55 protein-coding genes and 1 pseudogene (1 of these 56 cut by a window edge) are annotated in these 56,797 nt (G+C 69.5%); 24 read left to right on the forward strand and 32 right to left on the reverse strand.

What is annotated here, in order from left to right; all coding sequences use genetic code 11:
• The 3 genes from QSK25_RS40110 to glgB all read left to right on the forward strand — a co-directional run.
• Positions 1–572 (forward strand): alpha-glucosidase C-terminal domain-containing protein (locus QSK25_RS40110; protein ID WP_285646394.1); only part of this gene is annotated, 572 nt, incomplete at its 5' end.
• 4 nt (positions 573–576) lie between these two features.
• The gene (locus tag QSK25_RS40115; protein WP_285646395.1) at positions 577–1,887 is read left to right on the forward strand and encodes a maltokinase N-terminal cap-like domain-containing protein; all 1,311 of its coding nucleotides are present in this window, start codon (positions 577–579) and stop codon (positions 1,885–1,887) included.
• Between the two features lie 3 nt (positions 1,888–1,890).
• Entirely contained in the window at positions 1,891–4,068 is a 2,178-nt protein-coding gene (gene glgB / locus QSK25_RS40120; RefSeq protein ID WP_285646397.1) for a 1,4-alpha-glucan branching protein GlgB, read from the forward strand.
• On the opposite strand, the gene QSK25_RS40125 is transcribed toward glgB, so the two are convergent.
• Positions 3,988–4,665, reverse strand: a complete 678-nt coding sequence (locus QSK25_RS40125; RefSeq protein WP_285646398.1) for a DUF7850 domain-containing protein — start codon at positions 4,663–4,665, stop codon at positions 3,988–3,990. The genes glgB and QSK25_RS40125 overlap by 81 nt on opposite strands.
• A gap of 132 nt (positions 4,666–4,797) precedes the next feature.
• Between QSK25_RS40125 and QSK25_RS40130 the strand changes: the two genes are divergently transcribed.
• Complete coding sequence (locus QSK25_RS40130; protein WP_285646400.1) at positions 4,798–6,168, forward strand: neutral zinc metallopeptidase; 1,371 nt, start codon at positions 4,798–4,800, stop codon at positions 6,166–6,168.
• 83 nt (positions 6,169–6,251) lie between these two features.
• On the opposite strand, the gene QSK25_RS40135 is transcribed toward QSK25_RS40130, so the two are convergent.
• Genes QSK25_RS40135 through QSK25_RS40145 form a run of 3 tightly spaced genes read right to left on the reverse strand, consistent with a single transcriptional unit; the run spans position 6,252 to position 7,989 of the window.
• On the reverse strand, positions 6,252–6,956 hold the full coding sequence (locus QSK25_RS40135) for a hypothetical protein (protein WP_285646401.1): 705 nt from the start codon (positions 6,954–6,956) through the stop codon (positions 6,252–6,254).
• Complete coding sequence (locus QSK25_RS40140) at positions 6,953–7,408, reverse strand: DUF6114 domain-containing protein (protein WP_285646402.1); 456 nt, start codon at positions 7,406–7,408, stop codon at positions 6,953–6,955. The genes QSK25_RS40135 and QSK25_RS40140 overlap by 4 nt, the downstream gene beginning before the upstream one ends.
• The gene (locus tag QSK25_RS40145; protein WP_285646404.1) at positions 7,399–7,989 is read right to left on the reverse strand and encodes a DUF6230 family protein; all 591 of its coding nucleotides are present in this window, start codon (positions 7,987–7,989) and stop codon (positions 7,399–7,401) included. Before QSK25_RS40145 ends, QSK25_RS40140 begins: the two co-directional genes overlap by 10 nt.
• A gap of 181 nt (positions 7,990–8,170) precedes the next feature.
• Here QSK25_RS40145 and QSK25_RS40150 point away from each other — a divergent pair, with 181 nt between their 5' ends.
• A complete protein-coding gene (locus QSK25_RS40150) occupies positions 8,171–9,613 on the forward strand; it encodes a neutral zinc metallopeptidase (RefSeq protein WP_285646405.1) in 1,443 nt (480 codons plus the stop codon).
• A gap of 32 nt (positions 9,614–9,645) precedes the next feature.
• Positions 9,646–10,440 (forward strand): helix-turn-helix domain-containing GNAT family N-acetyltransferase, encoded by a 795-nt coding sequence (locus QSK25_RS40155; RefSeq protein ID WP_285646406.1) that lies wholly within the window; start codon positions 9,646–9,648, stop codon positions 10,438–10,440.
• A gap of 168 nt (positions 10,441–10,608) precedes the next feature.
• Here the strand turns inward: QSK25_RS40155 and QSK25_RS40160 are convergent, their stop codons facing one another.
• From QSK25_RS40160 to QSK25_RS40170, 3 genes are all read right to left on the reverse strand, one after another.
• Positions 10,609–11,577, reverse strand: coding sequence for a tetratricopeptide repeat protein (locus QSK25_RS40160; protein WP_502881946.1), 969 nt, complete (start codon positions 11,575–11,577; stop codon positions 10,609–10,611).
• Complete coding sequence (locus tag QSK25_RS40165) at positions 11,574–12,398, reverse strand: SCO6745 family protein (RefSeq protein WP_285646409.1); 825 nt, start codon at positions 12,396–12,398, stop codon at positions 11,574–11,576. Before QSK25_RS40165 ends, QSK25_RS40160 begins: the two co-directional genes overlap by 4 nt.
• Before the next feature lie 159 nt (positions 12,399–12,557).
• Positions 12,558–12,863, reverse strand: coding sequence for an MTH1187 family thiamine-binding protein (locus tag QSK25_RS40170; protein WP_285646411.1), 306 nt, complete (start codon positions 12,861–12,863; stop codon positions 12,558–12,560).
• Positions 12,864–12,913: 50 nt separating this feature from the next.
• Here QSK25_RS40170 and QSK25_RS40175 point away from each other — a divergent pair, with 50 nt between their 5' ends.
• From QSK25_RS40175 to QSK25_RS40185, 3 genes are all read left to right on the forward strand, one after another.
• Complete coding sequence (locus QSK25_RS40175; RefSeq protein WP_093592887.1) at positions 12,914–13,411, forward strand: MarR family winged helix-turn-helix transcriptional regulator; 498 nt, start codon at positions 12,914–12,916, stop codon at positions 13,409–13,411.
• Positions 13,412–13,473: 62 nt separating this feature from the next.
• The gene (locus QSK25_RS40180) at positions 13,474–14,508 is read left to right on the forward strand and encodes a phosphotransferase (protein ID WP_285646416.1); all 1,035 of its coding nucleotides are present in this window, start codon (positions 13,474–13,476) and stop codon (positions 14,506–14,508) included.
• Positions 14,505–15,548, forward strand: coding sequence for a phosphotransferase (locus QSK25_RS40185; RefSeq protein ID WP_285646418.1), 1,044 nt, complete (start codon positions 14,505–14,507; stop codon positions 15,546–15,548). Before QSK25_RS40180 ends, QSK25_RS40185 begins: the two co-directional genes overlap by 4 nt.
• Here QSK25_RS40185 and QSK25_RS40190 read toward each other — a convergent pair.
• The 5 genes and pseudogenes from QSK25_RS40190 to QSK25_RS40210 all read right to left on the reverse strand — a co-directional run bounded on the left by QSK25_RS40190 (position 15,520) and on the right by QSK25_RS40210 (position 21,836).
• Positions 15,520–15,843 (reverse strand): DUF3817 domain-containing protein, encoded by a 324-nt coding sequence (locus tag QSK25_RS40190; RefSeq protein WP_285646420.1) that lies wholly within the window; start codon positions 15,841–15,843, stop codon positions 15,520–15,522. The two genes, QSK25_RS40185 and QSK25_RS40190, sit on opposite strands and share 29 nt — an antisense overlap.
• Positions 15,844–16,017: 174 nt before the next feature.
• Positions 16,018–16,381, reverse strand: a pseudogene (locus tag QSK25_RS40195) (ATP-binding cassette domain-containing protein); the annotation flags it as partial.
• Between the two features lie 70 nt (positions 16,382–16,451).
• Positions 16,452–17,246: a 3-methyl-L-tyrosine peroxygenase-related protein gene (locus tag QSK25_RS40200; RefSeq protein ID WP_285646422.1), complete on the reverse strand. Its 795-nt coding sequence runs from the start codon at positions 17,244–17,246 to the stop codon at positions 16,452–16,454.
• A gap of 107 nt (positions 17,247–17,353) precedes the next feature.
• The gene (locus QSK25_RS40205; protein WP_285646424.1) at positions 17,354–19,600 is read right to left on the reverse strand and encodes a helix-turn-helix transcriptional regulator; all 2,247 of its coding nucleotides are present in this window, start codon (positions 19,598–19,600) and stop codon (positions 17,354–17,356) included.
• Between the two features lie 28 nt (positions 19,601–19,628).
• Entirely contained in the window at positions 19,629–21,836 is a 2,208-nt protein-coding gene (locus QSK25_RS40210) for a GH92 family glycosyl hydrolase (protein ID WP_285646426.1), read from the reverse strand.
• Positions 21,837–22,309: 473 nt separating this feature from the next.
• Here QSK25_RS40210 and QSK25_RS40215 point away from each other — a divergent pair, with 473 nt between their 5' ends.
• From QSK25_RS40215 to QSK25_RS40245, 7 genes are all read left to right on the forward strand, one after another.
• Positions 22,310–23,293, forward strand: a complete 984-nt coding sequence (locus QSK25_RS40215; RefSeq protein ID WP_285646428.1) for a LacI family DNA-binding transcriptional regulator — start codon at positions 22,310–22,312, stop codon at positions 23,291–23,293.
• 29 nt (positions 23,294–23,322) lie between these two features.
• Positions 23,323–24,306, forward strand: coding sequence for a class I mannose-6-phosphate isomerase (locus tag QSK25_RS40220; protein WP_285646430.1), 984 nt, complete (start codon positions 23,323–23,325; stop codon positions 24,304–24,306).
• A 20-nt stretch (positions 24,307–24,326) separates the two neighbouring features.
• Positions 24,327–25,091 carry an ATP-binding cassette domain-containing protein gene (locus tag QSK25_RS40225; protein WP_285646432.1) on the forward strand — a complete coding sequence of 255 codons (765 nt, stop codon included), beginning with the start codon at positions 24,327–24,329 and terminating at the stop codon, positions 25,089–25,091.
• Positions 25,092–25,114: 23 nt separating this feature from the next.
• Positions 25,115–26,128 carry an ABC transporter permease gene (locus QSK25_RS40230; RefSeq protein WP_502881947.1) on the forward strand — a complete coding sequence of 338 codons (1,014 nt, stop codon included), beginning with the start codon at positions 25,115–25,117 and terminating at the stop codon, positions 26,126–26,128.
• Positions 26,129–26,143: 15 nt separating this feature from the next.
• Entirely contained in the window at positions 26,144–27,118 is a 975-nt protein-coding gene (locus QSK25_RS40235) for an ABC transporter substrate-binding protein (RefSeq protein ID WP_285646436.1), read from the forward strand.
• Between the two features lie 208 nt (positions 27,119–27,326).
• Positions 27,327–28,850, forward strand: coding sequence for an alpha/beta hydrolase (locus QSK25_RS40240; RefSeq protein ID WP_285646438.1), 1,524 nt, complete (start codon positions 27,327–27,329; stop codon positions 28,848–28,850).
• Positions 28,851–28,862: 12 nt separating this feature from the next.
• On the forward strand, positions 28,863–30,383 hold the full coding sequence (locus tag QSK25_RS40245) for an alpha/beta hydrolase (RefSeq protein WP_285646440.1): 1,521 nt from the start codon (positions 28,863–28,865) through the stop codon (positions 30,381–30,383).
• Between the two features lie 36 nt (positions 30,384–30,419).
• On the opposite strand, the gene QSK25_RS40250 is transcribed toward QSK25_RS40245, so the two are convergent.
• From QSK25_RS40250 to wecB, 4 genes are all read right to left on the reverse strand, one after another.
• On the reverse strand, positions 30,420–30,668 hold the full coding sequence (locus QSK25_RS40250) for a hypothetical protein (RefSeq protein WP_285646442.1): 249 nt from the start codon (positions 30,666–30,668) through the stop codon (positions 30,420–30,422).
• Between the two features lie 97 nt (positions 30,669–30,765).
• A complete protein-coding gene (locus QSK25_RS40255) occupies positions 30,766–31,383 on the reverse strand; it encodes a hypothetical protein (protein WP_285646444.1) in 618 nt (205 codons plus the stop codon).
• 56 nt (positions 31,384–31,439) lie between these two features.
• Entirely contained in the window at positions 31,440–33,212 is a 1,773-nt protein-coding gene (locus QSK25_RS40260) for a DUF2334 domain-containing protein (protein WP_285646445.1), read from the reverse strand.
• Positions 33,209–34,465: a non-hydrolyzing UDP-N-acetylglucosamine 2-epimerase gene (wecB, locus tag QSK25_RS40265; RefSeq protein ID WP_285646447.1), complete on the reverse strand. Its 1,257-nt coding sequence runs from the start codon at positions 34,463–34,465 to the stop codon at positions 33,209–33,211. The genes QSK25_RS40260 and wecB overlap by 4 nt, the downstream gene beginning before the upstream one ends.
• 342 nt (positions 34,466–34,807) lie before the next feature.
• On the opposite strand from wecB, the gene QSK25_RS40270 reads away from it, so the two are divergent.
• On the forward strand, positions 34,808–36,127 hold the full coding sequence (locus QSK25_RS40270) for a glycosyltransferase family 2 protein (RefSeq protein ID WP_285646449.1): 1,320 nt from the start codon (positions 34,808–34,810) through the stop codon (positions 36,125–36,127).
• Between the two features lie 547 nt (positions 36,128–36,674).
• Here QSK25_RS40270 and QSK25_RS40275 read toward each other — a convergent pair.
• The 5 genes from QSK25_RS40275 to QSK25_RS40295 all read right to left on the reverse strand — a co-directional run bounded on the left by QSK25_RS40275 (position 36,675) and on the right by QSK25_RS40295 (position 41,741).
• Positions 36,675–37,328: a response regulator gene (locus QSK25_RS40275; RefSeq protein WP_285646450.1), complete on the reverse strand. Its 654-nt coding sequence runs from the start codon at positions 37,326–37,328 to the stop codon at positions 36,675–36,677.
• Positions 37,319–38,833 carry a sensor histidine kinase gene (locus QSK25_RS40280; protein ID WP_285646452.1) on the reverse strand — a complete coding sequence of 505 codons (1,515 nt, stop codon included), beginning with the start codon at positions 38,831–38,833 and terminating at the stop codon, positions 37,319–37,321. Before QSK25_RS40280 ends, QSK25_RS40275 begins: the two co-directional genes overlap by 10 nt.
• Positions 38,834–38,983: 150 nt before the next feature.
• Positions 38,984–39,592, reverse strand: a complete 609-nt coding sequence (locus tag QSK25_RS40285) for a hypothetical protein (protein ID WP_285646454.1) — start codon at positions 39,590–39,592, stop codon at positions 38,984–38,986.
• Positions 39,589–40,539 carry a methylmalonyl Co-A mutase-associated GTPase MeaB gene (gene meaB, locus QSK25_RS40290; protein ID WP_285646455.1) on the reverse strand — a complete coding sequence of 317 codons (951 nt, stop codon included), beginning with the start codon at positions 40,537–40,539 and terminating at the stop codon, positions 39,589–39,591. The genes QSK25_RS40285 and meaB overlap by 4 nt, the downstream gene beginning before the upstream one ends.
• A gap of 11 nt (positions 40,540–40,550) precedes the next feature.
• Positions 40,551–41,741 (reverse strand): acetyl-CoA C-acetyltransferase, encoded by a 1,191-nt coding sequence (locus tag QSK25_RS40295; protein ID WP_285646457.1) that lies wholly within the window; start codon positions 41,739–41,741, stop codon positions 40,551–40,553.
• 125 nt (positions 41,742–41,866) lie between these two features.
• Between QSK25_RS40295 and mce the strand changes: the two genes are divergently transcribed.
• Positions 41,867–42,313: a methylmalonyl-CoA epimerase gene (mce, locus tag QSK25_RS40300; RefSeq protein ID WP_285646459.1), complete on the forward strand. Its 447-nt coding sequence runs from the start codon at positions 41,867–41,869 to the stop codon at positions 42,311–42,313.
• On the opposite strand, the gene QSK25_RS40305 is transcribed toward mce, so the two are convergent.
• Both QSK25_RS40305 and QSK25_RS40310 read right to left on the reverse strand, forming a co-directional pair.
• Positions 42,302–42,850 (reverse strand): TetR/AcrR family transcriptional regulator, encoded by a 549-nt coding sequence (locus QSK25_RS40305; RefSeq protein WP_352236928.1) that lies wholly within the window; start codon positions 42,848–42,850, stop codon positions 42,302–42,304. The genes mce and QSK25_RS40305 overlap by 12 nt on opposite strands.
• Before the next feature lie 65 nt (positions 42,851–42,915).
• The gene (locus QSK25_RS40310) at positions 42,916–43,275 is read right to left on the reverse strand and encodes an SPW repeat protein (protein ID WP_285646461.1); all 360 of its coding nucleotides are present in this window, start codon (positions 43,273–43,275) and stop codon (positions 42,916–42,918) included.
• 163 nt (positions 43,276–43,438) lie between these two features.
• On the opposite strand from QSK25_RS40310, the gene ccrA reads away from it, so the two are divergent.
• Both ccrA and QSK25_RS40320 read left to right on the forward strand, forming a co-directional pair.
• Complete coding sequence (gene ccrA, locus QSK25_RS40315) at positions 43,439–44,752, forward strand: crotonyl-CoA carboxylase/reductase (protein WP_285646462.1); 1,314 nt, start codon at positions 43,439–43,441, stop codon at positions 44,750–44,752.
• Positions 44,753–44,788: 36 nt separating this feature from the next.
• Positions 44,789–46,144 (forward strand): coiled-coil domain-containing protein, encoded by a 1,356-nt coding sequence (locus QSK25_RS40320; protein ID WP_285646463.1) that lies wholly within the window; start codon positions 44,789–44,791, stop codon positions 46,142–46,144.
• A gap of 119 nt (positions 46,145–46,263) precedes the next feature.
• Here QSK25_RS40320 and QSK25_RS40325 read toward each other — a convergent pair whose 3' ends face one another.
• A complete protein-coding gene (locus QSK25_RS40325; RefSeq protein WP_285646464.1) occupies positions 46,264–46,791 on the reverse strand; it encodes a histidine phosphatase family protein in 528 nt (175 codons plus the stop codon).
• A gap of 24 nt (positions 46,792–46,815) precedes the next feature.
• On the opposite strand from QSK25_RS40325, the gene QSK25_RS40330 reads away from it, so the two are divergent.
• Positions 46,816–47,364, forward strand: a complete 549-nt coding sequence (locus QSK25_RS40330) for a GNAT family N-acetyltransferase (protein ID WP_285646466.1) — start codon at positions 46,816–46,818, stop codon at positions 47,362–47,364.
• Positions 47,361–48,053, forward strand: coding sequence for an alpha/beta fold hydrolase (locus QSK25_RS40335; RefSeq protein WP_285646467.1), 693 nt, complete (start codon positions 47,361–47,363; stop codon positions 48,051–48,053). Before QSK25_RS40330 ends, QSK25_RS40335 begins: the two co-directional genes overlap by 4 nt.
• Positions 48,054–48,057: 4 nt before the next feature.
• Here QSK25_RS40335 and QSK25_RS40340 read toward each other — a convergent pair whose 3' ends face one another.
• On the reverse strand, positions 48,058–48,351 hold the full coding sequence (locus QSK25_RS40340) for an Rv1322 family protein (RefSeq protein WP_285646468.1): 294 nt from the start codon (positions 48,349–48,351) through the stop codon (positions 48,058–48,060).
• 33 nt (positions 48,352–48,384) lie between these two features.
• Here QSK25_RS40340 and QSK25_RS40345 point away from each other — a divergent pair, with 33 nt between their 5' ends.
• On the forward strand, positions 48,385–48,597 hold the full coding sequence (locus QSK25_RS40345; protein WP_285646469.1) for an FmdB family zinc ribbon protein: 213 nt from the start codon (positions 48,385–48,387) through the stop codon (positions 48,595–48,597).
• A gap of 46 nt (positions 48,598–48,643) precedes the next feature.
• On the opposite strand, the gene QSK25_RS40350 is transcribed toward QSK25_RS40345, so the two are convergent.
• From QSK25_RS40350 to dhaK, 5 genes are all read right to left on the reverse strand, one after another.
• On the reverse strand, positions 48,644–49,246 hold the full coding sequence (locus QSK25_RS40350; RefSeq protein ID WP_285646471.1) for a DUF3558 family protein: 603 nt from the start codon (positions 49,244–49,246) through the stop codon (positions 48,644–48,646).
• Positions 49,247–49,290: 44 nt separating this feature from the next.
• Entirely contained in the window at positions 49,291–51,066 is a 1,776-nt protein-coding gene (locus tag QSK25_RS40355) for a 3-hydroxyacyl-CoA dehydrogenase family protein (protein WP_285646472.1), read from the reverse strand.
• Positions 51,067–51,679: 613 nt separating this feature from the next.
• Positions 51,680–52,372 carry a dihydroxyacetone kinase phosphoryl donor subunit DhaM gene (gene dhaM / locus QSK25_RS40360; protein ID WP_285646473.1) on the reverse strand — a complete coding sequence of 231 codons (693 nt, stop codon included), beginning with the start codon at positions 52,370–52,372 and terminating at the stop codon, positions 51,680–51,682.
• Positions 52,369–52,995 carry a dihydroxyacetone kinase subunit DhaL gene (gene dhaL / locus QSK25_RS40365; protein WP_285646474.1) on the reverse strand — a complete coding sequence of 209 codons (627 nt, stop codon included), beginning with the start codon at positions 52,993–52,995 and terminating at the stop codon, positions 52,369–52,371. The genes dhaM and dhaL overlap by 4 nt, the downstream gene beginning before the upstream one ends.
• Before the next feature lies 1 nt (position 52,996).
• Entirely contained in the window at positions 52,997–53,989 is a 993-nt protein-coding gene (dhaK, locus tag QSK25_RS40370; protein WP_285646476.1) for a dihydroxyacetone kinase subunit DhaK, read from the reverse strand.
• Positions 53,990–54,134: 145 nt separating this feature from the next.
• On the opposite strand from dhaK, the gene QSK25_RS40375 reads away from it, so the two are divergent.
• Positions 54,135–55,127: an ABC transporter substrate-binding protein gene (locus tag QSK25_RS40375; RefSeq protein WP_285646477.1), complete on the forward strand. Its 993-nt coding sequence runs from the start codon at positions 54,135–54,137 to the stop codon at positions 55,125–55,127.
• Positions 55,128–55,160: 33 nt separating this feature from the next.
• Here QSK25_RS40375 and QSK25_RS40380 read toward each other — a convergent pair whose 3' ends face one another.
• Positions 55,161–56,666: an aldehyde dehydrogenase family protein gene (locus QSK25_RS40380; protein ID WP_285646479.1), complete on the reverse strand. Its 1,506-nt coding sequence runs from the start codon at positions 56,664–56,666 to the stop codon at positions 55,161–55,163.
• 86 nt (positions 56,667–56,752) lie between these two features.
• A protein-coding gene (locus tag QSK25_RS40385; protein WP_285646481.1) for a DUF3558 domain-containing protein crosses the window boundary here: on the reverse strand, positions 56,753–56,797 show its 3' portion. It continues 966 nt past the right edge of the window; only the last 45 of its 1,011 coding nucleotides appear in the window; its start codon lies beyond the right edge, outside the window; its stop codon occupies positions 56,753–56,755.

The following is a 56,797-nucleotide window of genomic DNA, read 5'->3' on the forward strand; positions in this document are numbered from 1 at the left end:
CCGGCTCGCCCGTGCTGTACTACGGCGACGAGATCGGCATGGGCGACAACATCTGGCTCGCCGACCGCGACGCCGTGCGCACGCCGATGCAGTGGACCCCGGACCGCAACGCGGGCTTCTCGAGCTGCGACCCCGGCCGGATCTACCTACCGGTGATCATGGACCCGGTCTACGGCTACCAGGGCCTGAACGTTGAGGCGCAGCTCAACAACTCGTCGTCGCTGCTCAACTGGACGCGGCACATGATCGAGGTGCGCAAGCAGCACCACGCGTTCGCCGAGGGCGACTTCACCGAGCTCGGCGGCTCGAACCCGAGCGTGCTCGCCTACAAGCGGCAGTGGAAGCGCCCGGACGGCCGCGAGGACATCGTGCTCTGCGTGAACAACCTGTCCCGCTTCCCGCAGCCCGTCGAGCTGGACCTCTCCGAGCACCGCGATCACACGCCGCTGGAACTCACCGGAGGTGTCAAATTCCCCGCGATCGGGGAACTCCCGTACCTGTTGACCCTCCCGGGTCACGGTTTCTACTGGTTCCAGCTGGTAGAGGCGGGCGACGAAGCTGAGATGAGGTGAACGCGTGACTGACCCACACGAGCTGGTCGAGAAGCTGGTCGCCTCACTGCCCGATCTGCTCCCGGCGGCGCGGTGGTTCGGCGGCAAGGACCAGCCCATCACGGCCGTCCGTCCACTTCGGACGACGGTGGTGGACGGCGACCTGGTGCACGTGATCTTCGAGGTGGAACAGCCCGGTCGCGTCGAGAGCTACCAGGGCGCGCTGAGCCTGAGCACCGGCGCGTGGGACGTCCTGCTCGACCCCGAGCACAACGGCGTGCTGCTCGACCGGATCGCCTCGGGCGAGGGCGTCGACGGCATCACGTTCGCGCACGAACCGGGCACGGAACTGCGCTCGGGCCTGCGCGGACGGCCGATCGGCGTCGAGCAGTCCAACACGTCGCTGATCTACGGCCAGCAGTACATCCTCAAGATCTTCCGCAAGCTCGCGCACGGCGAGAACCGCGACCTGACGATGCACCGCGCGTTGCGTTCGGTCGGCTGCGAGCACATCGCCCAGCCGCTCGGCGCGATCTCCACGGTCGTCGACGGTCAGACGGTGACGCTCGCGATGCTGCAGGAGTTCCTGCCGGACGCCGTCGAGGGCTGGGACATGGCCAAGACCTCGGTGCGCGACCTGATGGCCGAGGCCGACCTGCACGCGTTCGAGGTGGGCGGCGACTTCGCCGGTGAGGCGCAACGACTCGGCCACGCCGTGGCGAAGGTGCACGCGGACCTCGCCGAGGCGCTCGGCACGAAGATCGCGGACGAGGACGCGATCTCCCGTGCCATCGCGGGCATGCAACGACGTCTCGGCGTCGTGCTGGAGTCCGTGCCGGAACTCGGCCGCTACGAGGAACCGCTGCGGGCCGCGTTCGAGGACGCCCGCGCGCACATCGGCGCGTTGCCGATCCAGCACATCCACGGCGACCTGCACCTCGGTCAGGTGCTGCGGACGGTGCACGGCTGGCTGCTGATCGACTTCGAGGGCGAGCCGGCGGCCAAGGTCGAGGACCGGCTGGCGCTGCGGTCGCCGTTGCGGGACGTGGCGGGGATGCTGAGGTCGTTCGACTACGCGGCACGGCAGCTGCTCGTCGGTCAGCCCGACGACGACCAGCTCGCCTACCGCGCGATGGAGTGGACGAAGCGCAACCGGGCGGCGTTCTGCGACGGCTACGCCGAGGTGGCGGCCGACCCGCGGGACAACGCCGTGCTGCTGCGCGCGTTCGAGCTGGACAAGGCGGTCTACGAGGTCGCTTACGAGCACGCCAACAGGCCGGAGTGGTTGACGGTTCCGCTGTCGTCGATCGCCCGGATGACTTCTGGAGGAGAGTAAGCCGTGAAGGCCGACCTGGACCGACTCCTGTCAGGTGCGCACCACGACCCGCACTCGGTGCTGGGTGTGCACTCCGTCGGCGACCAGGTGATCGCGCGGGCGCTGCGTCCCGGCGCGACGTCGGTCGCGGTGGCCTGGGGTGACAAGCAGGTCGAGCTGCCGCGCATCGCCGACGCGTTGTTCGAGGGCGAACTGCCCGAGGTGCCGGGCGACTACCGGTTGCTGGTCACGTACAACGACGGCCCCGCGGTCGAGGTCGACGACCCGTACCGCTGGCTGCCGACCGTGGGCGAGCTCGACCTGCACCTGATCGGCGAGGGCCGGCACGAACGGCTCTGGGACGTGCTCGGCGCTCATGTCCGTTGCTACGAAACGGCTTCCGGTGACGTCACCGGTGTGTCGTTCGCGGTGTGGGCGCCGAACGCGCGCGGAGTGCGGGTGACCGGTGACTTCGACGGCTGGGACGGGCGCGCAAACCCGTTGCGCTCCATGGGGTCCAGCGGCGTCTGGGAGGTCTTCCTGCCGAACGTCGTGGTGGGGTCGCGGTACAAGTTCCGCATCCTCGGCCAGGACGGCGTCTGGCACGAGAAGGCCGACCCGATGGCGTTCGCCACGGAGGTGCCGCCGCAGACGGCCTCGGTCGTCACGCGGTCCGAGTACCAGTGGGAGGACGCGGAGTGGGAGGCCCGGCGCGCGGCGACGCAGTGGGCGAACGCGCCGATGTCGATCTACGAGGTGCACCTCGGCTCGTGGAAGCCCGGACTCGGGTACCGGGAGCTCGCGACCGAGCTCGCGGACTACTGCGAGGACATGGGGTTCACGCACGTCGAGATGCTGCCGGTGGCGGAGCACCCGTTCGGCGGGTCGTGGGGCTACCAGGTCACCTCGTACTACGCGCCGACCTCGCGGTTCGGGTCGCCGGACGACTTCCGGTACTTCGTGGACACGCTGCACCAGCGCGGCATCGGCGTGCTGGTCGACTGGGTGCCCGCGCACTTCCCGAAGGACGCCTGGGCGCTCGCGAAGTTCGACGGCACGCCGTTGTACGAGCACGCCGACCCGCGCCGCGGTGAGCAGCTCGACTGGGGCACCTACGTCTTCGACTTCGGGCGCAACGAGGTCCGCAACTTCCTCGTGGCGAACGCGCTGTACTGGATCGAGGAGTTCCACCTCGACGGACTGCGCGTGGACGCCGTCGCGTCGATGCTCTACCTCGACTACTCGCGGCCGGAGGGGCAGTGGCTGCCGAACGAGTTCGGCGGGCGCGAGAACCTCGACGCGGTGCGGTTCCTGCAGGAGCTGAACGCGACCGTGTACCGGCGGCACCCCGGCGTCGTGATGATCGCCGAGGAGTCGACGGCGTGGCCGGGCGTGACGCGGCCGACGCACCTCGGCGGGCTCGGGTTCGGCTTCAAGTGGAACATGGGCTGGATGCACGACACGCTGCACTACCTGTCGCGTGAGCCGGTGCACCGCTCGTTCCACCACAACGAGATGACGTTCTCGCTGGTGTACGCGTGGAGCGAGAACTTCGTGCTGCCGCTGTCGCACGACGAGGTGGTGCACGGCAAGGGCTCGCTGTGGACCCGGATGCCGGGTGACGACTGGAACAAGGCCGCGGGTGTGCGGTCGCTGCTGGCGTTCATGTGGGCGCATCCGGGCAAGCAGCTGCTGTTCATGGGTGGTGAGTTCGGGCAGCGCGCCGAGTGGTCGGAGTCGCGGTCGCTCGACTGGCACCTGGTCGAGCAGGAGCCGTTGCACCAGGGCATCCAGTCGTTGATGCGGGACCTGAACTCGGTCTACAAGACCGCTGCGGCGTTGTTCTCGCACGACGTGACGCCGGAGGGGTTCCAGTGGATCGACGCGAACGACTCGGGCGGCAACGTGCTGTCGTTCCTGCGGATCGGTGAGGACGGGTCCGTGCTGACGTGCGTGGCGAACTTCTCCGGGTCGCCGCACCACGACTACCGGGTCGGACTGCCTTCCGCCGGGCGGTGGAAGGAGCTCGTGAACACCGACGCCCAGCACTACGGCGGGTCCGGTGTCGGAAACTTCGGCGGTGTCGAGGCCGAGGCGAAGCCGTGGCACGGGCGACCGTACTCAGCGGTCCTGCAGCTGCCGCCGTCCGGGGTGCTGTGGCTCGTTCCCGAGGAGCGCGGGGTCCTGGGCGCGGACGACTGAGGAGCCGGGTAGAGCGCCGTTCCAGTAGAGGGCACCGGTCACCGTGATGGGGCCGGTGCCTTCGCACGTCCGGGTGACCTGGTCCTTCAGGTCGAACGGCGTGGGGTCGCCGCAGCCGGTCAGGGTCAGGTTCGTCAGGGGTTCGCTGCCGGTGCTGGTGACGGTGACCTGGCCGGTTCGGTGCGTGGCCGCGTAGGCGGACACCCTGAGGTAGACGCAGTCCCAGTGGATCTCGGTGGTCGTGGTGGCGAAGAACCGCGCGGTGGTCGTTCCGGGAGGGGCGATCATGCCGTAGCTGTTCAGGCGCTTCAGCTGTCGTTCCGGATTGAGGGTGTAGGTCCTGAGCGGGGTGCCGGAGGCGTTCGAGAACTGGAGCCCGGTGGCGGTCGCCGGTCCCGGCCTGCGGCTACCGGCCCAGACCGACAGGTCGTAGACGCCGCCTTCGACCGCTTCGAGGCTGGCGCCGGTCGTGCCGGGGCCGACGATCACACCGGCGCGGGGCTCCGGGGCGACGCCTCCCGTGCAGCCGGGCATCCCCGGATCCGCCCCGGTGGGAGGGCCGAGGAGCAGCACCGCCGCGCACAGCAGTTCGCGCACGACGGAAATGTAAGTCGATCGGGCGGCTCCGGCTCGGTGAACCTGATCAGCCCGCGGCACGTTGAGCTTTGTATGCGCCTGAGTTGGACGAGTAGCACGCCCGCGCGCCCGGACGGCAGGCACAATGGGTCCATGCGGCACCGGAGCATCGCGTTGATCGTCGCCACCGCCCTGCTCGCGGTGGGTTGCACCGCCGAGATCCCAGGGCGCCCGCGTGCGGCCAAGGTGGTGAAGAAGGACGCGTCGAGCGCCACCGTCCAGGTGCGTGGCTCGGACAACGGCCCGATCGACAAGCTCGCCGCCACCGCGCTGACGGACATCGAGGAGTTCTGGAAGGACTCCTTCCAGGAGACCTTCAACAAGCCGTGGAAGCCCCTGAGCGGCGGCTACTTCTCCGTCGACACCGCGGACTCCACCGCGAAGCCGCCGCCCTGCACCCAGAAGGCCGCCGACGTGGAGGGCAACGCCTTCTACTGCCCGGCCGCCGACGCCATCGCCTGGGACAGGGCTTCGTTGCTGCCCGTCCTGCAGGACCGCTTCGGCGACGCGGCCGTGGTCGTCGTGCTGGCCCACGAGATCGGCCACGCGGTGCAGAACCGCATGGGCATCACGCCCGAGGCGGAACGCCGCGAGCCGGACAAGTACCCGACGATCCTGACCGAGGCGCAGGCCGACTGCTTCGCCGGCTCGTTCGTGCGGTACGTGAGCGACGGCAAGTCGCCCCGGCTGGACATCAACGCCGACGCTCTCGACAAGGCCCTGGGTGCTTTGATCACGTTCCGCGACCCGGTGGGCACCTCGCCCGAGGACGAGCAGGCGCACGGGTCCGCTTTCGACCGCGTCGCTGCGTTCCAGGACGGGTACGAGCAGGGGAACAAGTTCTGCGGGGCCATGTCGGTGCAGAACCGGCAGTTCACACAGCGGGCGTTCACCAGCACCAAGGACCGGGCCAACGGCGGGAACCTGCCGTTCTCGGACATGTTGGAGAACGTGACTCCCGACCTGGACGGGTACTTCAAGGGGCTGGCGACGGCGGCCGGCAAGCAGTGGCCCGCGGTTCGGGCCGAGGCCGCGCAGTCGGAGCCGACGTGCTCCGGGGATCAGGGGCCGGTTGCTTACTGTCCTGATTCGAAGTCGATCCAGATCGACACGAAGGACGAGTTGCCCGCGTTGCACAAGGAGCTCGGGGACTACGCGACCGGCACGTTGATCGCCACCCGGTACGCGATGGCCGAGCTGGCGGTGCAGGGGAAGGGCACCGAGGGGGAAGCTGCCTCTGCTGCGGCGCTGTGCCTGGCTGGGGCTTACACGGGGGCGGTGTTCCAGCGGCAGGACGGGTTCGGGTTGTCGCCCGGCGACTTCGACGAGGCTGTGACCGTGTTGCTGCAGTTCGACTACGCGGCTCGGGACTCGAAGGGGCGGGATCCGGTGGATCCCGGGTTCGCTCGGGTGGCCCGGTTCCGCGAGGGCGTGTTCGAGGGTCCCAAGAAGTGCGGGCTCTGATCCTGGGAGTTGCGTTCGTCGCGGTTCCAGCGGGGTTGGGTGCTCGAGCGGAAGCCCGCACCGGCTCTGGCCTGGTGCGGGCTTCAGCGTCGTGACACGGGTGCCTGGTCCGAGACCACGGAGATCCTCGCGCCCGGGATCTTCAGCGTGCCCCCGATCAGGTCCGTGTTGCGCACGGTGACCTCGGTGAACGTCACGAACGGCACGTTCAGCGGCGGCGGGTGGGCCGCGGTGTAGTCCACCGGGATCTTGATCCCGAGGAGGTCCAGGTTGCCCTTGAGCTGGACGGTGAAGAGCTCGATCCGGCCTGGTGAGACCGTCGAGGTGCTGCCGGGGCGTGCTGCGGTGACGAGTTTGACGCCCGGTGAGACCTCGGCCGTCTGGACCAGGTCCTTGATCTTCATGTCCGACGCGGTGAACTTCAGGACCTTGAGGACCTGGCCGTTCACCAGCGCGTCGACCACTCCCACGAAGTTGAGGCCTCCCAGGTCCAGGCGGGAGGCGGTCAGGGTCCACTCCCTTCCGCCCGCCGCCACCGGGGCAGGGGCCGGTGGCGGGGGTGCCGGTGTCGAGGGCGGCTCCGCGGTGGGCGGTGTGGACGGCGCGGACGACGACGCCGGCGGCGGGGTGCTGCTGACGGGTGGCTCCGACGACGGAGGGGTCGTGTTCGTTGTCGTCGGGGCCGACGAGCTGGGTGTCGAGGTTGGTGCCGGTTCCGTGCTCGACGGGGGTTGCAGCGCCAGGACCGCGACCATCGCCACGGCGGCCAGGGGCTGTGTTCGCATCATGTGGGGTGAACCCTCTGGGTCGGTTCCGGCTCGTGCTGCCGGTTCGAGTCCTGTGCCTTCTCCGACCCCTTCGCCTCCTTCGGCTTCTTGGGCTCGTCGGTCCAGGCCACGGCCAGCGCGCCGCCCAGCAGGGAGAGGATCGTGCCCACCAGGAAGCCGCCCAGGTTGGTCACGACCAGCGCCACGAGTGACAGCAGGACCGTCACGATGCCCGCTGCCAGGCGGAACTTGGGCTGCAGCCACAGGGTGGCCGCGCAGATCGCCAGCAACGCGCCGATCAGCAGTGCCGACACGCCGCCGAGCGTCTGGATCGAGATGACCATGTCGCCGAGCTTCACGCCCACGAAGGGCGGGAACAGGATGATCAGTGCGCCGCCCGCCACGAAGAGACCGGCCCAGAAGGGCCGGCCACGTCGCCACGCGGTGAAGCCGCGCCAGGCCCTCAGAAGCACTCTTGCTTCCCCTGGCGGATGGTCAGGTTCATGCCCTTGAACCTGATGGTCTGGGCCGTGGTGGCCCAGGCGGTCTGCTGCAGCGAGGTGATGTTGGCCGTGTCGGCCTGCAGGCCGAACGAACCGGGGAGGCCCCTGAGGTTCTCCGGGCCCTTGGTCACCTTGCTCGCGTCGATGCCGATCTCGGGGTTGCCGAGGACCAGGTCGCCGTTGAGGTCCGTGAGGTTGACGACCAGGTTGTCGGCCGACATGCCGCCCACGCTGTCCGCGGTGATGCGCATCGTGACGTCACCGACGATCGGCATGCCGGGCACGAACACCGACTGGCAGAACTTGTCGAGCCTCGCCGTCTTGAACCCGCTGACCGCGACGACGTGCACCTTGCCCGCACCCGCGTCGACGCCGCCGAACTGGACGAATCCCTGGCCCGTCAAGTTGTCGGCGGACACCTTGAAGTTGGTGCCGGACACCGCGAACGAGGCGGCCAGCGCTCCCTGGGACATGCCGAAGAGGAGGGCACCGGCGCCGACAGCGCCGATGCCGAGCACTCCGACGAACCGTGCCCAGCGCGTTCTACCCATACCGCCGAACTCCTTCCACACTGAAGGCTTGCGGAACGGACTTTGCGCTTCGAAACATCGGCAGGACAACGAAAACGAGCCCGCGCCGTCTTGAAATCACCCCTGGGAGTGAGACAGTTTCACGTTTGGCCGCAGGTCCTTGCCGAACGGCCCAAGAACGCACTTAGTAGGGTCTGACCTCATGGGATTCGGACGAATCGCCGTCGCGCTGGTCGTGACCGCTGCCTTGACCGCGTGCGCCACCGTGGTCGAGGGCGAACCGAAGGGCGAGCGCCCCGACCCCACGAAGGTCGCGGGCCTCGAGATCTCCAACGGCCCGTCCGGCCCCAAGCAGGGCGTGCCCGACGCTGACCTGAGCGTCGAGAACGGCGACGGCGGCGAGATGGACCGGCTGGCCATCAACACCCTCGCCGACGTGCAGGAGTTCTGGAAGGAAGAGCTGCCCCGCTCGTTCGGCGGCAAGACGTTCGAGCCGGTCAAGCGGTTCCTGTCCTACGACTCGAACGGCAAGGGCGTCGAGGTCTGCAAGCTCAACACCACGGGCATCGCCAACGCGTTCTACTGCGCGCTCGACGACAGCATCACGTGGGACCGCGGCGAACTCCTGCCGATGCTCAAGGACTCGTTCGGCCCGATGGCCGTGGTGACGGTCCTGGCGCACGAGATGGGCCACGCGGTCCAGTACAAGCTCGGCCCGGCGTCGAACATCGGCGCCAACACGCCGTCGATCGTCAAGGAGCAGCAGGCCGACTGCTACACCGGCGTGTTCATGCGCTGGGTGGCGGAGAACAAGTCGAAGCACTTCGAGCTCTCCACCGGCGAGGGCCTCAACCAGATCATGCAGACGATGTTCTTCATCCGCGACAGCGCGGGAACGTCGTTCGAGAAGCAGGGCGCGCACGGCAGCGCGTTCGACCGCGTGTCGGCGTTCCAGTTCGGCTTCACCCGCGGCGCGGCCCGCTGCGCCGAGATCAACGAGGCCGAGATCAGCAAGCGCATCACCGAGCGGCCGTTCGCGCTCGACGACGTCGACGCGGGTCAGGGCCGCGGCAACGCCAAGATCGACGAGGACAAGTACCAGCGCGCCCTGGAGGAGTCCCTGCGCGACGCCTACAAGTCGAGCGGCGCCGCCTTCCCGGCCTTCGACCGGACGGGCGTCAAACCCTGCCCGGACGCGCAGACGACGTCGCCCGCCACCTACTGCCCCGCCGTGAACCAGCTCCAGCTCGACCTGCCGGCGCTGGTGAAGATCGGCACGCCCCCGAAGCGGGGTTCGAAGGGCGGCATCGGCGACTTCGCGGCGTTCGCGGTCATCGCCTCGCGCTTCTCGCTCTCGATCCAGCACGCCACGGGCTTCAAGCTGGACGACGACGCGGCCGGCCAGCGCACCGCGTGCCTCACGGGTGCCTGGGCGGGCCTGACGAACCGGCCGGACGCCGCCGCGGGCCTGCGCCTGTCCCCCGGTGACCTGGACGAGGCCGTGGCGGAGCTGCTGGCCGACGACAGCCTCATCGCGGCGGACGTGAACGGCAAGGCCGTGCCGTCGGGCTTCGCGCGGGTGGAGGCGTTCGGCGACGGGTTCTTCCGCGGGCTCTCGTTCTGCGTCAAGAAGTACTCGGTTTGATTCTTCCATCGACCCGGATCGATACTTGACCGGTGCTAACCGATGAAGCCGCGACCTACGCCTCGTGGTTCTCCACGCTGTCCGACGCGACGAGGGTGCGCCTGCTGCACCACGTGGCCTCGTCGCCGGTCCCGGTCACCGTCGGCGAACTGACCACCCTGCTGGGCGTGAGCCAGTCCACCTGCTCGCACCACGTCCGCAAGCTGGCCGAGGTCGGCTTCCTGCACGTGCAACGCGAGGGCACGACGACGCTCGTCACGGTCAACCCGGCCTGCTGCACGGGCCTGCCGCACGCGGCGGACGCCGTGATGGGCGCGCTGGCGTCGGGTTCGGTCCGGCCGGTCGACGGCGTGACGATCAGGGCCATGACCGCCGCCGACTGGCCCGAGGTGCGGCGCATCTACGGCGAGGGCATCGCCTCGGGCAACGCCACGTTCGAGACCGAGGTCCCGTCACGCCGGACGCTCGAGTCGAAGTGGCTGCCGGACCACCGCTGGATCGCCGAACTGGACGGCAGGGTCGCAGGATGGGCGTCGGCCGCCCCCGTCTCGCCGCGCGAGTGCTACTCGGGCGTGGCGGAGACGTCGATCTACGTGGCCGACGCCTCGCAGGGCAGGGGTGTCGGCAAAACCCTGCTGCACCACCAGGTCTCGGCGGCGGACGCGGACGGCCTGTGGACGTTGCAGGCGGTGGTCTTCCCGGAGAACCGGGCCAGCATCGCGTTGCACCACAAGGCGGGCTTCCGCACCGTGGGGCTGCGCGAGCGGATCGCGCAGCACCACGGCGAGTGGCGCGACACCGTCCTCTTGGAACGGCGTCGCGACTAGCGACCAAGCAGGTGACCGGAAGTCTTGTCCGCACCGCGAACCTGCTTCACGTTTCCTTGCCGCACGCGGGGACCTTTCGTGTAGTCACAGCGAACGAAAGGTCCCCGCGTGCGGTCCGGCAACGTGAAGCAGGCTCGCGACAGTGGACGGGAGTTCGGGGCCGGGCGCTCAGTACAGCGCCGACGCCAGGTTGCGGCGGGCGGCGGCCACGCGCGGGTCGTCGGCCGGGAACAGCTCGAACAGCCCGACCAGGTGCTGCCGGACGCGGTCGCGGTCGTCCCCGTACACCCGGCGGACGGTGTCGACGAGACGCTTGAACGCCTCCTCGACCAGCTGCCCGGCGACCTGCGCGTCGGCGGCGGCCAGCTGGGCGTCGATGTCCTCGGGCGCGCCGTCGGCCTTGGCGATCACGGCCGGGTCGACGCTCTCGGCCCGTTCGGCGAACTTGGCCTGCGCGAGGCCTTCCTTCGCGAGTTCGTTGGCCGGCTCGGACGCCAGGATCTCCGAGTAGAACCCTTGCGCGGCAACGTAGTCGCCACGTTCGAAGGCCTCCTCGGCCGCGACGATGCGCGGGTCCTCGGGGATCTCCTCGGGCTCGACGGGGCCTCCGGCGCGGGCCTCGCCGGCGCGGATGCCGGGCAGGCGGTCGCGCAGGGCGTCGAGCAGGCGGGCGATCCACTGCGACAGCTCGGCGTCCGCGATGGGGCCGGCGAACGCGTCGATCGGCTGGCCGGCGGCGACGGCGACGGTCGTGGGCACGGACTGCACCCCGAACGCCTGGCCGATGCGCGGCGCGGTCTCCAGGTCGACGCGGGCGAGGATCCACGCGCCCCCGGACGCCTGGGCGTAGCGGGTGAGCGACGCGGCCAGTTGCTGCGACTCCGGGCTGTAGGAGGCCCCCAGCAGCACCACGACGGGCACCTGCAGGGACTGCTCGACCACGGCCTGGAACGAGGCCTCGGTGACGTCCACGATCCACGGCGCGGACCCGTTGTCGGGGGTGGGGGCAGCAGCGGTGGCGGGCGCCGCGGCGGCGGTGCGGGCCGCGTCGGCCCGTGCCTTCAGGGCACCCAGGTCGACGGCGCCCGAGAGCGCGGCGGACAGTGCGGCGGTCTTGCGAGGATCAGGCCTTGTCACGTGTTCCATCCTGGCACGGCTAGTTCCCGGACCGGGTCCAGGGCCATCGGGTTGACGCGCATCGCCTCGTTGGCCGCGGCGATGCGTAGAGCGAGCGGTGTCATCAGTTCGACGAACCGCGCGGTGCCGGTCTCCCCCAGCGCTTCCCACGGCGCCGTGGCGGCGGCATCGGTCGCCGCTTCCACCGCGGGGAGGTCGCCGGGCAGGTCCGCCACCTCTTCCCACTCCTCGACAGTCCAACCACGCGCGGCGCGCATGTATGCCGGGTCGAGAGAATGTTCACGCGCGTAGAGCGCAAGCGCTTGGCAAGGTCCGATGCCGGCGGCCACCAGCGCGGCGACGTGACCGTCGCCCCGAGCCTCGCGCAAGATCGTGCAGGCGTGCCACAGTGCCAGGTGAGGCTGCTCGGGCCAGGGCAACGCGCGGTTCGCCGCCGCCAGCGGGCGACCACCCAGCGGTGCCGCCAGCGCCGCCTCGCGGGCGAGGACCGCCGCCTCCTCGACCTCCGGCGCGTCCACCGGGCCGAGCAGGCGCCGCAACGCCCCGTCCACGCCCTCCAGCCGCACCCGCAGGAACTCCTCGGGTGACGCGACCGCCCACGCGTCCGGCAGCGCACGGCGGACCATGCGCGGCGCGAAGTTGTAGAAGACCGCCTCCACCAGTTCCGGCGACGCCGCACCGAGCGGGGCGGCCCGCAGGCCGAAGTAGCCCATCCAGCCGCCCTTGCAGCCCAGCGCGTCGGTCGCCGCCCTGGACTCGGGCGTGAAGTACGTGACGTCGTGGTAGGGCTCGAACCTCAACCACAGCTGCCTCGCGTCCACGCCAGACACGCTAGCCCAGCCCGCAGCGCCGCACGGGTCCGCTCACCGGGGCGGCGTAGAGCCGTTCCGCCATCCGTGGACGACACGTCCGCGACCCGCCGCGTTCCCACATCCTGGACAGTGCGGCCGGGCCCGCAGATGATCTTCAAACGCCGGTCGTCAGGGGGTGTCCGAAAGCTGCTCCTCGATCCGTTCGACCTTGGCCCTCAGTTGCCCGGAGTACCCGGGACGGATGTCCGCCTTGAGCACCAGGGACACCCGCGAAGCACTGGCCTGCACGGCCTCCGTCGCCCGCTTGACGACGTCCATCACCTCGTCCCACTCCCCCTCGACCAGCGTGAACATCGCGTTGGTCTCGTTGGGCAGGCCGGAGGACCGCACGATCCGGACGGCCTCGGCGACGGCCTTGGCGACACTTCCGGATTCGTCCGAACCGGACGGGGCAACACTGAACGCGACGAGCACGCGCACCTCCTGGTGATCCACAGGTGTACTGACTGGTAGCTTCGGTGCCCATGACACCGCTGCCGTTCGATCCGATCGCCCGCGCGGCCGAACTGTGGGACGACCGGGTGGGTTCGTCGACGTCGATGGCCGCCGTCACGAGCGTCATGCGGGTCCAGCAAATCATCCAGTCCGCCGTGGACGCAGCCCTCAAACCGCACGGGCTCACGTTCGCGCGCTACGAGGCGTTGGTGCTCCTCTACTTCTCCCGCAAGGGCGCGCTGCCGATGCGGGTGATGGGCGAACGCCTCCAGCTGCACCCGACGAGCGTCACGAACATCGTCGACCGGCTGGAGAGCGACGGCCTCGTGCGCCGCACGCCGCACCCGACGGACCGCCGCACCACGCTGGTCGAGATCACCGACGCCGGGTTGCAGCGGCGGGAGAGCGCGACCGCGGCCGTGGTCGACGTGAACCTCGGGCTCAAGGGCCTCACGGACCGGCAGACCGAGCAGCTCACCGACCTGCTCGCGAAGGTGCGCCGGGCGAGCGGCGACTTCGAGGACTAATTCGGTTGGGCGGTCGGGCCGTTCTGTGGCCTGATGGGCCCATGTCGGAACGACCGGATCGCGTGGCCGTCGCGCTTGTCAGCACCCCCGGTGGGTTCATCGGCCGCACCAGCCCGTTCGCCGTCGAGACCCCGATGTGGAACCACGTCGAGCCGGTCAACGCCGCGCTGCACGACCTGCTCGGCGTGCGGACGAGCGTGCTGCGGCTGGTCTCGGTCCAGGGTGGCGACGTGCCGTTCGGCGGGGTCGTCACGTATCACGTCGAAGCGCACGAAGAGCCTGATCACGGTCTCCTCGAACCCGTGCGGGCACCCGAACCCGATGCCGACCACCGGTTGCCGTGGGCGCGACTCGGCGGACCCGCCGAGCTGGTCGAGTGGGCAGGCGCGACGATCACCCGTACCGGCCCTGCCGTGCAGGTGCGGACGTGGAACCTGTCGAGCGTGCACCGGCTGCCCACCGCGAACAGACCGGTGTGGCTCAAGGCCGTGCCGCCGTTCTTCGCCGACGAGGGCTCGGTGATCAGGATGGTCGCCGAGCACGACCCGTCCCTCGTGCCCGAGGTGCTCGCGTCCGCGCCGCACCGGGTGCTGATGAGCCAGGCGGAGGGCACCAAGTGCTGGCCGGTCGACGCCGCGCACGTCAAAGCGGTCGTACCGCGCTGGGTGGCGGTGCAGCACGCGCTGGCGGGCGAGCCCCGGCTCAGGCCGTCCGCCGTGCCGATGCCGGACTTCGGCTTGCCCGACACGCTCACGCACGGCGACTTCCACCCCGGCAACTGGCTGAGCAGCGGCGTGGTCATCGACTGGTCCGACGCCGTCTGGGGCCATCCGGCGCTCGACGCGGCCCGGCTCATGGAGTACGCGGACCGCGGCCTGCACGACCTGATCCGGACCGTGTGGAGCGAGGCGTGGCTGACGCACCGCCCGGACAGCGATCCGCTGGCGGCGCTGGAGATCGCGCCGCGCGCGTCCCGGCTGCACAACGCCGTGAAGTACCAGCAGTTCCTCGACAACATCGAGGAGTCCGAGCGGATCTACCACGAGGGCGACCCGCAGGTGGAGCTGCGCGAGGCGCTGAAGCTGGTGTCCGGGTGAGCGAGCGGTCGTTCGTCGCCCTGGTCAGCACGCCGAGCGGGTTCGCGGGCCGCACGGACGTGATCGAGGTCGGGTCGCGCTGGTGGCCCGACACCGAACCCGTCAACGAGGCGCTGCAACGGCTGCTGGGCGTCGAGACCGACGTGCTCCGGCTGGTGTCGGTCGAGGGCGGGAGGGCACCCGCCGGCGGCCTGGTCACCTACCACGTCGAGACGCGCGCGGAACCGGATCGCAGTTGCCTGAAGCCCGCCGACGAGCCTGCCGCGGACGCCCCGCACCGGTTGCCGTGGGCGCGTCTCGGCGGCCCGGCCGAGCTGCTGAACTGGGCTGATGCGCACGTGGAGCGCACCGGCCCCGCCGTGCAGGTGAAGTCGTGGAACCTGTCGAGCGTGCACCGGCTGCCCACCGCGAACGGACCGGCGTGGCTCAAGGCCGTGCCACCGTTCTTCGCGAACGAGGGCGAGGTGATCGGGATGGTCGCCGCGCACGACCCCGGCCTGGTGCCCGAGGTGCTCGCCTCGGCGCCGTTGCGCGTCCTGCTCGGCCAGGCGGACGGTGAGGCGTGCTGGGACACGAGGCCCGAGCACATCACGGAGGTCGTGCCGCGCTGGGTCGCCGTGCAGAACGCGCTCGCGGGTGAGCCTCGAGTGCGGCCGTGCCCGGTGCCGATGCCGGACTTCGGACTGCCGGACACCTTGGTGCACGGCGACTTCCACCCCGGAAACTGGTTCGACAGCGGCGTCGTCATCGACTGGTCCGACGTCGTGTGGGGCCACCCGGCGCTGGACGCGGGCAGGCTCATCGAGTTCTGCCGTCCCGAACTGGGCGACCTGATCCGCGAGGTGTGGAGCGAGGCGTGGCTGCGGCACCGGCCGGAGAGCCGCCCGCTCGCGGCCCTCGACACCGCCCGCCGGGCCGCGCACCTGCTGCTCGCGGTGCAGTACCAGCAATTCCTCGACAACATCGAGGAGTCCGAGCGGATCTACCACGAGGGTGACCCGCAGCGGCACCTCAGAGCTGTTCTGCCGCCGGCTCGGTGAGGCGGCCGGTCTTCGACGCCCAGCGCTCGAAGAGGACGGTGCCGAACGGCGGGATGCTCGCGAGCAGCGCGAGGACCGTCGTGCGCGCGTCCCACTTGAGCGGCGCGACGGCCATCAGCGTCACCAGCACGTAGCCCACGAAGACGATGCCGTGGATCGGGCCGAAGACCTTCACGCCGATCTCGTTCTGCACGACGACGTACTTGAAGAACATCCCGAGCAGCAGGCCGGCCCAGGAGAGGGCCTCGGCCAGGGCGAGGATGCGGAACCGTCCGACCACGCTGGAGAACGTCATGGTTCCCCATCATGAACCGTGACCGGCAGCACAGGACCACCGGGTCTGTACCGGTATGTCCTATTCCTCCCATTTGAGGACGCGGGAGGCGAGGAACCCGACCACCAGCGAGAAGCCCACCAGGATCGCCGCCGGGACCGCCGGCGCCTCGATCCCCTTGCCGCGCACCAGCACGCCGTCGAGCGCGGCAGCGTCCACAGCGGACAGAACGCCCTTCTGCAACGTCACGTGCGTCGGTGCGTCGAGACCGCGCACCAGCACGGCGGGCGCGTCCAGGGCGGGTCGAGCGCCGCGGTCGGTTCGTCGAGGAACAGATGTCCGGGTCGTGCACGAGCGCGCACGCGATCGAAAGCCGTTGGCGTTGCCCGCCGGAGAGCTTCTCGAAGAACGACGACGCCCGGAGCTGAACCCCGATGCGCGGCAACAACTCCACGTTGCGCAGCCAGGGGATCTCCAGCGTGGTGGTCCTGCCGACGCCGTTCGGCCCGAGGATGCCGAAGAACTCGACCTCGGCCACGGCGAACGAGACGCCGTCCACCGCTGGGTCAGCGCCAGGTGGCCGGCGGCGCGGAACGACGAAAGTCGCCGCGAAGTCGAGACGGAAGAGTTCAGCCGCCCGCGACGAGCAACGGGCAGGCGGTGTAGACGTCGTTCAACCTTCGCAGCGCGGCGGAGAACTGCTCGAAGCGGGCGCGCGGAACGGCCGCCCGCACCTCGCCGACCACCTGCCACAGGTAGCGGTGCTCGTCGGTCTCGACGACCGGCAGCGGCGAGCCCTCCGGCACGTCCGCGGCGAACGCGAGCGCCACCGCGGCGGCCCGCAGGCACGCGGTCGCGAGCGTCACGCAGTCCTCGACCAGGGTGCGGTCGTCCTGCGCGCGCACGACCCCGCTGACGGCGAACCGGACGGCCTGCATCAGCGCGAGGTAGAGGCGCTGACCTGCCTGGATGCGCTCGAGCGGCAGGCTCTCGGTGCCGCAGCCGGGAGGCATGACGGTCATGCCGACCTGGGGGCGGCGCAGCACGTGGTCGAAGAGGGCCGTGGGGGCCCAGAGCAGGGTGCGCCAGGAGTCCTCGGTGATCGAGGTGCGCATGCGCGCGGCGTTCTCGAGCACGTCGAGGTAGGCGATCAGGACGCCGGAGAGGAAGATCCCGCCGCGGTCGCCGCCGACCCGCACGACACCGAAGCGGTCGTCGAGGTCGCACTCCTGCGTGCGGTAGCCGGGCGTCCACTCGATGACGCCGCTGCTCGCGAGCACGACGCGGGCCAGGCGCTGGTGCACGGGCGACGCCGAGAGCACCGTGTCGTCCAGGCCCATCTGGACGAGCATGGACGCGGCGTGCTGCAACGACTCGCGCCGCTGGGGCACGAGGTCGGGGTGCAGCAGGCGGAACGGTTCCACGTCGCCCCCTCCCCTTGTCCGGTGTTGTACTCACCATGAACGGCAGGGGGCGGGAAGTCATCCGGATGAACCGCAGCGTTACGTCTCAGTTGGACGTGGCGTGCGCCTCAGTGCGTTTGGGCCCAAGTCTTGAGCTGCGCGCGAGTGGACAGGTTCAGCGCGGTCTTCACGTTGTGCACGTGGGATTCCACCGTGCGGTGCGAGATGCCGAGCTTGGCCGCGACCTGCGCGTTCGTCATCCCCAGGGCGACGAGTTCGACCACCGTGCGCTGCCGGTCGCTCAGCACCGCGTCCTGCACGATCTCCTTGTCCAGGGCGGTTTCCAGGGTGTGCCGGACGTCCATCGCCTCGCCCGACTTGAACGCTCGTCCAAACGCGGCGGGCGACAGGTTTTCCCGCGCGAGGTCCAGTGCGGCGGCCATCTTCCGCCGCCACCACGGTTCGGCCGCGACGACCCACACCACCCGCATCTGTCGGCAGGCGGCCAGAAGCCGCACGCCGAGCTCGTGCCGTCCGGACGCCATCGCGACCAGGCCGCGCCCCTCGATCGAGTCCAGCAACGCCCTCGGCGTCTCCGACGTCATGCGCGCGCCCTCGGCGAACCACGCGCCCGCCGTCACCAGGTCACCGCGTTCCAGGGCGATGGCACCGGCCGTGTGCACCACGCGCGCCACGACGTCGGGCCGCGCGTGGGACCTGATCACCGGCAACGCTCTGTCGACCAGTGCCGCCGCCCCCTCGGCGTCGCCCTGGACCAGCAGCTGCCAGGCCAGGTTCTGGCTGGACACGGCGACACTGACGTCGTTGCCGTTGCGCACGCCGTGCTCGATCGATCGGCGCAGCGCGGCTGCGGCGTTCACCAGGTCCCCCAACCCGTCGTAGGCGTTGGCCACCGTGCGGTACAGGCGGCACATGATCACGTCCTGCCCGCCGGCCACCGCCACCGCGACCGCCTCCCGGGCGAGCCGCAGCCCTTCCTCGTGCTGCTCCTCGTAGCCCGCGAGCCAGGACGCGTACTCCAGCGCGAGGATCCGGTAGCGCGTGTCGGCGGGAGTGGAGTCCAGCACCTGTCTCAGCACGGCGCCCGCCTGCGCGAAGTAGCCGCGGTCCAGGCACACCCTGAGCAGCATGGTGGCGAGCATCAGGCGCCGGCCGTCGTCCGGTGCGACCAGATTGGCGAACGCGTACGCCACGTTGTCGTACTCCTGGTGCTGCGCCTGCACCTGCTCCGGCCGCAGGATCGACGACGTGACGCCGGGTTCGCCCTTCTCGCACAGCCACGCGAGGATGCGTTCGGCGGTGGTGTGGTGCTCGCCGTGCTCCTTCAGCCGTTCCTCGGCGTACATGCGGACGGATTCGAGCATCCGGAACCGGCCGTCGTGTTCGCGCACCACCAGCGACTTCGCCTGCAACGCCGTGAGCAGCCCGATCACCGGCGCGCCGTGCACGACCTGCGCGATGTCGAGCCCGAACCCGCCGGGCAGCAGCGCGAGTCTGCGGAACAGCTCCTGCTCGGCCGTGGTCAGCAGGTCGTGGCTCCAGGCGATGGCGGTGCGCAGGCTCTGGTGGCGTTGCGTCGTGTCGGCGTCGCTGAGCAGGTCGAGGCGCTGGTCGAGGCGGTCCGCGAGCTCGTCCAGCGGCACCTCCCTGCTCAGCCGCGCGGCCAGTTCGACGGCCAGCGGGACGCCGTCCAGCCTGGCGCAGACGGCCGCGACGGCCTCCTCGTCCCCCTTCGTCCCGGCGCGTGCGGCGAACAACCTCGGCGCGTCCGCGGCCATGCCGTGCAGCGGGTAGACGACCTCACCGACGGCCCTGAGCGCCTCCCTGCTGGTCGCGAGGACCTGCACGTGCTGGCACCGGGCGAGGACCTCGTCCACGACCTCGCAGCACTCCTCGACGAGGTGCTCGCAGTTGTCGACGAGCAGCAGGATCCGCCGGTGCGCCAACTCCTGGATCAACGTCGTGCTGAGGGAGACCCCCGCGTGTTGATACGCCCCAACGGCTTCCGCGAAGGCCTGCACGACCTGCTCGGGCCTGCTCAACCGCCCCAGCTCGACCGTGCGCACCTCGGCCCGCCGGGACCGGCGCGCGAGTTCGGCCGCGAGCCGCGTCTTCCCCACCCCCGCCGATCCGACGAGCGTCAGCAGCCTGTGCTTGCGCAGCAACGGAAGGAGCTCGCCCAGCTCCCGGTCCCTGCCGACGAACGCGTCGTCGTAGGCAGGCAGCTCGGCGACCACAATGGACGTACCGGCCGAACGCTGCCGGTAGGCACGCTGACGGCACGCGTTCGAGCAGTAGCGGGCGCGCGACGGGAGCGGCGCGAAGCCCGTGCCACAGCTCGCGCAGATGCCCATCCCGCGAGCGTACGACCGTTCCGGCGTCTCAGTTGGAAAGTGTGTGGAGATCAACCTCGAGCGTGGTGCCCGACTGGAGCTCCGCGAGCTCGATCCGGTCCTTCGCCTTCGAGAGCCAGCCGCTGCGGATCCGCTGCACCACCTGGGTCACGCCGGTGTCGGCGTTCTCCGCCTTGATCACGACGTCCTTGCCGTTCTCCAGGTGGATCACGGCCTTCGTGAACCGCGGCGCGTGCGGCACGAACTCACCGGTGCCGGGCACCGCCGGGTACATCCCGAGCGCGCTGAACACGTACCAGGCGGACATCGTGCCGAGGTCGTCGTTGCCCGTGACACCAGCCGGACCGTTGACGAACAACGTCTGCGCTGCCCGCACGACCACCGAGGTCTTCTCCGGCCTGCCGATCAGCGCGTACATCCACGGCGCGTGCAGGTCCGGTTCGTTGTTCGGGTTGTACCGGAACTGGTTGTAGTAGTCGTACGGTCCGACGACCCACTTTTCCCTCACGGTGCGCTTCGGGTCGATGAGCAGGTCCTGGTAGGCGAAGAAGTCGTCCAGCCGCGCCTCGGCCTGCGCCCTGCCGCCCACCGCGGTGATCAGCCCGTCGACGTCGTGCTGGCAGAGCCACTGGTACTGCCAGGCCGTGCCCTCGTGGAACCCGTCGGGCCCCTGCGGCGTGAAAGGCGTGAGCCACGACCCGTTCTGCAGCTTCGGCCGCGGGAACCCGGTGAACCCGCGGTCGGTGACGCTGTTGTCCCACAGCGCCCGGTGGTTGAGGCCGCGTTGCCGGAAGCGTGCCGCGTCCTCCTGGTGCCCGAGCGCCTCGGCCATGATCGCCAGCGTGGCGTCCGCCAGCGCGTACTCGAGGGTGGCCGACGCGCCGTGGTGCGGGTCGGTGTCCTGCCCCTTCTTCGGGAACCGCTTGTCGTACTGGACGAATCCCCTGGCGAGGTACGTGGGGTTGCCGGACCTCCCCTGGAACCTGCTCGCCTCCGGCGGAATGCCGTCCGCGTTCTGCTTCAACGCCTGGTAGGCCTGTTCCTCCAGGCCCTGGAGGTGCCCGAAGCGCCAGAGGTCGACCAGGAACGGCGTGACCGGGTCGCCGGTCATGCAGTTGGTCTCCTGGTTGGCGAAGGCCCAGCGCGGCAGCCACCCGCCCTGCTCGTGGATGGCGAGGACGCTGCGCGCGATGTCCTTGCTGCGCTGGGTGCGGATCAGCGCCAGCAGTTGGTTGTGCGCGCGGTACGTGTCCCACAGCGAGTAGTACTCGTAGTAGGTCCAACCCTGCGTTTCGTGGATCTTGTTGTCGAACCCGCGGTACCGGCCGTCCACGTCGCTGCCGGTCAGCGGCTGGAGCAGCACGTGGTAGAGGGCGGTGTAGAAGACCGCGCGCTCGTCCCAGTCGTCCGTCTCGATCTCGATGCAGCTCAGCTCCTGGCGCCAGATGTCCTGGGCCTCGTTGCGGAGTTCGTCGAAGGTCTTGGTTTTCGTCTCCTGGTCGAGGTTGTTCAGCGCGCCCTGTTCGTCCACTTGGGAGAGTGCGGTCGCGGCCGTCACCTGGCCCGGTTCGAACGTCACCCAGGCTCCCCTGAGACCGGCGCCGCCCGCGGATTCACGCTGGCCCGGCTTCGGCCCCGTCGGGCCCCAGGTGCCGAACTGGGTGATGGGGCGGTCGAACCTCGTTGCGAAGTAGGTGATGTAGGGGCGGCCACCGCAGAACGCCTGCGTCTCCACGGTTCCCGTGATGGTGCGGTCGTCGAGGACCTTGACGGAGCTGGCGCTGACCGGTTCCTTGTCGTTGGCCTGGCCCACGTTGACGAGCAGGGTGGGCATCGCGACCGCCGGGAACGTGTAGCGCTCCACGCCCGCCCTGGTGGTGGCGGTGCACTCGACGGTGATGCCGCGGTCCAGCTTCACCTTGTAGTAGCCGGGTTTGCCCACTTCGCCGTCGTGGGAGTAGGTGGTGGCGTACCGCTTGTGGTCGAAGGACTGCGGGAGGGACGTGACCGGGAGGATCGAGACCAGGCCGCCCTGTTCCCAGCAGCCGGCGCCGGACAGGAAGAAGTGGCCGAAGCCGCGGATCTGCTGGTCGTCGTAGCGGTAGCCGGCGTAGTGCGAGCCTATTGGGCTGCTGTGGGCTTTGCCGAAGGGCAGGGACGCGCCGGGGAACGTGTTGCCCTCGTCCTTTGTGCCGATGAAGGTGTTGACCGACTCAATGGGGTCCAGTGCGTCCACCTGGCCCAGGCTAGTTGGGTTTCGGGCGGGTTGGGTGGGTCCCGGCGTGGTCCGGTCGGGTGGTCACGCCGGCAGTGCGGTGGTCGTGCAGACCATGACGAGCTTGGGTTTCGGCATCGTCGCTCCGCGACGATGCTCGCGTTCTGTCGGCCTCGCCCCTGCCGCCGCTGGGGTTAGGGACCGGGCCGGGGTGCAACCGCCGCCGCATGCGCACCCCGGCCCGGGGGCCTTCGCACGGCCAGCGGTTCCGACAACGCTGTCCGTCACCGGAAGACTGCGGAGCGCACACGGGCAAGGTCAAGAGGGTCGCGGGCTCTTGTCCAGTTCTGGACATGAAGCAACGGAATGGGCCGGGCCTTTACCGGTCGGGAACTGTTGACAAGGGCGTAAAGCCGGGGTGAGATACGGCCACTATGACAACGTTGTCCCCCAGCGGGCCCGTAGCCGGTCAGCGCAAGGTACGTCGCGCGACGATGAACGACGTCGCGCGGCTCGCGGGCGTGAGCATCAAGACCGTCTCGCGCGTGGTCAACGACGAGCCGGGCGTGCACCCGTCCACCGCCGAGCGCGTGCTCGCGGCCATCGACCAGCTCGGGTTCCGGCGGAACCTGAGTGCCCGCAACCTGCGCCGGGGTTCGTCCACCGGCACGATCGGGCTGGTGCTGGAGGACGTCGGCAACCCGTTCTACTCCGGCGTGACGCGTGCTGTCGAGGAAATCGCCAGACTTCGGGGCCGCCAGGTGATCTCCGGGTCGTCCGACGAGGATCCCGGGCGTGAGCGGGAGTTGGCGCTCGAGTTCTGCAGCAGGCGCGTGGACGGGCTGTTGATCGTGCCCGCCGGGTTGCAGCACAGCTACCTGGTGCCCGAGATGCGGGCCGGGACGCCGGTGGTGTTCCTGGACCGGCCCGCGGGTGACGTCGTGGCCGACACGGTGCTGGTGGACAACATCGGCGGGACCGTCGAGGCGGTCACGCACCTGGCCGCGCACGGGCACCGGCGCATCGCGTTCCTCGGGGACGCACCGGACATCTTCACCGCCAACGAGCGGCTTCGCGGGTATCGCGAAGGGTGTGTGCGGGCCGGGATCGGGTACCACGAGGAGCTCGTGGCGATGGGACCGCACGACGAGAGCAGCGTCGCGACCACCCTCCAGCGGTTGCAGAGCATGCGTGAGCCCGCGACGGCGATCGTGGCCGGCAACAACCGCATCACCGTGCACATCCTGCGGACGCTCGCGGGAACGACCGAACGGCCCGCGCTCGTGGGCTTCGACGACTTCGAGCTCGCCGACCTGCTGTCGCCGCCGGTGACCGTGATCGCGCACGACGCGAGCGCGCTCGGCAAGGCGGCCACCGATTTGTTGTTCGCCCGACTGGACGGCGACAACTCACCACCGCGCCGCGTCGTGCTGCCGGTGCGCTTGGTGCCACGAGGATCCGGGGAGGTCCACGCGTGAGTTCTGGTGTTCTCCACCAGCCTGTCAGCTTGCCCGCCAACCAGCCGAAGCAGTTCTACCGCGGCGGTGAGGCGATCGCCGCGCTGCGCGGCGGGACGAGCGGCGACTTCGGGCCCGAGGACTGGGTGGCGTCGACGACCACGCTCTACGGGCGCAGCGACGCCGGGCTGACAACGTTGCCAGACGGCGTGCTGCTGCGGGACGCGGTCAAGGCCGACCCGACCGGGTGGCTCGGCGCGGAGCACGCGGCCAAGTTCGGCGGCGACACGGCGTTGCTCGTGAAGCTGCTCGACGCCGGGCAGCGCCTGCCGGTGCACTGCCACCCCTCGAACGCCTTCGCGGCGTCGCACCTGAACTGCCGCCACGGCAAGACGGAGGCGTGGATCGTCGTCGGCACGACCGGGCCGGACCCGACCGTCTACATCGGATTCCGCGACGACGTGCCCGCGGCGACGGTGGCCGAGTGGGTCGCGAACCAGAACACGAGGGCGATGCTCGACGCGCTGAACCCGGTGTGCGTCCGGCCCGGTGACACGGTCTTCGTGCCCGCCGGTGTGCCGCACGCGATCGGCGAGGGCGTGTTCATCGTCGAACTCCAGCAGCCCACCGACTTCTCGGTGACGCTGGAGTGGGAGGGCTTCCTCGCCAACGCCGACATCGGTCACCTCGGGCTCGGCTACGACGTCGCCCTGGACTGCGTGGACCGCCGGGGCTGGAGCGGCAGGCTCGAGGAACTGGTGCGCCAGACCTCCGAGAAGTGGGCGCCGTCGGTCGACCTGCTCGGCCCCGACGCCAACCCGTTCTTCCAGGCCGACCGCCTGCACGTCGAGGGCTCCTTCTCGCTGGAGCCGTCGTTCGCCGTGCTGGTCGTGCTGGAGGGCTCGGGCAAGCTCGGCGAGCTGGAAGTGCACAAGGGCAGCACGGTCGTCGTGCCGCACGCGGCCGGTGAACTGGGACTGTCCGGTGACCTGGTGGCGATCCGCTGCCGTCCGCCCGTTCTGTCCGCTGTGTAGTCCATGGAGGATGTGACGCGATGAGCCAGCCTCTGCTGGAGGCTCGTGATCTCACGAAGAACTACGGCACCGTGGAAGCTCTCCGCGGTGCCTCGTTCACCGCCTACCCCGGCGAGGTCGTGTCGCTGATCGGCGACAACGGCGCGGGCAAGTCCACCCTGGTGAAGTGCCTGTCCGGGGTGGAGCGGCCGACCGGCGGCACGCTGACGTTCGACGGGAAGCCGCTGGTGCTCGACTCCCCCAACGACGCCCGCGACCTGGGCATCGAGACGGTCTTCCAGGACCTCGCGGTCGCGCCGGACCTCGACCCGGCCGCGAACATGTTCCTGGGCAGGGAGATCCTCAAGCCCGGCGTGCTGGGTTTCTTCGGAGTGCTCGACAAGAAGGCCATGCGCAGGCAGGCCACCGAGCACTTCACGCGGTTCGGCGCGACGCTGCAGAGCATCGACGTGCCGATAGCGGCGCTGTCCGGTGGTCAGCGCCAGTCCGTCGCGGTCGCGCGGTCGGTGGCGTGGGCGTCGAAGCTCGTGTTCATGGACGAGCCGACGGCCGCGCTCGGCGTGGTCCAGCGGGAACGCGTGCTGGACGTGATCAAGCGCGTCCGCGACGAGGGCATCGCCGTCGTGCTGATCTCGCACAACATGCCCGAGGTGCTCTCGGTCTCCGACCGCGTCGAGGTGCTGCGCCTCGGCCGTCGCGTGGCCCGGTTCAAGGCCTCCGAGACCAGCGTCGAGGAACTCGTCGGCGCGATGACCGGCGCGCTGACCCAGGAGGACGCGGCCTGATGACCACCGATGAGAAGACAACGATGTCATCTCTGCCGGACGAGCACCGCACGCCGTTGCTCAAGCGGCTGACCGGCGCGAACACGCTCTGGATCGGCCTGGTGCTGCTGGTCCTCGTCGCCACGTTCGGCGCGATCCGCCCGGACGCGATCTTCCAGGTGACGACGCTGCAGTTCCTGCTGGCGGAGACCGCGGTGCTGCTGGTGCTGTCGGTCGGCATGACGTTCGTGATCATCACGTCCGGCATCGACCTGTCCGTCGGCTCGGTGCTCGTGTTCGCTTCGGTGTCGAGCGCGCTGGCCATGAACGCGGTGTCCGGCGGTGACGCGACGAACGCGGGCTGGGGCGTGATCGGGTTCGGCCTCGTCGTCGCGCTCGTCAGCGGCGCGGTCTGGGGCCTGCTGAACGGCCTGCTGATCTCGCGGGCCAAGATCCCGCCGCTGATCGTGACGCTGGGCTCGTTCGGCGCGGCGCAGGGCGCGGCCCTGTTGCTGAACAACGGTTCCAACGTGTCCGGCATCCCCGACAAGCTGAACCGCACGTTCGGTTCCGGCACGTACTTCGGCATCCCGAACATCGTGATCGTGGCCGCGGTCGTCACGGCACTCGGCGCGTTGTTGTTGTCCACCACGCGATTCGGCCGCTACACGTACGCGGTCGGGTCGAACGAGGAGGCGGCGCGGCGCGTCGGCATCTCCGTGCGCGGTCACCTGACGAAGGTGTACCTGCTCGCCGGCACCCTCGCGGGGCTCGCGGGCTTCATGGGCAACGCGTTCTTCCGCGTCGCGGTCGTCACCGGCCACGAGACGGACAACCTGAACGCGATCGCCGCCGTCGTGCTGGGCGGTACCAGCATCTTCGGCGGCATGGGCTCGGTGCTGGGCACGGTCTTCGGCGTGTTCATCCCGGCGGTGTTGGAGAAGGGCCTCGTGATCATCGGGGTCAGGGAGTTCTGGCAGCCGATCGCCGTGGCGATCGTGCTGGTGGCCGCCGTGTGGCTGGACCAGGCACGGCGTCGGGCGCGCAACCAACGTTAGGAAGGTGCTGGACCAATGAAGATCCGCTCCGCAGTGGCCGTCTCAGCCGCTTTCCTGCTCGCCGCCTGTGGCGGAGGCGGGCAGATCGGTGACTCGAACTCGGGCAGCTCCGCCGCGAACAAGAAGATGGTGCTGATCCCCGGCATCACGGCCGAGCCGTTCTACATCTCGATGCAGTGCGGTTTCGAGGAGGCGGCGAAGGCCGCGGGCTACGAGTTCGACACGCAGGCCCCCGCGAAGTTCGACGCGGCCCAGCAGACCCCGATCGTCACGGGCATCCTCGCCTCCAAGCCGGCGGCGGTGCTGATCGCGCCGACCGACGACAAGGCCATGGCCGGCCCGATGAAGCAGCTCAAGGACGCGGGCATCAAGGTCGTCGAGGTCGACACCAAGCTCCAGGACACCTCCATCGGCGTCTCGTCGATCTCCTCGAACAACGAGCAGGGCGGCAAGCTCGCCGCCGAGACGCTGAACAAGCTCGCGGCCGGCAAGTCCGGCTCGGTGCTGGTGCTCAACACCAAGGCCGGCACGTCCACCACCGACGCGCGCGCCAAGGGCTTCGAGGACGCGATCAAGGCGTTCCCGAACCTCAAGTACATCGGCCAGCAGTACACCGACAACGAGCCCGCCACCGCGGCCTCGAAGGTGACCGCGACGCTGGCCGCGAACCCCGACCTGATCGGCGTGTTCGCGACCAACCTCAACACCGGTGAGGGCGCGGCGACCGGCCTGCGCAACGCCGGCAAGACCGGCACGGTGAACCTGGTCGGCTTCGACGCCTCGCCGAAGCAGGTCGAGGACCTGAAGGCGGGCACCGTGCAGGCGCTGATCGCGCAGGACCCGGGCACGATCGGCAAGCAGGGCGTCGAACAGGCCGTGGCGGCGATCGACGGCAAGGAGAACAAGCGCGACATCGAGACGGACCTCGTCGCCATCACGAAGGACGACGCCGACGCCAACTCGAAGTACTTCTACAAGCAGTCCTGCTGATCCCCAGCTGACGACGAAGGGCCTTTCCCACCTCGGGGACGGCCCTTCCGCTCGCGCACCCCAGGGCTCCACCTACGGGTCCATGACGCATGTCATGGCCACTTGGCCGCGTTGGGCTAAGACCCAAGTTGTACGACGCAGTCATCCTTCAGCCGATGTTCGGCTTCCCCGAAACCGATGAGCTATAGGCACATTGGAGGGGGCTCGAATGCGACGAAGGACGATCGCGGTGGCACTCGCCGTCGCGACAGCGACATCTCTGCTCATCGCTCCACAGGCGTCAGCGGCACAACAGATCCAGTGGCAGCAGTGCTTCGAACCGGGGACACCAGGCCTGCCGCCCGGCGGCGAACGCCTGGAGTGCGGCAGCTTCACCGCGCCGATGAACTGGAACAACCCGCGCAACGGCAAGACCATCACCATCGCGGTCAGCCGCCTGAAGCCGAGGAACGGCACGGCGAAGCAGACCATCTTCACCAACCCGGGCGGGCCCGGCGCGCCCGGTGTCACGTTGCCGCTGGTCTACCTCGACCGGCCGAAGCTGAGCGACAACGCCGAGATCATCGGCATCGACGTCCGCGGCACGGGCGCGAGCAGCAACGTCACCTGCGACGGCTTCGACGCGGAGGGCGTGACCGATCCGCGCGACCGCGGCAGGGCCAACCTCGACCTGCTGTACGGCAGCATGAAGAAGCAGGCCGAGCTGTGCCAGGCGCGCTCCGGCGAGTTCGGCCGGTTCGTCACGACCGACCAGACCGTGAAGGACCTCGACCTGCTTCGCCAGCTGCTGGGCAAGCGCAAGGTCAGCTGGCTCGGGTACTCCGGCGGCAGCTGGGTCGGCGCCTACTACGCCACGTACTTCCCGAAGACGCTGGACAAGATCGTGCTGGACTCCAACGTCGAGTTCACCGCGCCGTGGCAGGACTCGTTCGACGACTGGGGCATGGGCTTCGAACGCCGCTTCCGCACGGACTTCCTGCCGTGGGTGGCGAAGTACGACAGCACCTACCACCTGGGCAAGACCGCCGAGGAAGTGCGGCAGTCCTACGAACGTGCCCGCGTCAAGCTCAACAAGGAACCGGTGACGCGGCCCGAGGGCGTTTACAACGGCGTGCAGCTCGACCTGCTGCTGCGCGCGGTCATGTACCGGTCGAAGGACTTCCCGCTCGGCGCGCAGATCTTCGCGGAACTCGCCGGTGCCACCCCGGCACTGCTGAAGGCGCAGGCCGGCTACCCCGACGCGGCGAACGCCACGGCGTACTCGCTGTTCTGCAACGACACGAAGTTCCGCGGTGGGCGCGAATTCCTCGAACGCGAGTCCGCGGCCAACGGCGCCAAGTGGCCGCTCGTCGGCTACTACCAGGTCATGGGGCCGTGCGCGTTCTGGGATCGGCCGAACGTGCACCTCAAGCACCCCAACGGGATCGGGGCGCCCAAGACGTTGATGGTGCAGTCGGTGCGCGACCCCGCGACGCCGCTGGAAGGTGCGCAACGGGCCCACCAGCGCTTCACCAACTCGGTGCTGCTCACCGTTGAGAACGAGGGGGACCACGGCATCTACGGCGTGGGCAGCAACAGCTGCGTCAACGACGTCGTCGAGAGCTACTTCATCGACGGCGTCACCCCGGCGAAGGACCTGACGTGCCAAGGGGTTCCGCTCCCGGTTCCCGGTGAGGTCGCGCCGAACCCGGCGGAGAACGCACGTCAGCTCGCCGCGCACATTCGTCGTTAGAGGGAGGAACGCATGCACCGCAAGCGAACAGCGGCGGCACTCGCCGTCGTCACCGCGACATCGCTCCTGATGGCACCACAGGCACAGGCCTCGACCGGCCTGGCGCAGCAGGAAATCAAGTGGCAGCAGTGCACCGACGAGCCGGGGTTCGAACGGCTCCAGTGCGGCAGCTTCACCGCGCCGATGGACTGGCACAACCCGCGCAACGGCAAGACCATCACGATCGCCGTCAGCCGCACGGTTCCGTCGTCCGGCAAGGCGAAGAGCGCCGTCTTCACCAACCCCGGTGGACCGGGCGGTGAGGGCCGCACGATGCCGATGCTGTTCCTGCAGCGGCCGAAGCTCAGCGAGAACGCCGAGGTCTACGGCATCGACGTGCGCGGCACGGGCGCGAGCGACAACGTCACGTGCGGCGAGTACCAGCACCGCCTCTCCGCCGACTGGCGCGACCGCAGCAGGGCGAACCTCGACCTGATCTACGGCGGGATGGAGCTGCAGGCCAAGTTCTGCCAGACCCGCTCCGGTGAGCTCGGCCGGTACATCACGACCGAGCAGACCGTGCGCGACCTGGACCTGCTGCGCCAGGTCATCGGCAGGCAGAAGGTGAGCTGGCTCGGTTACTCCGGCGGCAGCTGGATGGGCGCGTACTACGCCACCTACTTCCCGAAGACGCTCGACAAGGTCGTGCTCGACTCCAACACCGAGTTCACCGAGTCGTGGCAGAAGGTCTTCGACAACCTCCCGCCCGGCGCCGAACTCCGGTTCCGCACGGACTTCCTGCCGTGGGTCGCGAAGTACGACAGCGCGTTCCACCTCGGCAAGACCGCGGAGGAGGTGCGCCAGACCTACGAACGCACCCGCGCCAGGCTCGCCGAGCAGCCCTTCACGTTGCCGGACGGCACCGTCGTCACGTCCGTGGTGCTGGACGCCCTGATCTTCACGGGCCTCTACAGCAAGGACTCGTTCGAGCCGACCGCCCAGCTGTTCGGCCTGATCGCCAACCCCGGCGTGGCCACGCTGGCGGCACCGAAGCAGTACCCGGACCGCGTGATGGGCACGCAGACGTCGATCATCTGCAACGACACCCCGCACCGCGGCGACCGGAGGTCGCTGGAGCGCGAGGGCAACGCGAGCGTCAGGAAGAACTCGCTCGTCGGCGGCTACCAGATCACCGGGCCGTGCGCCTGGTGGGACCGGCCGGACGTGAACCTCAAGCGTCCCACCGGCAAGGGCGTCGACTCGGCGCTGATGGTGCAGTCGGTGCGCGACCCCGCCACGCCGCTCGCCGGCGCGCAGCGGGCGCACGCCAAGTTCGCGAACTCCCGCCTGCTGACCGTGCGGGACGAGGGTGACCACGGCATCTACGGGTTCGGCAACGCCTGCGTCAACGACGTGGTCGAGCGGTACCTCGTCGACGGCGTGGTGCCGCGCAAGGACCTGAGCTGCCCTGGCATCCCGCTGCCGGAGCCCGGTCAGAGCACCGGCAACCCGCTCGCCAAGGCGCGGGAGCTGGCGGTTCAGCTCGGCTGGTGAAGGTCATCCGCGGCGGCCGCTCACCGGCCGCCGCGGTCACCGGCCGCGGCGTCCACGAGGTGAGCAGGTGCCGCAGCCCTCGATGGCGTACATCGTCCGCTCGGTGTTGCGCGGATCCCACTTCTCGTCGGCCGGGGACGGTGGTGGACCGACGCGCGTGATCAGGCTCTCGACCTCCGCCTCGGACACGCGGGTGTTGAGGAACCACTCGCGGTACCTCTTGCCGGCGGGAACCCGGCCGCGCACCGGGTCGAAGATCGTCTCCCGCTCGCCCTCGACGCGCACGACCGCCGGCGGGCCGGCGACCGGGTGGCCGGTGTCCCCCGCTCAGAACGACGTGGAATCTCGTACAGGCCCCCGGACCAGTCGAGACCCGACACTGTCAGCTCGGCGGCGAAACCTCCAGCACGGCTTTCACGAACGTCGTGTACCAGGGGCTTTCGGTGAACTTCGGCCCTGTCTCCTCGCCGAGGTAGAGGTCGACGTGCCGCTCCCCGCCGAGGCCGGGGGTGAACTCGTCGGTGATCTCCCACGACGAGGCCGCGAGCTTCTGGCACACGGCGCGGTCCACGTTCCCGCCCTCGGGCGTCTGTCCACACGAGACCAGCTTGATCCGGGAACCCGTCCGCACGCCGTCGGCGGCGGCGGACACGAACGGCTTCAGCGGTTTGCCGAACGAGTCGCGCGGCTCGCTGTCGAGCCAGTAGCCCTTGTCGTGGGACCAGTTGAGGTACCGGCCGTCCGCCGTGCGGCCGGTGCCCTCGTCCTCGACGGCCTTCGAGAACGACTGCGGGAACGTGCCGAGCACGTCGTCGCCGTTCTCGCAGTCGATGACCGGACAGCCCCGCACGACCGCCGACGGTCCACTGTGGAACGCCTCGACGGCCGTGTAGTAGACGGTGACCCGCCAGCCCTCGTCGGTCGACGGCGGCTCCTGCGGGGCGCCGGGCGACGAGCACCCGGCGAGCAGGAGCACCGGCACGGCCAACGCCCAGCGCACAACGACCTCCTGGTCGGCCGGGAGACCCCGCAGAGGTCTCCCGGCCTGTTTCGGGATCAGCCGGCCATCACGGTGCCGACGGACACGAACGTGTAGCCCGCGCCCTTCAGCCCCGAGACGGTCTGCTGGAGGAAGCTCGTACCGAGGTACGGGTGGTAGAAGAAGCTCGCGACGCCATCATCGACCACTTTGAGCTGGTTCGCCGTCTTGACCAGGTCGGCCGGCAGGCGGGCCGGGTGGTTGTTGAACGGCTCGGGCTCGACGTTGCCCACCGCCTCGGGCGCCACGACGGACCCGTAGACGTCGCGGACCAGGTACGGGAAGTACTGGCCGTAGATCTTGTCGTACTGCGGGGCCCCGGTGCCGCACGCGCCGCCGGGGCAGTAGCCGCCGAAGTACAGACCCCGGTCGTAGCGCTTGCCGAAGTTCTGCTGGATGACCTGGTAGTCCACGGCGGACGCGGCGTAGTGCGGCGGTTCGAAGATGGTCGGCTTCGAGAAGCCGGCCAGCGCGAACTGGGTCGTCGCCGAGTTGATCCTGCCCTGCATCCACGCCGCCGAGTCGCCGGGGACCGGGCCGTCGTAGATCACGCTGTCGTTCGCGTCGACGTGGGCCGTGTAGAACTCGAAGTCGTTGCCGCTGCGGCCGTCGTACGGGTTGATCGCCTTGCCGAACTGGTGCGTGTAGCCGTGCATCAGGATCGTGCCGCCGCGCTGGGTCATGTACCGCAACGCGCTCATGACCTGCGGCCGTTGCGACAGGTTCGCCGCCTCCGCGACGCCGTTGTTGTCGGCGCCCAGCGGGTTCTCGTAGCGCGGGTAGACCGCGATGGAGAACGGCACCTTCTGCGCGTAGAGGTAGTCCGCGACGGCGCGCAGCTCGGCCGGGTCGGCGTCGGGGCCGACGTCCTCGATGCGCACCAGGGCGCGCTTGCGGTCGGCCATGGCCGGGTTCGAGATCTTGCTGATCAGGTCCGCCGCGGCCAGGTAGCGGTCGCCGTGGTCGACGTAGCTGAACGGGATCTCGCCGATGTAGGTGAGGTTCTTCGCCTTGGTGGCCCAGTTGATCGGGCCGGACGCGGACCCCGTGGCGACGGCGGGCGCCGACGCGATCGCCGGGTCGGTGATCGAGGTGACCATCAGGCCGGACGGCGTCGCGAGGGGGTTGCGGCCGAGGTCGGTGTTCTCGTACCGGACCGTGGTCGCGGCGCCGAAGTCGTACTGGACCCAGTTCCAGCCGTAGGTGGCGGCGAAGCTGGGCGCGCGGGCCGTGAGCTGCCAGATGTTGTGCGCCATCCACAGCACCGGCTTGTTGCCCGCGAGCACGTCGTCGAGGAACGCGACGGGAATCGGCTCGTCGTAGGTCGACCCGAGGTAGATCACGCCGGTGTAGGCCGACATCTCACCGGCCACATAGGACCCGACGGGGTGCATGACGTACGAGCTGCCGTGCGAGACGAGGTTGCCCGTCTGCACCGCGTACGCCTCGCCGAGCCAGGCCCACGGGCCGGTGTTGTCGTAGAGCACCAACGTCTTCTGCGTCGACTTCGCGCCGGGCGCGCCACCGCCGTTCGTGCCGGTGGCCGCCGCCGCGAGCGCCTGCGTGCCGACCGCCGACGACACCGCGGTGGGCTGGGTCGTGCGCTTGGCGATCCGCGTGCTGCTCGTCGAGGGTGTGGCCGGCGGCTTCGGAGGCGCCGGCAGCGTGTTCTCGACGAGCTCGCCGACCGGCTCCAGGGTGAGCGAGAGGGGCGCCGCGTAGGCGGGCGCCGGGACCATCGCGACCGCGAGCGCCACTCCCGCCGCGGCCTTGAAGAGTCGGCTTCTCATGCCACATCCACCTCTCCGGACACGCGCACGGTGGCGCTGCCCGCGTAAGGAGCGAACTCAACGGGTCGCTGCTGTTGCAGGCCCAGCAGCCAGGCCAACGCCTGTTCGGTGCGCACGGAGGCGAGCCCGTCGCCGAACGGGTTGCCGTCGGCGGTCATGGCCTCGCGCGCGGCGGGGTTGTCGAGGAGCTGGAGGGTGAGCGACGTGATGCGCTCGCGGTCGGTGCCGACGAGGACGGCACAGCCCGAGTTCACGGCCTCCATGCGTTCGGTCACGTCCCGCAGCACCAGCGCCGGAACGCCGAACGACGGCGCCTCCTCCTGGATGCCGCCCGAGTCCGAGAGCACCAGCGTGCACTGCGCGAGCAGCCGCGCGAGCTGCGCGTACGGCAGCGGGTCGGTGATCAGCACGCGCGGGACGCCACCGAGGACGTCCAGCACCTGCCGCCGCACGGCGGGGTTCGGGTGCGCGGGCAGCACGACCTCGACGTCCGGCCGGGAGGCGACGATGTCCGCGACGGCGTGCAGCACGCGGTCGAGCGGCTCGCCCCAGGACTCGCGCCGGTGCGTGGTGACGAGCACCAGCCGCGACTGTCCGCGGTGGACCCGGTTCTCGATCTCCTGCAGCCGTGAGTCGCCGTAGGGCGCGCGGCGGGCGGCGACGTCCAGCACGGCGTCCACGACGGTGTTGCCGATCGTCAGGACGTTGTTGCCCCGCAACGACTCCGCGGCGAGGTGTGCGGCGGAGTCCGCGGTCGGGGTGAGGTGCAGCGACGCCAGCTGGCCGACCATCTTGCGGTTCCCCTCCTCGGGGAACGGCGAGGTGAGGTCGTGCGAGCGCAGCCCGGCCTCCAGGTGCACGACGGGGATCTGCTTCCAGAACGCGGCGAGCGCGCCCGCGAGCGTCGTCGTCGTGTCGCCCTGGACGAGCACGGCGCCGGGCACGCGTTCGGTGAGCAGCCGGTCGAGCTCCTCGATCAGCTGGCTCGTCAGCTCGGCCTGCCCGCCGGACACGCGGTTCAGCTTGAGCCTGACGTCCGCCGCGAAGCCGAACGACTCCAGCGCCTGGTCGACCATCTCGGGGTGCTGGCCCGAGTTCACCAGCACGGGACGAATGCGACCGCCCGCGAACATCGCGGCGGCCACGGGGGCCATCTTCACAGCTTCCGGGCGCGTTCCCGCTACCAGGAAAACCTCCGGAACCTCGTCCACGCAGAACTGCCGAGGGCCGGGCACCAGGGCACTTGGTCCCATCTTTTACCTCTTTGGACTCTTCCAGGCACGCGCGGCGAACGTGCGCCGACACCACAGCGGTTGATCTCCGCTGACAATCAATTGGTACCCGCCTCACTGGGGTACCGCCATATCGGTGATCACAATGCGAGCCTTGTGTAACGAAGGTCTATTCGTCCCCGATATGGCCGTTGACGCTCTGCTCAGCTAGCCCTAGTCTCGCCTCGAACACCAGCTCCCGGCCCTGCTGTCTGGTATCTCGCACCAGCCAAGCGCTTCGTTACCAGGAGCCGAAATGAGTCAACTTCACACTTCATTCCCTGTTGTTGCCCCCGCAAGCGCTTTTGTAGACAGGTTTGTCTCATGACAGACACCACGCAATTCGCGACGTTCATGCTCGTCCTACTGGTGTTTTGGCCCAGTTACAACCTCGTGCTCGCCGTGTTCGTCTGGTGGCGCCCGAAACCGGGCGGCCCCGGCGTTCCCTCACGGCATCCGCTGGAGTACTGGATCATCATTCCGGCATTGAACGAAGAACGTGTCGTGGCTAACACGGTGCGTTCCGCACTGGCATTGGACGGCGCGCGCACGCCCGTTCAGGTCGTCGTTGTCGACGACGGTTCCGACGACGGCACGCCACACGTGCTGGCCGAGATCGACGACCACCGGCTGCACGTCCTGCGGCGCGAACTCCCCCACGCCCGGCAGGGCAAGGGCGAGGCGCTGAACCACGCGTTCGCCTACGTCCGCGGACTGGCCGAGGAGGCCGGCAAGGTCCACCGCACGATCGTCGGCGTGATCGACGGCGACGGCCGCGGTGAGCCGGGGATGCTGTCGGAGATCAGCGCGTACTTCGGCGCGCGGGCCGTCGGTGCCGTGCAGTGCCGCGTGCGCATCCACAACCGCACGAACCTGTTGGCGTTCTTGCAGGATCTGGAGTTCAGCTGCGTGGTCGACGCTTCGCAGTCGTTGCGGGACGTCGTGGGCACGGTCGGGCTCGGCGGCAACGGGCAGTTCGTGCGGTTGAAGACGTTGATGGACCTCGGCGACGCGCCTTGGTCGGCGTGCCTGGTCGAGGACCTCGAACTCGGGTTGCGGGTGCACCTCGGCGGGCAGCGGATCCGGTACGCGACGCACGCGACCATCACCCAGCAGGGGCTGGTCGACGTTCAGCGGTTGCTGCGGCAGCGGACCCGGTGGGGGCAGGGGAACCTGCAGTGCCTTCGCTACGTGCCCCGGTTGATCCGGGCCAAGCACGTCGGGTCGGTGGCGTTGCTGGAGTTCCTGCAGTACCTGCTGACGCCCTGGTTGGTGGCGCCGATGACGTTGCTGGTGACCCTGTTGGTGGGGATCAACTTCTACGCCCAGTTCACCGGGGACTCGTTCGGCGGGTTCACCGCCAACGGCGGGAACACCCTGCTGGCGTTGGGGATCTGGCTCGTGGCGCTGGTGCTGCCCGGGCTGATCTGGGGTGTGGTGCACCGGCTCCGGCACGGCGATGAGCCGCTGTGGCGGTGTTTGCTGGTGGGGCTCACCTATCCGCTCTTCTTGATCCTCGGGTCTGTTTCGACGTTGCGGGCGTTGTACCGGCACTTCGCCGGGCGGAACACCTGGGCCAAGACGGAACGGTTGGTGGAGAAGGAGGTTCCGGTGGTTGGCCAGCCGGTGCCGAAGATCGCATGAGGTTCTTGCTGGGGTGCGGCTTGGGTGCGGCTTGGGTGGGCTGGTGCCGGTTCCAGCGGGGTTGGTCGCGTTTTGTTGGTCGGGCTGCGGTTGCGAGGGTGCTTGCGCGGGTCGGTTCGACCATGTGGGGTGCGATTGGGGCTTGACCTTGAGCCTCTGGCGGGATGCGTATCGGCCTCAAAAGCCGGGGTGAAAGGCGCCCCGGCCGGTCTGACATGGTGGCATCCCGCCCCTCAAGGTCAAGCCCCAATCGCCCAGAGCGGTGGAACCGGCTGGGTGATGAGGATCGGCCCGTTCGGGCTCGCTCCGCTTCGCCACGCCAGGACCCGTAGGTGGCTGGCTTACGTCTGTGGCTGTCCGGTTGGCACCGCGCGCCAGGCTTGCGTGCGTGGTCGCCCTGCATCGGCGATCGCAGTTGGCACCGCGCCAGGCTTGGGCGGTCGTCGGCCTGCATAGGCGGCTGCGGTTGGGCGGGAGTGTCAGACCCCGCCGGTACGTTGGGTCGCGGGGGAGCCAAAACCCGAGGTGACCCTTGCGGGAGCGTGCGTCAGAACGTGCCTGGGTGGGTGCGTCTGCGCCGGGCCGCGTAGACGCCCGCCTCGGTGCGGCGGTCGAAGCCGAGTTTGTGCAGCAGTGAGGACACGTAGTTCTTCACGGTCTTCTCCGCCAGGAACAGGCGGTTCGCGATCTGCCGGTTGGTCATGCCCTCGGCGATCAGGTCGAGGATGCGGCGTTCCTGCGGGCTCAACGCGGCGTAGCGCGGGTCTTCCTCCGGGCCGCCCCGAAGCCGTTGCAGGACGGTGGCCGTCACGCCGGCGTGCAGGAGGCTGCCGCCTGAGGCGAGGGTGCGGACGGCCGCCACCAGGTCGTTGCCGGAGACCTCCTTGAGCATGTAGCCCGAGGCGCCCGCCATGATCGCGCCGAAGAGGGCCTCGTCGTCCGAATAGGACGTCAGCATCAGGCAGGCCGGCGGGGGCTGGACCAGGCTCCGGATCTCCCGGCACACCGTGACGCCGTCGCCGTCGGGGAGGCGGACGTCGATGATCGCCACGTCGGGCTTGAGGTGTGAAGCCTGGGCTATCGCGGCGGCCGCGCTGTCCGCCTGGCCCACGACGTCCACGTCCTCCGCTTGTGCCAGCAGTTGGACGAGGCCTCGTCTCACGATCTCGTGGTCGTCCACCAAGAGCACCGCTATCGCCATCTCGCCTCCTGCAGCACCAGTGGGACGAACCAGGTGACGCTCACCCCCGCGCCGGGGATCGAGTCCACGGCGCAGTCGCCGTGGTGGCGGCGTGCTCGCGCCGCCATGTTGGCCAGTCCTCCCGCGTGGTGGGGTTGGCCCGCGGAATCGTCAGACAACGGCAAGCCGCGGCCGTCGTCCTTGACGAGCAGTTCGAGGCTCGACACCGTGCGGTCGACGGTCACGGCCACGGCCACGTGTTTCGCGCGCGCGTGGCGGACCACGTTGGTGAGCGCTTCGCGGAGGGTGGCCAGGAGGTCGGGTCTGACCTGGTCCGGGACCACCGTGTCCAACGGCCCTTCCAGGGAGACGTCCGGTTCGAAGCCGAGGAGGCGGGCTGAGTCGTGGACGGCGTTGAGGAGCTGGCCGCGCAGGCTCGTGCTGCCGGACGGGGGTTCCTGCAACGAAAAGATGGTGCGGCGGATCTCCCGGATCGTGTGGTCCACCTCCTCCACGAAACCGCTGATCCGTTCCACGACCTGGGGTCTACCGCTGCTCATGCCGGTGAGGCCCTGCAGGCCGAGGCCCAGGCCGAAGAGGCGTTGGATGACGAGGTCGTGCAGGTCTCTTGCAATGCGGTCGCGGTCCTCGAGGACTGCCAGGCGTTCGGTGTCTCCTCTGGCCCTGGTGAATTCGAGGACCAGGGCGGCCTGGGCGGCGAAGGTCTCGATCAGGTCCGGGTCGTCGAAGCTCGGTTCGTCCGGCAGGCGGGTCACCAGGAGCACGCCGATGGTGCGGTCGCCCACCTTCATCGGGACGACCGCGCACGGGCCCGGCACCTCGGGGAGCGTGCCCTCGTCGTGGCACTCGCCCATGCCCGACTCGTAGACGCGGTACGTGGCGGTGCCCTCCTTGGGCACGCGCATGCCTTCGGCGTCGTAGGTGCCGCCCACGGTCACCTCGATGACGAGGTCGCCGTTGTGATCGGGCAGGACCAACGCCGCGAAGTCCGCGTGCGCTGTCCTTCGCGCGGCCTTCACCACGCGGTAGAGGGCGTCACGGCCGTTCGTGCCCAACAGCAGGTCGGTGGTCACTTCTGCTGCGGCGCGCAGCCAGACCTCGCGTTTGCGGGTTCGTTCGTAGCGGTCGAGGTGGCCGACGGCGCTGCCCGCCGCGGTGGCGAGTGCGTGCAGGACGTCGCGGTCCTGGCTGGTGAACTCGGCCTTGCCGCTCAGGAAGAGGTTGCCGAACGTCTCGTCGTGGACCTTGATCGGTGCGCCCAGGAAGTCGGCGGCGGTGATCGAGCGCGGGTCTCCCGAGGTGATCTGGACCTGGCCGTCGTGGCGGGCGGTGAACTCGGTGAGTTCGCGGTGGCCGTCGATCACCGATAACGCGCCGTAGGGGGCACCGACGAGTTCACAGGCCGATTCGACGACGTGGCGGAGGAGTTCGGGGAGCGTGTCGTCCTCGGCGAAGGACAGCACGACGTCCAGAACCCGCTGTTCTGTGCTCACGTTGCCGCCCACGGCCTTCACCCCTTTGGGGGTTAGAAGTGACACCGCACGAACGACTGAGGGTAACTCCCCTGAGTAGTCAAGGGGGAGACCATCACTGCAAACAGTGAACTTTGGGACTACTGAGAGTAGAGAGGCGTCTTGGATGGCGGATCGTCACGCTCAGTGCAGGCCGACGGTGAAGCCCTCGTCGATCACGCCGCGGTAGATCTGCGGGGCGAACGTCCGCAGTCCCTGGTCGATCGGGGCGATGAACCCCGCCGAGTCACCGAGCGGCAGCCGGTAGCCGTTCTGCACGCGGTGGAACTCCCACATGGGCTCCATCGTCGGGTGCGCCGGGCGGAACCGCTGTGGGTCGCGCGGGTGCAGGTCTACGCGGACCAGCGTGCGGCGCACCAGGGCGTCCGCGAGCTGCACGGCGCGTTCCTGCGTGCGGGAGATCGAGATCGCGCCCAGTTCCTGCCAGGCCACGGCCCACGGCGCGCCCTGCGGGTCGTCCAGGCGGATGCCCTGCTGCTCGATGATCAGCTTGCGCGGGCGGGAGATCGTCTTCCACTTCACCACGGCCATCACGCCGATGAAGGTGAACGCGATGCCGATGACGGCCGCGATGCTGCCGCCGACGGGCTCGCCGTCGAGGAACGCCGTGACCGCGCCGACCAGGGCGAGGATGCCGAGGATTCCGGCGACCGAGCCGCCGATCAGGACTTTGCGGGTGTCGCTCTTGCCGAGGTCGATGATGACGGGCGGAGGCGGTCCCCAAGCGGTCATGGCCGCAGGTTACCGCTGATCAACTGCTCGGCCGCGGCGAACGGGTCGAGTTCACCCGCGACGACGCGCTTCGCGAGCTCGTCCGTTCCGCCGAACCGGGTGCGGACGCGTTCCACCGCGATCACCTCGATCTCGGCCCCCGCGCGGCGCAGGCGGCGCTCGTGGAGTTCGCCGTGCTCGGCCATCCACGCGTGGTGCTCGCCGATCGCGGTGACGACCTGGTCCAGGCCCTCGTTGCGCGCGGCCACGGTCTTCACGACGGGTGGGCGCCACAGCGGGCCTTCGCGGTCGCGGCGGCCCAGCGAGATCATGTACTTGAGGTCGCGAGCGGTCTGGTCGGCGCCGTCGCGGTCGGCCTTGTTGACCACGAAGACGTCGGCGATCTCCAGGATGCCCGCCTTCGCGGCCTGGATGCCGTCGCCCATGCCGGGCGCGAGCAGCACGATCGTCGTGTCGGCGAGCGCCACGATCTCGACCTCGGACTGGCCGACGCCGACGGTCTCCACGAGGACGACGTCGAAACCGGCCGCGTCGAGCACCCGCAACGCCTGCGGGGTCGCCCACGAGAGTCCGCCGAGGTGGCCGCGGGTGGCCATCGAGCGGATGAACACGCCGGGGTCCGTCGCGTGGTCGCCCATCCGCACGCGGTCGCCCAGCAGGGCGCCGCCGGAGAACGGGCTGGACGGGTCGACGGCGATGACCGCGACCCGCTTGCCCTGGTCCCGGAAGGCCCGCACGAGGGCATTGGTGGAGGTCGACTTGCCGACCCCCGGAGCCCCGGTCAGGCCGATGACCTGGGCGTGCCCCGTGTGGGGCGCGAGCGCGGCCGCCACCTCGGGCAGCGCCTCGCTCGCCTGTTCCACCAGGGAGATCAGCCTGGCGACCGCGCGCGGCTCGCCGTCACGCGCGCGGTCGACCAGTCCTTCTACGTCAACGGCTTTGGCCACAGCCGAGGAGATTAGGCCTTGGCGGGCACGCGGATGATCAGAGCGTCGCCCTGACCACCACCACCGCACAGCGCCGCGGCACCCACGCCGCCACCACGCCGCTGCAGCTCGAGAGCGAGGTGCAGGGCGATGCGGGCGCCGGACATGCCGATCGGGTGGCCGAGCGCGATGGCGCCGCCGTTGACGTTGACCTTGTCCTCGGAGATCCCGAGCTTCTTCGTGGAGACGATGCCGACCGCCGCGAACGCCTCGTTGATCTCGATCAGGTCGAGGTCGGCGGGGTCGATGCCCTCCTTGGCGCAGGCGGCCCTGATGGCGTTGGACGGCTGCTCGTGCAGCGAGGCGTCGGGACCCGCGACGACGCCGTGGGCGCCGATCTCCGCGATCCACTCCAGGCCCAGTTCCTCGGCCTTGGCCTTGCTCATCACCACGACCGCCGCGGCACCGTCGGAGATCTGCGACGCCGAACCCGCGGTGATCGTGCCGTCCGCGGCGAACGCAGGGCGCAGCTTGCCGAGGGTCTCGGTGGTCGTGTCGCCGCGAACGCCCTCGTCCGTCGAGAACAGGATCGGGTCGCCCTTGCGCTGCGGGATCGCGACCGGCGCGATCTCGGCGTCGAACACGCCGTTCTCGGCGGCCTTCGCGGCGAGCTGGTGCGACCGCGCGGAGAACGCGTCCTGCTCCTCGCGCGTGACGCCGTAGCGCTCGTTGTGCTTCTCCGTCGAGACGCCCATCGCGACCTGGTCGAACGCGCAGAACAGCCCGTCGTGCGCCATGTGGTCGAGCATCGTCACGTCGCCGTACTTGAACCCGCCGCGCGACTTCGGCAGCAGGTGCGGCGCCTGCGTCATCGACTCCTGGCCACCGGCCACGACGACGTCGAACTCACCGGCGCGGATCAGCTGGTCGGCCAGCGCGATCGCGTCGATGCCGGACAGGCAGACCTTGTTGATGGTCAGCGCCGGCACGTTCATCGGGATGCCCGCGGCCACGGCGGCCTGGCGGGCGGGGATCTGGCCCGCGCCGGCGGTGAGCACCTGACCCATGATCACGTACTGCACCTGCTCGGGGGCGACGCCCGCGCGTTCCAGTGCCGCCTTGATCGCGACGCCACCCAGCTGGGCGCCCGAGAAGTCCTTGAGCGATCCCAGCAGTCGGCCCATCGGGGTGCGCGCCCCGGCGACGATCACGGAACCGGACACAACTGCCTCCATTGGAAGAGCGAACGGTCGTTAACTAGGCACCATACCTGCGCCTACTGGGCGGTAATCGTGTGAGACCCCGCACAGGGGCACCTGCACCGATCAGGTAGATACCCTTCGCCTCCATGAACGCAGACATCGCTCGATTCGTGACCGCGGTCGACCACGTGGGCATCGCGGTGCCAGACCTCGACGTGGCCATCGCGTTCTACGTCGACAACTTCGGGCTGGAAGTGGCGCACGAAGAGGTGAACGAGGAGCAGGGTGTGCGCGAGGCGATGCTGCACGCGCCCGGTGACGCCGCCGGCACCGCGATCCAGCTGCTGGCGCCGTTGAACGAGGACTCCACGATCGCCAAGTTCATCGGCCGGTCCGGCCCCGGCCTGCAGCAGCTCGCGTACCGGGTGTCCGATGTGGACGTTGCCGCCGACGCACTGCGGGCCAAGGGGCTGCGGTTGCTCTACGACCAGGCGCGGCGCGGGACGTCGAACAGCCGGGTGAACTTCGTGCACCCCAAGGACGCGGGTGGCGTGCTCATCGAGCTGGTCGAGCCCGCCGCGTCAGCGCACTAGGGCGCCGGCGACGAAGTCCAGCTCCCTGTCGATCGGGTCGTCCTCGGCGCTGTGCCGGGCCACCGAGTGCCGGTAGCTGACGGCGAGGGCGAGCAGGGCCGCGGCGGCCTCGACGTCCCTGAGCGCGACGGCCGCCCCGCCCGCGGCGAGGATGACCTGCTTGATCTGCGCGGCGACGTTCGCGTAGCGGGCGTGCATGGCGTCGCGGACTGCCTCGTGCGTGTCCGCTTCCCGCCACAGCAGGTGCGAGAGCAGCGGCGAGGCGTTCAGACGGGCGTCGAGCGCGGCGACGAGCCTTCTCAACGACTCCGCGACGTCTCCCGCGACGACGACCCTGCGGTGGTCGACCGTGCTGTCCGGCAGGCGTGCGACCAACGCGGCCAGCAGGTCCTTCTTGCGGTTGAAGTAGTAGTGCACCAGGCCCTTGGGCACGCCGGCGCGTTCGGCGATCTTCGACGTCGGCGTGGCGTCGAAACCCCCGTCGGCGAAGAGCTCCTCGGCCGCGGTCAGGATGCGCTCCCTGGCCGAATCCTCCACGCGCTCCGCCTCCACGGTGGTGCGGGCCCAAGAACGGTCCTGGGCCCGCAGGTTTGCTTGCCTGATCAGTGCGGTTGTGCCGCCGCCGAGTGCGCGGCGTTCGCGGAGGGCATCGCCAGCGCCCCCGCGGCCACGGTGAGCACGCCACCGACCCAGGAGACCCACGAGGCCGCCATCAGGTCGCTGTAGCCCATCACCCACGGCGAGATGAACAGCAGTGCGCCGAGCACCATCTGCACGTACTCCCCGTAGATCAGCGCGGGCACGGCCAGGTCGACGAGTCCGTCGATCGCGATGAGCGCGCCGAGCACGATCATCGTCCACATGGCCGCGTTCGAGGTGTCCACGACGAGCGGAGACAGCAGCACCAGCACGCCGATCGCCACCTCGGCCCAGTCCTGCCACCTGGTCCACGCCTTGGTCATCTCCACCACCTCCTCCTTCTCGACACCCTCGATGCTCCTCCTTGGTTGGCCGCCCGGTCAACTCTTCCGAGTGGAATCCCTCACAAGCGGGATTCTGAATCGGTTACTACTGAGTAACCTCCGGCAACCTGCGACTATCCCTCACTCGGGAAGGAATGCCGCCGTGCAGAAGATCCTTGACGCGATCCTGGCCGACGAGCTGGACGCGATCGGTTCGTTGGACGTTCCGGAGAGCTATCGGGGCGTGACCGTGCACGCGGACGAGGCCGAGATGTTCTCAGGCCTTGAGACGAGGGACAAAGACCCTCGCAAGTCGCTGCACGTCGACGAGGTCGCCACGCCCGAACTGGGGCCGGGCGAGGCGCTGGTCGCGGTCATGGCGTCCGCGATCAACTACAACACCGTCTGGACGTCGATCTTCGAGCCGGTCTCGACGTTCGGGTTCCTGAAGAAGCTGGGCGGCAAGCACCACCTGCCGTACCACGTCGTGGGCTCGGACCTGGCCGGTGTCGTCGTGCGCGTCGGTCCCGGCGTCACCGCCTGGAAGCCGGGCGACCGCGTCGTGGCGCACTGTCTGGACGTGCCGCTGGAGGCGCCGGACGGGCACAACGACACGATGCTCGACCCGCAGCAGCGGATCTGGGGTTTCGAGACGAACTTCGGCGGCCTCGCGGACCTCGCGCTGGTGAAGTCGAACCAGCTGATGCCGATGCCGCGCCACCTCACGTGGGAGGAGGCCGCGTCTCCCGGTCTCGTGAACTCCACGGCGTACCGGCAGCTCGTGTCGACCAACGGCGCGAACATGAAGCAGGGCGACACCGTGCTGATCTGGGGCGCGTCCGGCGGGCTCGGTTCCTACGCCACGCAGTTCGCGCTGAACGGTGGCGCCACGCCCGTGTGCGTCGTGTCGTCGCCGGAGAAGGCGGAGATCGTTCGTTCCATGGGCGCCGAACTGATCATCGATCGTTCGGCGGAGGGCTACAAGTTCTGGAAGAACGAGCACGAGCAGGACCCGCGCGAGTGGAAGCGGTTCGGCGCGAAGATCCGCGAGCTGACCGGCGGCGAGGACCCGGACATCGTGTTCGAGCACCCCGGCCGCGAGACGTTCGGCGCATCGGTGTTCGTGGCGCGCAAGGGCGGCAAGATCGTGACGTGCGCGTCGACCTCCGGGTACATGCACCAGTACGACAACCGCTACCTCTGGATGAACCTCAAGCACATCCTCTCCTCGCACTTCGCGAACTACCGCGAGGCGTGGGAGGCGAACCGGTTGATCGCCAAGGGAAAGATCCACCCGACTGTGTCCAAGGTGTACTCAATGGACGAAACGGGCCAGGCCGCGCACGACGTGCACCGCAACGCCCACCAGGGCAAGGTCGGCGTGCTCTGCCTTGCGCCGGAAGAAGGTCTTGGTGTGTTGGATCACGAACTGCGCGCGAAGCACCTCACAGCTATCAATCGATTCCGGGGTGTGTGACCTTCCGGGGTTACCCGAACGGGTAGCGTGAAGGTCATGGGCCTCGCCGACGACCGTGACCTCGTCCCTCTGGGATCCGGCTTCGACATCGTCAAGCGCGGTTATGACCGCGCCCAGGTCGAGGATCATCTCGAACGCCTCGACTCGGACCTGCGGCTGCTCGCCGCGGACCGCGATGCCGCCGTGTCCCAGACGTCAGATCTGGCGCGCCAGCTGGAAGCCGCCCGCTCGGAGATCACCGAGATGCGCAACCAGGTGGAGCGCCTGTCGCTGCCGCCGACGACGCTGGAGGGGCTCTCCGAGCGCCTCCAGCGCATGCTGCGGCTGGCCCAGGACGAGGCCAACGAGATCAAGGCCCGCGCCGAAGCCGAGGGCGGCCACATCCGCGCCAAGGCGGAAGCCGACGCGAGCGTCCTGCGCCAGCGCTACGAGAAGCTGATCGCCGAACTCGACGAGCGCCGCGCCGCCATGGAGGCGGAGCACAAGGGCGTCCTCGAGACCGCGCGCTCCGAGGCCGAGAAGATCGTCTCCGAGGCCGAGAGCGCCGCCCGCAAGATCGCCGACGAGTCCGAGCAGCGCCGCGTGACCGTCGAGGAGGACTTCGAGATCGCGATGGCCGCCCGCCGCTCCGAGGCGATGGCCACCCTCGCCACCCAGGAGGCCACCTCCAAGAGCGAGGCGGACCGCCGTCTGCGCGAGGCCGCCGAAGAGGCCGCCCGCGTCCGCGCTCTCATCGCCCAGGAGCAGGCCACCTCGAAGGCCGACGCCGAACGCCGCATCCGCGAGGCCACCGAAGAGGCCAATCGCCGCCGCCACGACTCGGTCACCGAGGCCACCGCGCGCATCCAGGAAGCCACCGACGAGGCGAACCGCCGCGTCCGCGAGGCCACCGAGGAAGCCAACCGCCGCACGACCGCCGCGACCCAGCGGGTCGACCAGCTCCGCAACCTCCGCAACCGCCTCTCGCACCAGCTCCACAACGTGCGCACGGCGTTGCAGGAGGTCGTGCCGCTGCTCGACCCGGTGGAGGAGGAGAAGGCCGCGGCACAGGCGGGCCCGGTGCCGCCGGCGCAGACCGCTCCGGGCGCTCCGGCACCTGCCCAGGCCGTTCCGGCACCTGCGCCCACCCAGGCCGTTCCGGCACCTCAGGCGCATCAGGCACCGGCCCAGCCTGCGGCAGCCGCACCGGCCCAGGCCTCGGCTCCGGCATCCCAGGCACCAGCCCAGGCTCCGGCACCTGCAGCCGCACCGGCTCAGCCCAAGCAGGCCGCGCCCGCTCAGCCCCAGCCTCCGCAGGCCCAGCCGGCGGCGCAGAACAAGCCCGCCCAGGCACCTCAACTGGACGGTCCCACGGCCAAGCTCGCCCGGCCGCAGACCGCCAAGAAGCCCTGACGTCCTGAGCTGAAGCCCCGACACCCGGAAGCCCGGAAGCCCAAGCTCACGCAGGGGTCCCCCGCCCAGGGGGACCCCTGATTTCAATTATCCCAGCCGGCACCGACAATTTTCGGCGCTCAGGCCGTGACCTCGTAGATCGCGGGCATGGGCATCGCGCGCCACGAGTCGAAGTCGGCGTGCCGCCCCACCGCGATCAACGCACGCGACACGAACGTCCCGTGCGACCCCACGAGCACCGTCACGTCCGGGTACTCGACCCCGATGCGCGCCAGAGCGTCCCCGGCGCGCCTGGTCAGCGCGTCCAGGCTCTCCCCCGCCCCGTACACCCACGACGGGTCGGCCCAGCTGCGCGCGTAAAGCACCTCCCAGTCCGGCGTCGGCAGCAACCCCGGCTCCCACTCGCGCAGCTCGGGCCACGTGACGACCGGGAGTCCCAGCGCGTCGGCCGTGGGCCGCACGGTCTGCACCGCTCGCATCTGCGGGCTGGACAGCACCACCGCCGGCTCGTAAGGCACGAGCCGCGACACCAACTCGTCCGCCGCCACCAGTCCGGCCGGTGCGAGGGGCCGGGTGTCGTCGTCGTCCTCGCCGAAGCGCGGCGGGACGGATTGCGCGTGACGCACCAATACGATTCGTGTGGGCACAACTCACCATCTTGGGGGAACAGGATGTTCGTGAAGTCGCTGGGTGACGACGGCGCCGAGCTGCGGCCGTTGGAACCGTGGCGGGCCGAGGAGTTCTTCGCGCACATGGAGCGTGGACGGGACTACATCGGCGAGCACATCGGGTTCGCCAACGCCGCCAAGGACCTGGAGAGCGCGCGCACCCTGTTGCAGGGGTACGCGGACAAGGCCGCGGCCGACGTCGGGCGGATCTTCGGGATCTGGGTCGACGACGAACTGGTCGGCGGTGTGCTGTTCCGGATAATGGACATCCCGCAGGGGCGCGTGGAGGTCGGGTGCTGGCTGGAACCGTCGGCCACGGGGCGCGGCCTGGTCACGCGGGCGGCGAGCGTGTTGATCGACTGGGCGATTCGCGAGCGTGGCGTGCATCGGGTTGAGTGGATGGTGTCGTCGCGCAACGAGTCCAGCATCGCGGTCGCGCGGCGGCTCGGGATGACCCGGGACGGAGTGCTGCGCTCGCACCACGAGTACCGCGGGGTCCGGCAGGACCTCGAGGTGTGGTCGGTGCTGGCGCCGGAGTGGGAGAGCCGATGAACGACCTGGTGCTGCTGCACGCCTTTCCGCTCGACGCGCGGATGTGGGACGTGCCGGGTGCGCTGACGCCGTCGTTGCGCGGCCACGGCCAACCCGACCTCGGCACCGTGGCGGACCAGGTCCTGGGTGTGCTCGACGAACGCGGCCTCGAGAAGGTGCTGCTCGGTGGGTGCTCGATGGGCGGGTACGTGGCGATGGCGTTGCTGCGGCGGGCGCCGGAACGCGTGAAGGGCCTGGTCTTCGTCGACACCAAGCACACCGCGGACGCACCCGAGGCCGTCGCGAACCGGCACGCCATGGCGGACCGCGTCGAACGCGACGGCGTCGGCGAGTGGCTCGTCGAGGCGATGCTGCCGAACCTGCTCGGCCCGGACGCCTCGGACACGGCGCGGGCGTTGGTCCGCACCATGGTCCTGGAACAGCGCGCCGAGGACGTGGCGTGGTGGCAGCGCGCGATGGCGAAGCGGCCGGACTCGACGGACCTGCTGGAGTCGTTGGACGTCCCGTCGCTGGTGCTCGTCGGCGAGCACGACCGGATCACGCCTCCGGACGTGGCCGCGAAGCTCGCCGTGACGCTCCGCCGCTCGACCAGCGAACGCATCGAGAACGCCGGGCACCTGCCGCCCGTCGAGCAACCCGGCGAGTTCCGGGCCCGGCTCGAGCGGTGGCGCGGACAGGTGGGGATTTAGGCCGCTACCAGCGGCGCGCGGTCGGGCCACGCCGGCCGCGCGAGTCCCAGCACGCCTGGTGCCAGTGCCTGCGTTCGTCGACCGAGCCGGACTCCTGCGCGGGCCACGCCACGACGTGCGCGACGCCGGGGCGGATCTCGTGGTCGCAACCCGGGCACCGGTAGGTCTTCTGCGCCTGCGCGCCGGAGATGGCGCGGACCAGCCACTCGCCGTCCGGACCCGACTCGGCGCGCGCCCAGCCGACACCGCCCCCGAGGGGCCGGGGTTCTTCTGGCTTGGGACTGTTACGACGAGGCACGGCCACAACGGTAATCGCTCGTAGAATCAGCTCGTGCCGACCTACGAGTTCCGTTGCCGAACCTGCGACGACACCTTCGACGTGCAGCGCCCGATGAGCGAGTCCTCATCGCCCGCGAACTGTCCCGAGGGCCACCCCGACACGGTGAAGTTGCTGTCCATGGCCGGGATCGGGGGCACGCAACAGGCCGCGCCCGGTGGTGGCGGCGGCGGTGGCGGGTGCTGCGGTGGGGGCTGCTGCGGCTAGACGGCCGTGCGGCTGAGGGTGCGGCTGCCGGGGCGGCTGGGCCCGGTCAGGCGGTCTCGCGGTCGATCATCACTTCGGCGATCTTGCGGCCCTGGTCGCAGACGCTGCCGAACTTGCCCGTCGAGTCGATGACGATGATCCCGAGCCCGCCGCCGTTGTAGGGCAGGGCGACCACGCAGGACGGTTCGACGTCCTCCTCGCCCGTGCGGTCGAGGTACGAGACCTTGTGGTCCTTCACGTCCCACTCGCCGGTGGTGCGCTCGATGGTGATCTGCTTGCCCTCGCGGACGCGCAGCGAGACGCCGACCTCGACGTTGTCGACCTTCGTGGTCCACCGGCACGACTCCTCGAACGTCGAGTCGTAGTTGATCTGGGTGGGCGGCGTCTCGGCCTTGGCGCCGGGGTAGGGCAGGTCCGTCCACTTGAGCTTGGCGCAGGTGGGCGTGATCTCGCCGTCGATCGGCGCGTTCTCGGGGTCCTCCGGGTTGTCCGGGTCCTCGGACTCGCTCGAGTCGGTGCCGGGGTCCTTCTGCTCGAAGGGCGAGGCGACGTCGAGCACCGGTTGCGCGACGGGACTGCCCTCGACGGTCGTCCGGGCACACCCGGACGCGAGCACGAGGACAGCCAACAGGAGCACCAGTCGACGCATGGCACCCACGATGCCAGACACGACATGGTGCCCCTGTGAGCGGCTCACGAGTAGTCGCGGAACCCCTTGCCCGTCTTGCGGCCGAGCCGACCGGCCGTGACCAGGTGTTCCAGCAGCGGCGCCGGCGCGAACCCGGGCTCGCGGAACTCGTTGTAGAGCGTCCGCTGGATCGCCAGCGACACGTCCAGCCCCACGACGTCGAGCAGCGCGAACGGTCCCATCGGCAACCCGCAGCCGACCTTCATGGCGTTGTCGATGTCGTCGGCCTCGGCGTAGTGGGCCTCCAGCATCTTCACCGCGTCGTTGAGGTAGGGGAACAGCAGCGCGTTCACGATGAACCCGGCCACGTCCCCGCAGTGCACGGGGTGCTTGCCGAGGTCGAGGCAGATCTTGCGGGCCGTCGCCACCACGTCGGCGCTGGTGGAGATCGTCTCCACGACCTCGACCAGCTTCATGACCTGCGCGGGGTTGAAGAAGTGCAGGCCGACGACGTCCGCAGGCCTGCTCGTGGCCGCCGCGACCTCGATGACCGGCAACGACGACGTGGTCGTCGCGAGCACCGCACCCGGCTTGCACACCTCGTCGAGCGCCGCGAAGACCTCCTTCTTGATCCCGATCTCCTCGGCCACCGCCTCGACGACCAGGTCGCAGTCCGCGAGTTCCACGAACTCCACCGCGGGCGAGATACGCGCGAGCGTCGCGTCGCGGTCGGCTTCCGCGAGTTTGCCCTTGCTGACCGCGCGGTCCAGCGACTTGCGCACCGCGCCGATCGCCTTCTCCGCCTTGTCGAGACCCCGCGCCCTGAGGACCACGTCGTACCCGCGCTTGGCGAACACCTCGGCGATGCCGGTCGCCATCGTGCCGGTGCCGATGACACCGACCCGTTGGACGTCCCGGGTTTGCGTCGATGCGTCCTTTTTGGACGGAGTCTGCGCGTCTTCGACGACGGTCGGCGAGTCCGGCCCGTCGTAGGTGTAGAAACCGCGGCCCGTCTTCCTGCCCAGGAGACCGGCCGTGATCATCTGCTTGAGCAGCGGCGCCGGCGAGTGCAACCTGTTGCGCGACTGGTGGTACATCGTGTCGAGGATCTCGTACGCAGTGTCGAGACCGATGAGGTCCAGCAGCGCCAACGGTCCCATCGGATAACCGCAGCCGTACCGCATGGCCGCGTCGAGGTCCTCACGAGTGGCGTACCTGGACTCCAGCATCTTCACGGCGTGGTTGAGGTACGGGAACAGCAGCGCGTTCGCGATGAACCCGGCCCTGTCGCCGATCACGACCGGCGACTTGCCGAGGCTCTCGGTGAACGCGACCACGTCCGTGATCACGTCGGGCTCGGTGACGACCGTGCGCACGACCTCGACCAGCTTCAGCACCTGCGTGGGGTTGAAGAAGTGCAGGCCCACGACCTTGCCTGGCCGCTTCGTCACCACGCCGATCTCGGTGATGCTGAGGGACGAGGTGTTGGACGCGATGATCGCTTCCGGGTCGAGGATCTCGTCCAGTTCCTTGAAGATCCTGGTCTTGAGCTCGACGCTCTCCGGGACCGCCTCGATGACGAGGTCGCAGTCCTTGAGGGTGCTCAGGTCGAGGCTCGTGGTGACGCGGGCGTGGAGTGCGGTTTTGTCCTGCGGGGTGAGCTTTTCGCGCTTCACGGCTCGGGCGGTGGAGTGCTCGAGGTGGTCGAGGCCGCGGTCGATGCCGACGGTGTCCGCTTCCACGACCTTGACCGTCAGGCCGGTGCGCGCCAGTACCTCCACGATGCCCGCGCCCATGGTTCCGAAGCCGACGACTCCGACGGTGGTGATCTCGCGCGCCACTGCGACCTCCCTGCGGTCTTGCATGGGCTTTCTGGTGGGCTACCAAGGAGTAACTTGCGGGCGACTATGCCACTCATGGTGGGTCGTGGGGTCGTGAGCTTCGCCATCGGGATCGAAACAGTTATCGGTCTAGGAAACGGCCAGATCCGGGGTTTCGCCTGTTGAACCCGTGTGGGGGAACGCTTGTGTTGGGCTGATCGGGGTGGCTCTGGTCCGTCACCTCTGGGAGTGGGCGGGTTTGGTGCAGAGACTTTGACGAGCTTTGGTTTCGTCATCGCCGCTTCGCGACGATAGGGATCGGGGCTTGACTTCGGGGCCCTTGCGAGGCGCTGGTCGGACCGGAAAAGCCGGGCTGAAAAGCGCCCGGCCGATCCGCGAGGGGTAGCACCTCGTACCCGAAGTCAAGCCCCAATCCCTTCGGGTGCATGGCTGGGTTGAGTGCGTACGTCACCACACCGGCTCGACGGTCCAGCCAAGACTGACGCCTCGCCTGCGGCATTGCCGTTGGGTCTTGGCGGGCTCGGCTGCGCCATCGCGATGCTTTACGACTCGGTCGGCCTCGCCTGCGGCATCGTTGCGCTCGAGCCACTGGGCGCCTCGCCCTGTGCGGCGTTCAGTCGTCGAAGCCCCTTTCGGCCAGCTCCTCGATTCGGCGCACCGCCTCCGCCGCGTCCTTGCCCGTGGCCACCACCGTGATGGACTTGCCGCCTGGTGCGCTCAGGCCCATGAGTGCCAGGACGCTGGCTGCGTTGGCCTCTTCTGTGCCGTAGCGGATGGTCACGTCGGCATCCAGCTCTGCCACGGTGCGGGCCAGCAGGGCTGCTGGGCGGGCGTGCAGGCCCACCTCGTTGGTGAGCAGGACTTCTGCCGTCGTGGCGTCTGGGACCAGGTGTAATGCTGGGCGTTGGGGTGTGGGGGCCGGGGTTTCTCCTGAGGCCCCCTCTGCTGTGGTGGCCACGTCGGCAAGGGTGGCGCCGCCTTGGGCCGCTACGGCTGCGGCTACCGCTCCTTCGACGAGAGGGGCGTCCACCACTGCGTAGCGGGTCGGGTCGTCTGCTGACTCGACGGCCATCTCCGCTGTCATCTTGGCGCTGCCCAGGTCGTAGAGGACCACTACGCCCGCGCCTGCGTCGGCGTCTGTCAAGGCCTCGACCACTGCGTTGTAGTCGGTGCCGAGGCCTCCCTCTTCTGTGCCGCCCACTGGGATCACTGTGGTGTCCGGGGCCATTTGGGTTGCCAGTTCGGCCACGCCGTTGGCCAGCATGTCGCTGTGGGAGACGACGACCAAGCCCACACGGGCGGTCATGACTTGGCTGCCGTGTCTGCGAAGGAGCGGAGCAGGAGGGCCGTCGACCTCGAGCCCGGGTCCATGTGGCCCGCGCTCCGCTCGCCCAGGTAGGAGGCCCGGCCCTTGCGGGCGACCATCGGGACCGTGGAGTTGGCTCCTTCTGCTGCCGCGTCCGCTGCTGCGGCGAGGGCCGCCGCCACCGTGCCTTCGGCGCAGGAGGCCGCTGCCACGGCTGGGGTCAGGGCGTCGACCATCGTTTTGTCGCCCACCGCGGCTTTGCCTCTGGCTATCACGCCGTCGAGGGCTGCCTGCAGGGCTCGGGCCACTGTGTCGCAGTCCAGTTCGGACGCATCGCCCACGGCTGAGGCCGCTCGCAGGAACGCCGTGCCGTAGAGCGGGCCCGCTGCTCCGCCCACGGTGGAGATCAGGGTGGTGGCCACCAGTTTGAGGACCTTGCCCGGGGTGTCCGGGGGTTCTGCGTCCAGGCGGGCCACCACGGCGGTGAAGCCGCGCTTCATGTTCTCGCCGTGGTCGGCGTCGCCGATGGCTTGGTCCAGGCGCACCAGTTCGTCGCGGTGGTCCTGGATCACGACCGCTGCCGCTCGTACGGCCGTGATCACGTCTTGTGCCGTGCAACCCACTTCAGACTCCCCATCGCAGTGCGGGCGTGTGGACGGGCGCGTCCCAGAGTTCGACCATCTCGTCGTCCAGGCGGAGCAGGGTGATGCTCATGCCCTGCATCTCCAGGCTGGTGATGTACGGGCCGACGAGCCTGCGTTCGACCGTGATGCCCCGGTCGGCCAGCAGTTGTTCGGCGATGCCGTGGGCCAGGTACAGCTCGATCAACGGGGTGCCGCCCATGCCGTTGGTGAACAGCAGGACCCGGTCGCCGGAGGAGAACGGCAGGTCGGACAGGATCGGCTCCAGCAACGCCGCGACCATCTCGGACGCGGTGCTCACCGGCACCTTCTGCCTGCCCGGTTCGCCGTGGATGCCGATGCCGATCTCCATCTCGTCGTCGGCCAGCTCGAACGACGGCTCGCCCACGTGCGGCACCGTGCACGCGGTGAGCGCCAGGCCCATCGAGCGGACCGACGCGATCACCCGTAACGCCAGCGCCTCGCACGCCGCCAGGTCGTCGCCCCGTTCGGCCGCGGCGCCCACGATCTTCTCCAGCAGGACGGTGCCGCCCACGCCTCGGCGGCCCGCCGTGTAGAGCGAGTCCTTCACCGCCACGTCGTCGTCGATCACGACGGAGCGGACTTCGGTCTCCGCCAGTTCGGCGGCCATCTCGAAGTTCAGCACGTCGCCCGTGTAGTTCTTCACGATCAGCAACGCACCGGCGCCGCCGTCGGTGCGCGCGATCGCGTCGACCACCTGGTCCGACGTCGGCGAGGTGAAGACCGGGCCGGGGCAGGCCGCGGCGAGCATGCCCCTGCCGACGAAGCCGCCGTGCAACGGTTCGTGGCCGGAGCCCCCGCCCGAGATGAGCGCGACCTTGCCGGCGACCGGTGCGTCCGCGCGCACGATGACCGCCGGGTCGTGGTGCACGGTCAGCAGATCGGAATGGGCGGCCTGCATTCCCCGAAGAGCATCCTGCACCACGGTTTCCGGATCATTGATGATCTTCTTCATCGAACAGCCCCTTCCGATCGCCGGTGACCGTGTTCCTTCTTACTCCGGGGGTCTGACACTCGGAACCGGCAAAGGACCCGGCTACCGTTAGCCTGCCCTAAGAAATGCAGGTCAACATCACGTTCCGTAGTGGAGGAACAACGTCGTGTCCAAGACAGCCGCGCTGCTCGTCGCAGTCGCCCTGACCCTGACCGCGTGCTCCAGCACGCCGGACAAGCCCACCGTCGCCCAAGGTGGCGAGGACTTCGGCAAGGCGAACGAGCTGAGCAACGGCTTCGGCACGACCTCCAAGCCCGGCGAGTTCCCCCGCACCGTCAAGCACGCGATGGGCGAGACCAAGCTCGACAAGAAACCCGAACGGGTGGTCGTGCTCGACACCGGCGAGCTCGACAACGTCGTGGCGCTCGGCATCAAGCCCGTCGGCATCGCCTACACCGACGGCTCCCCCACCATGCCGTCCTACATCGGCGACAAGGGCGGCACGCCGGAGAACGTCGGCACCACCAACAACCTCAACCTCGAAGCGATCACCAAGCTGAACCCGGACCTGATCCTGGGCTCGCAGCTGCGCGCGGAGGCCCTCTACCCGAAGCTCGCCGCGATCGCCCCCACGGTGTTCTCCGTGCGCCCCGGCTACGTGTGGAAGGAGAACTTCCTCCTCAACGCGGCCGCGCTCGACCGCCAGGCCGACGCCGCGAAGATGCTCGAGGACTACACGAAGAAGGCCACCGAGACCGGTGACGCCGTCGAGAAGAAGCTCGGCGTGCGCCCCACGGTGACCGCGCTGCGCTTCATGCCCGGCCGCATCCGCCTGTACGCCAAGAAGTCGTTCATCGGCACGATCCTGATCGACGCCAAGATCGGCCAGCCGACCCCGTCCCAGGTGGACGACCTCGCCGCCGAGGTCAGCGCGGAGGAGATCGGCAAGGCCGACGGCGACTTCATCCTCTACTCCACCTACGGCGACCCGGCCAAGACCGCGCAGGCGTCCGTCCTCGGCGGTCCGTTGTGGACGAAGTTGAACGCCGTCAGCACGGGCAAGGCCAAGCCGGTCGCCGACGAGACCTACTTCCTCGGTCTCGGCGTGCTCGCCGCGAACGTCGTGCTGGACGACATGAAGAAGCAGCTGGGCGTCTAAGAGCTCCGGAACGCGGATGCTCTTCGGAGCGGCTCAGCGACCGAAGAGCATCCGCGCCAGGCGCAGCATCTGCTTGCCCGCCATGGACGACCGGTCGAACGTCGCCATGTCGATCAGCGACTTGAACTTCAGCTTCGTCACGGCCTTGGCGTAGGCGAACTCGCGCAGCCCGTCCTCGCCGTGGATGCGCCCGAACCCCGAGTCGCCGACACCGCCGAACGGCAGCCCCGGGATCGCCGCGTAGGTCAGCACCGAGTTGACCGACACCATCCCGACCCGCAGCTGGGCGGCCAGCTCCTCACCGCGCGACTTAGAGAACACCGCGGCCCCCAGCCCGTACTTGGACTGGTTCGCGAGCCGCACGCCCTCCAGCGCGTTCGGCACCCGGTTGATCACCACGGTCGGCCCGAAGGTCTCTTCGGTGACCGCCAGCGAGTCCTCCGGCACGTCCGTCAGCACCACCGGCTCGACGTACGGCGGCCTGATCGAGTCCGGTCCGCCGACCAACGCCTTGCCACCGCGGTCCAACGCGTCCTGCACGTGCGAACGGATGATCTCCACCTGCGACGGCATGGTGATCGGCCCGAGGTTCGCGTTCGGCTCCCCGCCGGGCTTGAGCTTCTTCGCCCGCTTCACCAGGACCTCGGTGAACGCGTCGGCGACGTCCTCGGCCACGTAGATCCGCTCCACGCCCGCGCACGTCTGGCCGGCGTTCGACACCGCGCCCCAGATCGCGGCCTCGGCGGCGGCGCTCAGGTCGGCGTCCGAGTCGACGATCAGCGCGTCCTTGCCACCGCACTCGACCAGCACCGGCGTCAACGAGACGGCCGCGGCGGCCATGACCTTCTTGCCGGTCCGGGTGGACCCGGTGAACGCGATCTTGTCGACCCCGGCGGACACCAGCGCCGCGCCCGTCTCACCGAAGCCCGTGACCACCTGGAACACCGGGTACTCCGGCACCGCCTCGGTGAACGTCGACGCGAGGAACGTGCCGACGCCCGGCGTGAACTCCGACGGCTTGAACACCACGGCGTTGCCCGCCGACAGCGCGTACGAGATGGAACCCATCGGCGTGTGCGCGGGATAGTTCCACGGCCCGATGACGCCGATGACGCCCAACGGCCGGTACTCCAGCGACGCACTGTGGTTGAACATCAGCATGCCGGAGGACACACGGCGCTTGCCCAGCACACGGCCGGCGTGCCGCGAGGCCCAGTGCAGGTGGTCCATCACCAGCGCGACCTCGACGCGGGAGTCGTCGGCGGGCTTGCCGGTCTCCGCGCTGATCAACGCGATGAACTCGTCTGAGCGCTGCGAGAGGATCTTGCGCCAGGCGTCGAGCTTGGTCCTGCGCCCTTCGAAGCCCAGCCCGGCCCACCACGCCGCGGCCTCGCGCGCCGACGCCACCGCGTCCTCGACCTCTTCGGCCGTGTGGATCGGGTGGTGTGCGACGACCTCGCCCGTGCGCGGGTCCAGTGAAGCGAACCGCCGCTGCTCGCCATCGGCCGACAGCGCGCTGTCCGAAGCGGTCTGCGTCATGGTGCTCCTCCGGTACTCGCCAGTAACCTCGACACTAACGCGTACTCGAAGAACTTTCAGCCCCCGCCTGGCCCCGCAGGAGGACCTCAGGCCTGGGGCAGCGAGGGAAGGACCGCCTTGGCGAACGCCTG

This window comes from Lentzea sp. NBRC 102530, assembly GCF_030269365.1.
In the GTDB taxonomy this organism is placed as follows: Bacteria; Actinomycetota; Actinomycetes; order Mycobacteriales; family Pseudonocardiaceae; genus Lentzea.

Coding starts and splice junctions, on each gene's coding strand:
- QSK25_RS40130 (WP_285646400.1), top strand. CDS start 4,798: ATGCGGCACCGGAGCATCGCGTTGATCGTCGCCACCGCCCTGCTCGCG.
- QSK25_RS40135 (WP_285646401.1), bottom strand. CDS start 6,956: ATGATGCGAACACAGCCCCTGGCCGCCGTGGCGATGGTCGCGGTCCTG.
- QSK25_RS40145 (WP_285646404.1), bottom strand. CDS start 7,989: ATGGGTAGAACGCGCTGGGCACGGTTCGTCGGAGTGCTCGGCATCGGC.
- QSK25_RS40150 (WP_285646405.1), top strand. CDS start 8,171: ATGGGATTCGGACGAATCGCCGTCGCGCTGGTCGTGACCGCTGCCTTG.
- QSK25_RS40175 (WP_093592887.1), top strand. CDS start 12,914: ATGACACCGCTGCCGTTCGATCCGATCGCCCGCGCGGCCGAACTGTGG.
- QSK25_RS40190 (WP_285646420.1), bottom strand. CDS start 15,843: ATGACGTTCTCCAGCGTGGTCGGACGGTTCCGCATCCTCGCCCTGGCC.
- QSK25_RS40205 (WP_285646424.1), bottom strand. CDS start 19,600: ATGGGCATCTGCGCGAGCTGTGGCACGGGCTTCGCGCCGCTCCCGTCG.
- QSK25_RS40215 (WP_285646428.1), top strand. CDS start 22,310: ATGAACGACGTCGCGCGGCTCGCGGGCGTGAGCATCAAGACCGTCTCG.
- QSK25_RS40225 (WP_285646432.1), top strand. CDS start 24,327: ATGAGCCAGCCTCTGCTGGAGGCTCGTGATCTCACGAAGAACTACGGC.
- QSK25_RS40230 (WP_502881947.1), top strand. CDS start 25,115: ATGTCATCTCTGCCGGACGAGCACCGCACGCCGTTGCTCAAGCGGCTG.
- QSK25_RS40235 (WP_285646436.1), top strand. CDS start 26,144: ATGAAGATCCGCTCCGCAGTGGCCGTCTCAGCCGCTTTCCTGCTCGCC.
- QSK25_RS40240 (WP_285646438.1), top strand. CDS start 27,327: ATGCGACGAAGGACGATCGCGGTGGCACTCGCCGTCGCGACAGCGACA.
- QSK25_RS40245 (WP_285646440.1), top strand. CDS start 28,863: ATGCACCGCAAGCGAACAGCGGCGGCACTCGCCGTCGTCACCGCGACA.
- QSK25_RS40260 (WP_285646445.1), bottom strand. CDS start 33,212: ATGAGAAGCCGACTCTTCAAGGCCGCGGCGGGAGTGGCGCTCGCGGTC.
- wecB (WP_285646447.1), bottom strand. CDS start 34,465: ATGGGACCAAGTGCCCTGGTGCCCGGCCCTCGGCAGTTCTGCGTGGAC.
- QSK25_RS40270 (WP_285646449.1), top strand. CDS start 34,808: ATGACAGACACCACGCAATTCGCGACGTTCATGCTCGTCCTACTGGTG.
- QSK25_RS40275 (WP_285646450.1), bottom strand. CDS start 37,328: ATGGCGATAGCGGTGCTCTTGGTGGACGACCACGAGATCGTGAGACGA.
- QSK25_RS40285 (WP_285646454.1), bottom strand. CDS start 39,592: ATGACCGCTTGGGGACCGCCTCCGCCCGTCATCATCGACCTCGGCAAG.
- mce (WP_285646459.1), top strand. CDS start 41,867: ATGAACGCAGACATCGCTCGATTCGTGACCGCGGTCGACCACGTGGGC.
- QSK25_RS40310 (WP_285646461.1), bottom strand. CDS start 43,275: ATGACCAAGGCGTGGACCAGGTGGCAGGACTGGGCCGAGGTGGCGATC.
- QSK25_RS40320 (WP_285646463.1), top strand. CDS start 44,789: ATGGGCCTCGCCGACGACCGTGACCTCGTCCCTCTGGGATCCGGCTTC.
- QSK25_RS40330 (WP_285646466.1), top strand. CDS start 46,816: ATGTTCGTGAAGTCGCTGGGTGACGACGGCGCCGAGCTGCGGCCGTTG.
- QSK25_RS40335 (WP_285646467.1), top strand. CDS start 47,361: ATGAACGACCTGGTGCTGCTGCACGCCTTTCCGCTCGACGCGCGGATG.
- QSK25_RS40350 (WP_285646471.1), bottom strand. CDS start 49,246: ATGCGTCGACTGGTGCTCCTGTTGGCTGTCCTCGTGCTCGCGTCCGGG.
- dhaM (WP_285646473.1), bottom strand. CDS start 52,372: ATGACCGCCCGTGTGGGCTTGGTCGTCGTCTCCCACAGCGACATGCTG.
- dhaK (WP_285646476.1), bottom strand. CDS start 53,989: ATGAAGAAGATCATCAATGATCCGGAAACCGTGGTGCAGGATGCTCTT.
- QSK25_RS40380 (WP_285646479.1), bottom strand. CDS start 56,666: ATGACGCAGACCGCTTCGGACAGCGCGCTGTCGGCCGATGGCGAGCAG.